Below are 56310 nucleotides of genomic sequence, written 5' to 3' on the forward strand. Positions count from 1 at the left end.
CCATCCCGGCGAGCTCGGCTTCGTCGACCGGGTCGGCCGACATCACCTCGGTCCACTTGGGCCACTCGGAGTTGGCGATCTCGATCGCGACCGGACCACCCATGGTCCGGCCGTGGCGCACGCCACCGACCAGGGTGACCTTGTCGGCCTCGAACTTCATGCGGGCGCCGCGCCCGTAACCGAGCCGACGGCGCGCGAGCTGTGCGGAGACATCGTCCGATGTCACCTCGACTCCGGCGACCATCCCTTCCAGGAGGGCAACGAGAGCGGGACCATGGGATTCTCCGGCAGTTATCCAGCGCAACACGCCGACCATCTTCCCATGTCGACGCGCGTGGGCGGGCACGCGGTCCGACGTGACGAGCGGCACGTCGGTGGTGCGCAGGGCCGCGCGGTGGCGGCCACCCGCCCGATCGTGCTGCACCGACCCGCTCCGGAACACCACCGGGGGTGCCGCGTCAGGTGCGTGATCGGCTCGGCGCGTCGCGGCGGTCATGCCAGCGCCATCGCGGTCACGGTCGCCAGGCACATGGCCGGACCGTGCGGCATCACGCGCCGGGACGGCGCCGACCGCACGTCCTCGGCCGAGTGTCCCAGCGCCGAGCGCAGCCAGTGCACGCCGAGCACCACCGCCGCGGCCGTCGCGGTGAGCAGCGGCGCGGCGATCGCGGCCCACACCCAGGCGGGGGGCCCGGCGATCGCGGCGGCGGCGCCCAGGCTCACCGCGAGTTTCACGTCACCGGCGCCCAGCGCGGCGGGCGAGAGCAGATGGGTGACCAGATACGGCATCGTCAACAACGCGGCCCCGATCACCGCCGTCGCCACGTTGTCCGTGCACAGGGCGTACAGGAACACCGCACCGGCACCGGCGCCGGTGAGCGCGTTGGGGAGCCGGCGGGCATGGATATCGAGGACACCGAGCAGCAGGCACCAGGCGATGAGCAGGCAGAACGCGGCAGTGGTCATGGTGTCGATCGTGCTGCGCCCGGCCCGGCGGAGCGAGGCCTCGACCGCGAATGTGGACAACTCCGGGCGATGTGGACAACACCGTCTCCAGTTGTGGCGCCGACGGATGCGCCCACGCCGCGAAAAGTGCCGGGTTCGGTGCCGACGTGTCGCTCGTTCGGCGGTAGCGTTGACCCATGTGTGCTGACTACACGGGTCCCGATTTCGCGGCACGACGCGGCGCCCTGCGGAACCTGCTGGTGGAGAACGGCGTCGACGCGCTGCTGGTGACCGATCTGGTCAACATCCGCTACCTGACCGGCTTCACCGGCTCCAATGCCGTGCTGCTCGTGCACTCCTGGGACATGCGTGGCGCCGAGGACCGCACCGTCATCGGCACCGACGGCCGCTACTCCGCCCAGGTGGCCCAGCAGGTGCCCGACCTGCGGGCCGAGATCTCGCGGGCCACCGCGCGCCGCATCCTCGAGCTGGCGGGGGAGTGGCAACTCGGCCGGGTCGGCTTCGAGAGCCATGTGGTGACCGTCGCCGAGCACCAGTCGTTCCAGGAACAGCGGACCGGGCTGCAACTGGTGCCGACCAACGGCCTGGTCGAGCAGCTGCGCATGGTCAAGGACCCCTACGAGATCGCCCAGCTGCGCGCCGCCTGCGCGGCGGCCGACGCCGGCCTGGCGAGCCTGCTCGAGCGCGGCCTGATCCGGCCCGGCCGCACCGAACGCCAGGTGGCGCGCGACCTCGAATGGGCGATGTTCGAGCACGGCGCCGAAGCCGTCTCGTTCGAGACGATCGTCGCCGCCGGCGTGAACTCCGCCGTTCCGCATCACCGCCCGACCGGCGCGGTGCTGGCCACGGGCGACTTCGTGAAACTCGACTTCGGCGCCGTCGTCGACGGCTACCACTCCGACATGACCCGCACGCTCGTGCTCGGCGCGCCCGAGGACTGGCAGCGCGAGATCTACGAACTGGTCGCCCGCTCGCAGCGGGCGGGCCGGGAGGCGCTGAAACCGGGCGCCGAGACCGCCGAGGTCGACGCGGCCGCCCGGGGCGTCATCGAGGACGCGGGTTACGGCCCGCAGTTCGTGCACGGCCTCGGACACGGGGTCGGGCTGCAGATCCACGAAGCGCCGGGAGTGGCGAAAACGAGTACCGGTACACTTCTTGCTGGCGTGGCGGTGACCGTCGAACCAGGTGTGTACCTTCCCGGCCGCGGCGGGGTCCGGATCGAGGACACGCTCGTGGTGCGCGAAGGGGCCCCGGACCTGCTCACCCTCACCAGCAAGGACCTGACCGTCGTCGAGTGACGCCGGTCCCCCAGAGACCGCAGTAAACGAACGAGGAGATCCGAGGACAGTGGCGGACACCAGCGACTTCAAGAACGGCCTTGTGCTGAAGATCGACGGTCAGCTCCAGCAGATCGTCGAATTCCAGCACGTGAAGCCGGGTAAGGGCCCCGCCTTCGTGCGGACCAAGCTGAAGAACGTCGTGTCCGGCAAGGTCGTCGACAAGACCTTCAACGCGGGTGTCAAGGTCGAGACCGCGACGGTCGACCGTCGCGACATGACCTACCTGTACCACGACGGCACCGACTACATCTTCATGGACGGTGACACCTTCGACCAGATCTCCATCCCGGAGGCCACCATCGGTCAGGGTGCGCGGTTCCTGCTGGAGAACATGAGCGTGCAGGTCGCGGTGCACGAGAACGCGCCGCTGTACGTCGAGCTTCCCGTCACGATCGAGCTCGTCGTGCAGCACACCGACATCGGCCTGCAGGGTGACCGCTCCACCGGTGGCACCAAGCCCGCCACCCTGGAGACCGGCGCCGAGGTGCAGGTCCCGCTGTTCATCAACACCGGTGACAAGCTGAAAATCGACTCGCGCGACGGCAGCTACCTCGGCCGCGTCAACGCCTGATCGTGACGGACTCGCCGGCAGACAAGAAGGGCTCGTTCAAGAAGCTGGGCGCGCGCCACAAGGCGCGCCGCCGAGCCGTGGACCTGCTGTTCGAGGCGGAGGCGCGCGATGTCGACGTCTCCGACCTGCTCGCGGAACGCGCTGACCTCGCTACCCGCGACCAGAGCGTGGCTCCCGTGCACGCCTACACCTCGGTCCTGGTCGAAGGCGTCGCCGACGACCTGGACCGGGTCGACGGCACCATCGAGGGCTACCTGCAGGACTGGACGCTGTCCCGCCTGCCTGCCGTCGACCGGGCGATTCTGCGGATCGCGGTGTGGGAGTTGTTCCACGCCACCGACGTTCCCCCGGTGGTCGCGGTCGACGAGGCCGTCGAGCTGGCCAAGGAGCTGTCCACCGACGATTCGCCGTCGTTCGTGAACGGCGTGCTCGGCCAGGTCGTGCAGGTGGCGCCGCAGGTGCGCGCCGCCGCGGCCGCCACCAGGGCCACGCGTCCCGCGCCGGAGGACCGGTCGTGACGAACAAGTACCTCGTGATGGTCATGCGCACACCGCATTTCGACCCGTCCGTGGTGGAACCGCACCGCGCGTTCCTGCAGGAACTGCTCGCGAAGGGCCAGCTGCAGGAGAGTGGCCGGTTCACCGACGGCACCGGTGGCGCCTATGTCGTCCTGGCCGAAAGCCTCGACGCCGCAACGGCTATCGCACACGCCGACCCGGTCCACACCACCGGAGCGTCGGAACTGACGATCTACGAATGGGAGATCGCCGTCTCGGCGTGAAGCCTTGCGACGACAGCCGCGCATCCTTGTCGGATGTGCGGCTGTCGCCGTTTCACCCGGCCGGTGCGAATCTGTGCACAACGCGTGCCGCTCGCATTGGCGACGGTAGCACGTGCCGCTGTATGGTTAGCTTCTGCTGCGGAAGGAGGTCGTGATGACCGAAGCCTTGCTCAAGATCGGTGAACTCGCCGCCCGCGCCGAAGTCAGTACGCGCACGATCGACCACTACACCAGCATCGGTCTGCTCGCGCCTGCCCAACGGAGCGCGGGCAACTACCGCCTCTACAACCCCGCCGACGCCGAACGCATCCACCTCATCCAGCGCCTCGAAGCCCAGGGCATACCGCTGGAGGAGATCGCGACCGCGCTCAATTCCAGTCCCCGGGATATGAACGAGGTCCTCGCACGCCTCGACGACGACCTGAGGAACCTGCAGACCGTCACCGAGACAGCGCCCGTCGAGATCCACGGGCTGCTCGACATCATCGCCACCCGCGTGCACTCGCTGATCGCGGTCGCCATGCAGCTCCCGCCAGACCTGCCGATCCTGTGAGTGGTCGTCGGGGCTGACGTTGCCGCCGGGGGTGGTCAGTCGCCGGCGACGATATCGGCGACGATGACGCTGACGTTGTCGGGGCCGCCGTTGAGCAGGGCAAGTTCGACCAGTTGGTCGGCGCACTCGGCCACGGTGCCTGCCGAGCGCAGGAACTGGCCGATCTTCTCCTCGGTGACCACGTCGGACAATCCGTCCGAGCACAGCAGGTATCGGTCGCCGGGTTCGGCATCTCCGAGCACCAGCGTCGGGGTGACCGGCTCACCGGTGAGCGCGCGCAGGATCAGCGACCGGCGAGGATGGGTTCTGGCCTGTTCGGCGGTGATGTGGCCTGCGTCGACGAGGCTTTGCACGAAGGTGTCGTCGTGGGTGATCTGGGATAGTTCGCCGCCGCGCAGGACGTAGGCGCGGGAATCCCCGACATGAGCCAGCCCGTACCGGGTGCCGTCGAACAGCATCGCGGTGAGCGTCGTGCCCATGCCACGCTGCTCGGTCGAACGGGCTGCCTGCTCGGCGATGGCGTTGTTGCCACGCAGGACGGCCTGCTCGAGACGGTCGAGCAGTTCGCCCTCGTGGTCGTGTTCGAGGGGCAGGAGCGCGGCGATCATCAGCCCGGAGGCGACCTCGCCCGCGGCGTGGCCGCCCATCCCGTCGGCCAGCGCCAGCAGACTGGGCCCGGCGTGGACGGAGTCTTCGTTTCCCGCCCGGACCAAGCCGCGATGAGTGCGCGTGGCGCAGGTCAGCTGTGTGTTCACGAGGACACCTTCGTTCGGTCGGTGGAGGTGGATCAGATCTCGGCGGCCGACTGCAGCAGCCGTTCCAGGACGTCGGTGATGGTGAGCAGGCCGACCAGCTCCGCGCGGTCGGGACTGGTGACCAGGCTCAGGTGGCTGCGGGTTTCGCGCATCGTGCGCAGCGCCTCGTACACCGGCACCGTCGTGGCGATTTCCAGCACCGGCCGCATGAGCTCGCCCGCGGTGGTGCCGGGTGCGGCGGTGAGGCTGTCGCGGACATGGACCACTCCGCGCACGCTGTCACGGTCGCGGACCAGTAACCGCAGATGGCCGGTGGCGCGCGAGGCAGCCTGGATCGCCGCGGTATCGGCTTCGGGCGTCACCGAGCTCGGCGCGGTGTCCGGTGCGACGATGTCGCCGACGGTCAGCTGCTCCAGTTCCAGTGCGCTGGTCAGGTTTCCGCGGTACCGCTCGTCGAGGGTGCCGACGGTCGCCGAGTGTTCGACCAGGTGTCGCAGGCCGGCCGGGCTCTGTCCGGCATCGACCTCGTCGACCGGGGTGACGCCGACTGCGCGCAGGCACCGGTTGGCGGCGTGGTTCAGCGAGACCAGCACCGGTCGGGTGAGGGTCATGAACAGCTGCATCGGCAGCGCGAGCAGGGTGGCCGACTTCTCGGGGTGCGCGATCGCCCACGACTTCGGTGCCATCTCGCCGACCACCAGGTGCAGGAAGGTCACCACGATCAGCGCCAGCACGAAGCCCGCGACGTCAGCTACCCACAGCGGTGCCCCGAGCTGCTCGATCAGCGGGGTGATCCAGTGGTGCACAGCGGGTTTGGTGATCGCGCCCAGCGCCAGTGTGCAGACGGTGATGCCCAGCTGGGAACCGGCGAGCAAGACCGGCAGCTCGGCCGAACTGCGCAATGCGGCCCGCGCGGCCCTGCTGGTCGGCGCGGCGTCTTCGAGCCGATGCCGCCGGGCGGCGATCAGCGCGAACTCGACGGCGACGAAGAACGCGCTGGCCGCGATCAACAAGATCGTGACCGCGACGACGACCCAGGGGTTACTCATGGTCGCCTCGCCCGGATCTGATGGTCAGCGACACCGAGGACGGAACGTGTTTACCGACCGCCCGTACCTCGGCGAGAACCGTCCGCGCCGCCGGACGCTGCCCGGCGAGGAAATCGGCGCCGCTGGGTGGCACCGTGATGTCCACCCGGTCACCCACCTGCGGCAGTCCACCGAACGTACTGATCACCAGCCCCGCGATGGTCTCGTAGTCACCGTGCGGCAATTCGAGGTCGAGCAGCCGCTCTGCCTCGTCGAGATGCAGGTCACCGGCGACGATCCAGCCCTCACCGTCGGCAATGACCTCGGCGGCGCCGGAGTCGTGTTCGTCGGCGATCTCACCGACCAGTTCCTCGGCGATGTCCTCGACGGTGACGATGCCGGCGAATCCGCCGTATTCGTCGACGACCAAGGCCATCTCTTCTTTGGCGGCACTGAGCCGGGCGAACACCTCGGGCAGCGGCAGCGACTCGGGGACCAGCAGCGCCGGACGCATCCAGCTTTCTGCGGTGCCGGTCACCGGCCCGTCGAGCAGATCGTGCAGATGGATGACACCGCGCAGGTCATCACTGCTGGTGCCGACGACCGGGTATCGCGTGTGTCCCGAACCCATCCGGGCCAGGACCTGTTCGGCGGGTTCGTCGACCGGCACGGTGTCGACCTGGGCACGCGGGATCATCGCGTGCTCGGCGTTCTCCGAGGGGAAATCGAGGATCCGGTCCAGCAGTGTCGAGAGCTCTCTGGGCAGTTCGCCTGCCTCGCGGGAGGCGGCGACGATGTGCTCGAGGTCGCGCGGGGTCGCCGAATGCTCCACATCGTGGACCGGCTCGATCCGCAGCACCCGCAGCAATACGTTCGCCGACTGATCGAAAAGCCAGATCAGCCAGCCGAATACGCGGAGGTAGGCCGTCGTCGAACGGGCCAGCCGGCGTGCGACCGGCTCAGGCCGGGCGATCGCGAGATTCTTCGGGAACAGTTCACCGAACAGCATCTGCACCAGGGTGGAGAACACGATGGCCAGCACGGTGCCTACCGCCACACCGACCGCCACCGGCACACCGGCCCCGCCGAGCAATTCGCCCAGCCCGCGCCCGATCAACGGCTCGGCCACATAGCCGACGAGCAGACCGGTCACGGTGATACCGAGTTGGGCGCCCGACAACATGAACGAGGTCCGCCGGGTCACGGCGAGCGCGCGTCCTGCCGCCCTGTCCCCGGTCTCGGCGCGCGCCTTCAGTCGCGATCTGTCCACCGCCATGTACGCGAATTCCTGGGCAACGAAGTACCCCGTCAACGCGGTGATGAGCAGGACGACGACGATGCCGGCGATGACGCTCAGTACGGTCAGCACGCGTCGGCCTCGCCTGGGCAGCAGCGGGACCGCGCAACAGTCCAGTGCTGGCGACATCGAGGTTCACGCGTGCCGCGAGATCCCTCCTGGTCTGATTCACCATCCGGCATACGCATCACACTAACACGTGCCACTGTATGGTTCCGGTGTCGAACTCCGCGCACCGAACCGCCGCGTCACGGCTCACCAATTCGCTTACCCACCAGTGGGTTTCGGGTTTCAGCGCCGTCGGATTCGGAGTAAACCAGACAGTGGCACGTGCTAGTGTGCGAATGGTCGGTACCTTTCGTGCCGCGATGATCGATAGGAGATATCGGTATGGGTGTCAGTTTGTCCAAGGGCGGCAACGTCTCACTGACCAAGGCGGCGCCGAACCTCACCGCGGTCGCGGTCGGCCTCGGCTGGGACCTGCGGACCACCACCGGGACGGACTTCGATCTCGACGCCAGCGCGATCGGGCTCGGCGCCGACAAGAAGGTTGTCTCGAGCGGGCACTTCGTCTTCTTCAACAACCTCAAGTCGCCGGAGGGCGCGATCGAGCACGCCGGTGACAACCGGACCGGCGAGGGCGAGGGCGACGACGAGGCGATCAACGTCGATCTGGCCAATACCCCGGCGACGATCGAATCCATCGTGTTCCCGGTCTCGATCTACGACGGCGCGAACCGCAGCCAGTCCTTCGGGCAGGTGCGCAATGCCTACATCCGGGTGGTGGACCGCAGTAACGGCGAGGAACTGGCCCGCTACGACCTGTCCGAGGACGCGTCCACCGAGACCGCCATGGTCTTCGGTGAGCTGTACCGCAACGGCGCGGAGTGGAAGTTCCGCGCCATCGGCCAGGGATACGCGTCCGGTCTGGAAGGCATCGCCCGCGACTTCGGCGTCAACCTCTGACGATCGTCCTGCCCTCGCGACCGAATTCGCGAGGGCAGGACCACGGCATCGCCGCGCTCCGGGATCGACTCGGCCGCGCGAGGTCCCGGCGGTGGCCTGAGGGTCCCGACGGCCTCCGCCGGTGGGTGTACGGGAAACCGGCGGAGGCGCGACCGGCGCTGGGTGGCGCGGTGTCGGGTGTGCGCGGGGCACGAAGGCGATCCTGCTACCTCGAGTGCACTCGAGGTCAACCCGGTTCAGCGATCGGCGCGGACCAGTGGTGCCAGGAAGCCGGTGACCTGCGCGGTCGATGGTTGGCCCAGCCTTCGGCCGAGGGTGTCGGGAGCGTCGGCGGCGGCGCGGCACCGGTCGGGGTCGGTGTTCGCGGGGTCGGCCGAAAAGCGTTCGCCGATCATGATGGCCCGCCCGGCCTCGCGTCCGGTGCGCAGCTCGTAGACGGTGATCTCGTAGGTCGCCCGGAACAGGTTGACGGTACGGCCGATGGGAGTGCCGGGGGCAGCGGGGAATTGGCAGGTCTGGACGAGGTCGCCCAGGCTCACCTGCTGCATGCACGCGATGAGCTGGACCGACGACATGTCGCTCGGATGCCAGGCACTCGAATCGCTGGTGGCGACCATCGTGGCGAGATCACCCGAGAGGTAGATCGGCCGCACGCCGTCGCGCTGGTATTCGGCGGCGTTCGGGAACGGTTTCCGGTCGCCGCACATCCGGTCGTAGTCCGACATCTCGAACCGGCTCGCCTGGACCGCGGTGATCGCGAAGAATCCCACCCCGAACAGTGCGATGAACAGGATCAATCCCACGCCGGGACCGATCCGGATCCGGCGCTGCTTGTGTTCGTTCCGCTCCCGCACCGGGGTATTGCGCCACCGTTCGAGCAGCGACGACCCGGTCTGCGTGTTGTGTCCTCGCTCCCGCAACCGGCTCGACGCGGTCGACCGCGCCGGAGTCCGGTCCTGGTCCACCCAGTCGGTCCAATGCTCGGAGCTGTCGAATTGCTCCTCTGGTTCGCGGTACGACGGATCGGGGTCGTTGGCCGAACCGGCCGACCATGCTGCGGCCCCGGCCACCCCGGCAGCAGCACCGACCGCGCCTCCGGCGGCGGCATACCCAGCGCTCGCCGCTTCGGGCGCCGAATATTCCGGATCCCCGTCCTCGGGCCAAGACTCGTAGTCCGAATCGTCGTATCCCTGCGATTCGTATGCGTCGTCCGGATCGCTGTCGGGCGGAATCTCCCTGCTCATAACCTCGCTCGCGGCGATGCGGTCGTCAGCCGGTGCGCCGGCCGAGCCGTCGTCGGTGTCCGCCGAGGGTTCTGCGGTGGACTCAGCGGCTGACTTGGTCAGTGACACAACACTTGCCGATTCGACGGCGGTCGGCAGGGCGGCGTCGGTGGTGTCTCCGTCTGTGACGCCTTCGCCGGGGTCCGCTGCAGGAGCGGTTGCTTCGTCGGGTGACGGAGTATTCGCGGCGGCGTAGTCGTCTCCGTCGGATGCTTCGCCGGCAACGGGGTCGTCCCCGGAGTCACGCGCGTCATCGGAACTGGCGTGGGCGGTCGAATCTGCCTCGCTCACTTCACCGTCCGATGCGACGTCGACACCAGAAAGCGCGATTTCGCCCGTGCTGGTCGATGGAACTACAACGGTTTCCGCCTCGGTGGTCTCGCTTGCGGCCATGTGATCCATCGGCGGGGCGGCAGTTTCGCTGTCGTCGGGGGTTTCTGTCGAGGCGGACGTGTTCTGCGAAGCGGCACCCTGTGAACCCTCTGCTGCGGCAGGCACATTCACCAGCCCCGCCAAGGGCGAGACCGCACCGGCCATTTCGCCGCCGGGCGCCTCGGCACTTCCCGGAGCGGGTGCCGTCTCGGATCGCTCCTCGGCACCGGATTCTTGCTCAGGAGCGCGCTGTTCGTGACCGTGCGTCGCATCAGGTACCTCGGCGGCGGCAGACGATGTGTGCGGCCGATGCGCGAGCCGATCGATCGCGGCGAGAAACGCGGGCGTACTCGCCTGCGCGAGCCGTGTACTCACCCGCGAGGAACTACCCTGCCCGGAACCCGCGGCAGCGTCCATCTCTTCGGCCTCGCCGAGTTCGATCGAGGACGGCGCGGCAGGTCGGCCGGTGGTCGACGGCTCGAGCCGCGCGGGAAAACCCTGGTCCGCCAAGGCGACCCGGGTGGGCAGCAGATGGCTGAGATTCAGTGCCGCGAACACCTGGCGCACATCGTTGACGCTGAGCCGGACCGTGCGCCCGGTCTCGGCGTGGAAGTAGTCGTGCAGGGCCGTCGCGTCGTCGCGATCGACGAGGACGGCCCGGTATCCGTCGGCGATGCGGGCCTCTTCGAGGGTGAGCTGCGATCCGGGCTGGGGGACCAGCGCGACCACCGCGTTCACCCACCCGAAGATCCCGGACTGCTGGAGCAGGTTCTTCACCGCGAACACCTGCCGCCGCACCTGGACGAACGGATTCGGCACCCGCACTGCGTGATAGAGCGCGGCCTCCTCGCCACCGACCGTCCACGGCCCGTTGGGCGGGGTGGCGAGCGTGCCGTCCTGGCGGACGGTGAACCCCTTCACCTCCACCACGGTGGCGCCTTGCGGCGTGCACACCAGTGCATCGACCTCGACCGATCCGCCCCGGCTCTCCGGCACATGGCAACGGAACACCGCGACACCGCCCACCGCGGACGCCCAATCCCGGATCGCCGCGCCGACGACCTCTTCTGCGCCTTCGAGTTCGGTTTCGTCCGCGACAACGACGATCACCACGACCCCCTGTGCAACCGATTGCGGACCTCTACCAGGATACGACCTACCCGAGCCACATCGAAACCGAATCCCGTTGCCGAGCAACGGGATCGGCAATCACGATTACCGCTCTCACCACGGGGCGCCGGGGAACCGCCCCGGCGCGGGTTCGGAGTCTGTAGGCCGGACCCATTCCAGTGGTGGCCGGGTCACCTGACCTGCGACGATGGCCAGCCCCGTCGGCCGGTCCACCGCGACAAACCCGAATGGCCGGTCGATGCGCACCGAGGTGATCGTCGACGAGGTCCGCCGCCGGGCGCCGCTGCGTGTCATGGCGACCGCGGAGATGGCGGCGGCTTCGAATCCGGTGGCATCGAACCGGGCGACGACATTCTGGCCCGCGGCCTCCGCGGCCTCCACGGCCAGCTCGGCCCTGGCCGGCCCGCTCGCTGCTCCGGCCCCGCACCGCGAGCAACGGCCACAACCGTTGCCTTCTGGAGAGTGAGAGTGCTCTTCATCAGGCAGCCGTCCCTTGCGAGTCGACGGTCCCCGCCTGACCAACCCTGTTCGGGTTGTGCGGGGTTGGCGCTTCACAGCCCCCAGCCATCACCGCTCGCGCGGGTCCGGTCTCACGGATGGCTCCACGTCCTGCCACCGACCCACTGTCGGCGGGACTCTGTTCACCCGATATCCGGGTTTCGCCGAGTCGGGCGAGGTTGACCGCGGCATTACGATCACGATCGATCGCGGCACCACAGTGTTCACACTGATATGTACGTTCAGCCAGAAGCAGGTTTGGCTTTCGCCCACCACACGCCGAACACAGTTTCGAGGAAGGGAAATATCGGTCGGCTTCCAACAATGCGGATCCGTACCAGCGGGTCTTGTATGCCAACATTGCTCGTACCTGGGCGAGCGCGGCATCGGCGAGAGCTCGGTTCAGACCGCGCTTGAAAACCCCACCGGCAGAACGCATACCCGAAGCGTTCAATGTTTCCACCACCACGACCCGATGGTGCTGGGCCAGAGCGGTGGTGGCCTTGTGTAATGCGTCCCGGCGCACATTCGCAGCGCGGGCGTGGGTTTTCCCGATCCGGGCTTGGACCGCCCGCCACCGCTTTGACGGCGTCTGCTTAGAGCGCGCAACGGGGTCGTAGGGACCGTGCCTGCGGGCGGCGGTGCGCTGCAACACCCGCAGCTGGGTTTGGGCACGGGTCAATGGTTTCGGGGCCCGGACACGTTCGAGTTCGGTCCCGTCCGGTGCGGCGATCACAAGGAGGTCTTTCACGCCGACATCGACGCCCACTACCGGAAACGGGGACCGTGGCGCGTGCGCTGGCTTGGCTTTGGCGTGCACGAGAGTCTGCAACGAGCAGTGCCAGCGCCCCGCCGAGTCCTGCGACACCGTCGCCGATAGCACCCGCCCGGTCCCGTCGCCGATCCTGCGAGCCAGCTTGCGAGTGGACTCGTGGGTGCGAAGCGTCCCCAGCCGAGGCAAGGTCACATGGTGACGGTCGGGTTCGACCCGGATGACCCCGGTGGTGAACCGCACCGACCGCCGTGACCGGGCAGTCTTGAACCTCGGAAACCCAACCGATTTGCCTGCGCGCTGACCGGTGCGGGACTTCGACCAGTTGTCCAAACCACGCGCGAGTGCGTCCAATCCGGTGTTGTAGGCCTCTTTCGAGTTCTCACCCCACCACGGCGCGACCGCAGCCTTGCGGGTGTTCCAGGTTTTGCGGAGGGTGGGCAACGACCACCCCAGTGACGGGGTCAGCTCGTCGTCGCTGATGCCGTAGCTGCGTTCCGCGGTCCGCTGATCCATGACCGCTTTCACCAGGGCGAGCATGTGATTGTGTGCGAACCGCGCCGCCCCCGCATGCGAACGCAAGGCACGCTGCTGAGTGGGGGTGGGGTCGAGCGCGAAACGGTACGCCTGTGCCACCCATCCTGCCGGGATTTCGAACCTGGCCATCAACACCCCCCACTTCTCGCCAGATGTGCCCCCACTAGCCTCCGTGAACACGCGCCCGCTCGCAGGCCGTGCTGCGTCGAGCACTTCGAACCCACAGTGCGCCAACCGGTAACAGTTCCACCATGACCACCATGACAGAAGGGTCCGACACGAATTTATACGGCCAGGCTACCGTGTGTTCCCGACTGATCCGGCCGACCCGCATCAGCCCACCGGTCTACCTCGCGCGCGACCCGATCGGTGAGGCAGACAGCGGCACGGCATACCCCTACGGTCGCAACAACACCGCGCCGAGTGCCGTTCGATTCTCGAGCTTGCGATGTGCGTGCGCCGCCTCGGTGAGCGGAAGCACCGAGTCGACCCCGATGGTCAACAGCCCCTGTGCCGCGGCCTCGAGGGCGGCGGGCCGTTGCCGGGCGACTTCGCCGAGCCACGCGGTTCCCGCGCACCCGGTGAGGGTGAGGCCGCGCAGGATGAGGTCGACGGCGCCGAGCTGGGCGGGTGCGCCCGCGAGCCAGCCGTAACTGAGGATACGACCGCTGAGCGGGGTGACGACGTCGAGGAGCGGAGTCAGCGAGTCACCGCCGATCGAGTCGAAGACGACATCGACAGTGTTGCCCGCCAGGAGTTCGCGCAGTTGATCGGCCCAGCCGGGCACGGAATGGTCGACCACCTCGGCGGCGCCGTGTTTGCGGGCCAGGCGAGCCTTTTCCGCCCCACCGGCGGTGGCGATCACCCGCGCGCCCCGTGCCGCGCACAGCTGGGTGAGGCAGCTGCCGACGCCGGTGGCCGACGCCTCGACCAGGACGGTCTCGCCCGGAGCGGGTGCCGCGGCGGCGACCAGGGCCAAGGCGACCGACCCGGGCATCTGGGTCGCGGCGGCGAGGTCGGTGGTCAGGCCGTCCGGGATGACGGCCACCGAATCCGTCGCGGTGACAACGAATTCGGCGTACGCCCCGAAACCGCCGGTGTCGGTGACGACCCGGGCGCCGAGCAGGGCCGGGTCCACGCCGGCGCCGAGTTCGACGACCGTGCCCGCCGCCTGGAATCCGAACACCGCGGGCAGCGGCGCGGGGAAGGGGTAGGCGCCCGCCCGCACCATGGTCTCCGGGTAGAGCACCGGGATCGCCTCGGCGCGGACGACGACCTGTCCGTCACCCGGTCGCGGTTCGTCGACGTCGTGCGGCACCAGCACCTCGGGTGCGCCGGTCTCGGTCATTACGATTGCCTGCATCAGAACTCCATAAGTTGACTGCCGGTCCAGATAATTCGAACGATATGGACCGGCGGTCAACTTGTCAACGGATCGGCGGATGCCGAGGAAGCGATGCGATGACAGGCCAACGCCCCGCCGAACGCGCCGACGCCGCGCGCAACCGTCGAGCGATCCTCGAGGCCACCGCCGCGCTGCTGGCCGAACACGGTGCGGCGGGGGTGACGATGGATCGGGTCGCCGCGGCCGCGGGTGTCGCCAAAGGGACCATCTTCCATCGCTTCGGCAGCCGGGCCGGCCTGCTGTACGAGCTGGTGGCCGAGGGAGCGGGCGAGATGATGGCGGCGGTGGCAAGCGGACCGCCGCCGCTGGGGCCCGGCGCGCCGGCGACCGACCGGCTACTCGCCTTCTTCGACGCGATGACGACCATGGTGACCGCCGACGTCGAACTCATCGCCGCCTACAAGGCCATGCCCCCGCATCCGCGCAGCGCGGAATTCCATGCCTTCTGGGCCGAGCACATCACCGCATTGCTGCGCGAGGTCCGCCCGGAGATCGACGCCGAGACGGTGGGCGCGCTGTTGCTGTCGATCATCGGCGGGGAACTCGCGCAGCAGATGGCCAGGGCCGGTGAGGTCGACCGGTTGCGCGCGGGGGTGCGGGAACTGGTGCACTCGGTGCTGAGCGCCCCGTGATCGGTTGCGGCTCAGGCTACTTCGCCGGCCGGGTGGTCGGGCCGGCCAACGTGCGTATCACCGCACGTTGCGCGGCCGGAACTGGATGCTGATGCGCGGGCCGACCGGCCGTGACGTCTTGGGCACCGCGTGTTCCCAGGTGCGCTGGCACGCACCGCCCATCACCAGCAGATCGCCGTGCCCCGCGGTGAACCGCACGCTGGCCCCGCCACCGCGCGGCCGCAGCAGCAGCGCGCGTGGTGCGCCGACCGAGACGATCGCGACCATGGTGTCGTGGGTGGCGCCGCGGCCGATCGTGTCGCCGTGCCAGGCGACGCTGTCGCGACCGTCGCGGTAGAAGCACAGTCCCGCGGTGCGGAACGGCTCGCCGAGTTCGGTCGCGTAGTGGCTGGTCAGGGCTCCGCGTGCCTCGACCAGGATCCGGTCGGGCAGTGGGTCGTTCTCGCCGAAGAACGACACCAGCCGGGGCACGTCGACGACCCGGTCGTACATGGGTCTGCGCTCGGCGTGCCACGGCACCCGTTCGGCTAGTCGCTCGAAGACGACGCTCGCGCCGCTGAGCCAGCCGGGGAGGATATCCACCCAGGCTGTCGCGTCGAGCTGTGTGCGCCGGATCGTCTCGATCGAACCCAGCGCAACCGCATCACCGTCGAACAGTGAACCTTGCAGGGGCAGCGACATGCCCGCCAGTCTACCGCGCGTTCGAACGTATGTTCGCATAGCCGCACAGAACAGTGCGGTGCCCGAGGAGGATGTGCGAAGAGGGAAAGGGGGAATCGGAGCGTCCGCCGCTCCTTGCCCCTTCCAAGATATAGCCGACCCGGGGGCTTGCCGCAAGACCCCGGTCGTCCTGCAGAATCGCACGTCGAAGTCCGGACCAGCGACAAATGGGAGTTACGCAGTGCGTGAGATGAAGACCGACGTGATCGTTGTCGGCGCCGGCCCCGCCGGACTGATGCTCGCCGGGGAACTGTCCCTGGCGGGTGTGCGACCCGTGGTGCTGGAGCGGCGCGCGGAGCCGGGCACCGCGCACAAGGCCAGCGGCCTCGGCGGCCGGATCCTGGATGTGCTGCGATACCGCGGCCTGCTCGACCGCTTCACCGCGGTGGGCAACCCGATCCCGGCGCCGATCTTCCCCTTCGGCGGGATGCAAGTCGACTTCACCAGCCTCGCCGACGGTCCCATGGACGCGATGGGGATCCCGCAGGCGCGGGTCGAGGAATTGCTCGCCGAGCGCGCCGCCGAACTCGGCGCCGAGATCCGCCGCGGGCACGAGGTGGTCGCGGTGAGTCAGGACGACACGGCGGTGACCGTGGACGTGCAGGGGCCGGACGGGCCGTACCGGGTGCGTGCGCAGTACCTGGTCGGCTGCGACGGCGGGCGCAGCCGAATCCGGGAACTGGCCGGAATCCTGTTCCCCGGCAACATCTTTCCCGAGGTCAACCGCCTCGGCGTGGTGACGGTGCCGGACTCGGTCACCGTCCTCGCCGACGGTGGTCTCGACGTGCCCGGCCACGGCCCGATCAGTCCCGGCTTCAACCGCACCGATCGCGGCGTCTTCGCGATAGGCCCGGTCGACCCGGCGGAGCGGACGATGTTCTTCCAGACCACCGAGGACGACCTCACCGAGTACGACAACGACGAACCGATGACGCTCACCGAACTCGGTGACAGCGCCCGCCGGGTGCTCGGCGCCGAGCTGCCGCTGGGCGAGCCGATCCGGTTGTCCCGCTACCAGTTCCAGGCGCGACGGGCCGACCGCTACCGGGCGGGCCGGATCCTGCTCGCCGGTGACGCGGCCCACCTGCTGCCCGCCACCGGCACCGCGCTCAACGTCGGCATGCTCGACTCGGTCAACCTGGCGTGGAAGCTGGCAGCCACCGTGCAGGGCTGGGCGCCCGCCGGCCTGCTCGACACCTACCACGACGAACGGCACGCCGCGGCGGGACGGGCGCTACAGCAGACTCGCGCGCAGGCGGCGCTGCGCCGTGGCCACGACGACGCCGCCGACGCCCTGCGCGCGGTGTTCCAGGAACTGGTCGCCGACGAGCCCGCGCTGCGCCGCCTGGCGGGCATGATTTCCGCGGGCGACGTCCGCTATCCGATGCCCGGCGCCGATCCGCACCCCTTGGCCGGCGCCTTCGCACCCGACCTGGCGCTGCTCACGGATCAGGGCACGACCAGCGTCGCGGACCTCCTGCACACCGCGCGGCCCGTCTTCCTCGATCTCGCCGACCGCGCGGACCTGCGGGAGATCGCCACGGCGCGGGAGCCGAGGATCGTGATCGTCACGGCCAAGACCGAGGATCGCCCGGCCGACGCCCTCCTCATCCGGCCCGACGCCTTCGTCGGCTGGGCCGCGGCCGTCGAGGAAGCCACCGACACCGCGGCCCCCGCGCTGCGTGACGCGCTCGACCGCTGGGTCGGGCTGCCCTGACGAAGCGGTCGCGGATCAGCGGGCGACGGGGGTCGCCTGCTCGATCCGCGACAGCTTCTCGGGATTGCGCACCACATAGAGACCGGTGATCGACCCGTCGTCGATGCGCGTCGCGACGACACTGTCGAGCACCCCGTCGATCCGGATGACCAGTGCGGGAGCGCCGTTGATCTGGACCAGCTCGGTCGACACCTGGCCGCCGACCCGGGGCAGCCCGGCGGCCATCAGCCGGGCGACCCGGTCGGCGCCGACGATCGGGCGCACCACGGCCTTGACCACGCCGCCGCCGTCGGCGAGCAGCACGATGTCGGGCGCGAGCAGATCGAGCAAGCCCTGCAGGTCACCGGTCTCGACCGCCCGCCCGAAGGCCTCGAGCGCGTGCCGGCTCTCCGCCGAGGACACCACCCCGCGCGGTCTGCGCGCGGCGACATGGGCCCGCGCCCGATGCGCGATCTGGCGCACCGCGGCCGGGGTCTTGTCCACGGCGGCGGCGATCTCGTCGTAGGCCAGGTCGAACACCTCGCGCAGCACGAACACCGCGCGTTCGACCGGCGCCAGCGTCTCGAGGACCAGCATCATCGCCATCGACACGCTGTCGGCGAGCTCGACGTCCTCGGCGATGTCCGGCGTGGTGAGCAGCGGCTCGGGCAGCCACGGCCCGACGTAGGTCTCCTTGCGGCGCCCGAGCGTGCGCAGCCGGGTCAGTGCCTGGCGGGTGGTGATGCGGACCAGGTACGCGCGCGGGTCGCGGATCTCGGCCTGGTCGACATCGACCCAGCGCAGCCAGGTCTCCTGCAAGACGTCCTCGGCGTCGGCGGCCGAGCCGAGCATCTCGTAGGCGACCGTGAAGAGCAGATTGCGGTGCGCCACGAACGCCCCGGTCGCCGAGTCCATTTCCTCGCTCATGGTGGTCCTGTCTGTCGGTGTTGCCCATAAGACGCCGATCCGCGCCGTCCCGTGACATTTCGGGACAGTGGCATGGGTCACGTTCCCGTCTCGCGTTGAAATCCGGTACCGGCTGTGGATTACTCCTGGAGTGACTGCGACCTCGACGACCGAGCGGCCCGGCCGTGCCGTGCTCCCCGGCTGGTCGGTGCCGCTGGTGTTCGTCGTCGCCGCGACATCGCAGTATGTCGGTGCGGCACTGGGCGTTTTCCTGTTCGACACCACCGAACCGGCGACCGTCGCGTGGCTGCGCGCCGCGGCCGCCGGCGTGGCGCTGCTGGCCTGGCGACGACCGTGGCGCAGCCGGTGGACGCGGCGGGGGATCGCGGTGGCGGCCGGGTTCGGCATCGTCACCGTGTCGATGAACATCGTGTTCTACGAGGCGATCGCGCGGATTCCGCTCGGCACCGCGGTCGCCATCGAATTCCTCGGCCCCGTCGCGGTGGCCACGCTCGGCTCGCGCCGGGCCAGGGATCTGCTCGCGGTGGTGCTGGTGGCGGTCGGGGTGGTGCTGCTGGCCGGGGTGCAACTCGACGTCGAGCCGGTCGGGGTGGGGTTCGCGGTCGCCTCGGCGGTGCTGTGGGCGGGCTACATCCTGGTCGGCAAGCGGGTGGCCGACGCCGGTGACGGCCAGGATTCGCTCGCCGTCGGTATGACGGCCGCCGCGGTGCTGCTCGCCCCGTTCGTGCTGATTCCGCAGGTCGCGATCGACGCGTCGGTCTTCGCCGATCCCCGCACCTGGCTGCTCGGGCTCGGCGTCGGCGTGCTGTCGAGCGCGGTGCCCTACGCGCTGGATCAGGTGGTGCTGACCGCGGTCGGGCGGGCGCGGTTCGCGTTGCTGCTCGCCCTGCTCCCGGCCACCGCGGCCGTCGTCGGCGCCCTCGCGTTGAGCCAGCGGCTCACCGTGCCGGAGCTGGCGGGCATCGCGCTGGTCATGCTGGCGTTGACGGTCAGCGCCCTGCCCACCCGGCCGCCCGCGCCGGAACCGCCCGCACCGCTGTAGCCGACCAGCGGGCTGGGGGTGTCGTGGTCGCGGTGCGCGAGCGATCGATCCGGCTTGACCCTGACGTCGCGTGAGGGTCGACGATGCTCGCATGACCACATCTTTCCCCGCGTTCGAGATCAGCCCGGTTCCGGTTCCCGGCCCCGATACCGTTGCGCCCGGGCAGTTTCACGGCCTCTACGGAATGCCGATGTTCGTCACGGTGCCGACCGTCGATCTGGCTGTGTCGACGGACTTCTGGGCCCGTGGGCTCGGCTTCTTCGACCTGTTCTCCGTCCCCGGTCAGCTGACCCATCTGCGCCGCTGGGCATTTCAGGACGTTCTGCTGGTCTCGGGCGAACAGCAGGACGACACACCCGCGATGACAGTGAGTTTCTCCTGTGTACTCGGTGAGATCGACGCGATCGCCGCCGCCTGCGAAGCGGTGTCACCCGGCTGCACGACCGGCCCGCGGCTGATGCCGTGGAACTCGATCGAACTGGAAGTCCGGACCCCGGAGAACATCCGGGTCATCATGACGGCCGCGAGGCCATGGGACCCCGACAGCCCGGAAGCCGCGCACCTGCGGTCGATCGGCATCGAGGCGCCCGAGCAGTGACGGTCAACGGGCGCGGCACACTGGATGCCGTGTCCGAACCGCTTACCGTCGGCACCGCCGCGGAACTGCTCGGCGTCACGACGCGCACGCTGCACCACTGGGACGCGGTCGGGTTGGTGCACCCGTCCGACCGCACCGCCGCCGGCTACCGCCTGTACACGGCGGCCGACCTGGCCCGCGCCCAGCGCGTGCTCGTCTACCGGGAACTGGGCGTGGCACTGGACGAGATCGGTGCGCTGCTGGACGCGCCTGCCGCCGACGCCATGGCCACGCTGCGCCGGCAACGCGCGGCACTGCACGCCAAGACGCTGCGCCTGCAGCGGATGACCGCGGCCATGGACCGGATGATCGAGGCCAGAGAGTCGGGCATCCTGCTGTCCGCGCAGGATCAGGTCGCGATCTTCGGTGCGGACTGGCAGCCGTCCTGGGTGGACCAGGCGCGCGAACAGTGGGGCGACACCCCGCAGTGGACCCAGTACGCCGAACGCGCCGCGGTCAGGTCGGCGGGGGAGTGGCAGCGCATCACCGACGACACCGCCGCCCTGCACGCCGACTTGGCCGAGGCCCTGCGCGCGGGCGTCACCCCCGGTAGCCCCCGCGCCGACGCGCTCGCCGAACGGCATCGCGCCTCGATCGCGGTCTACTTCGACTGCACCCACGCGATGCACGTCTGTCTCGGCCGGCGTTACGTGGCCGACCCGGGCTACACCGCGTTCTACGACGCCATCGAACCCGGACTGACCGCCTGGCTGAGTGCGCTCATCGACGCCAATGCCCAGGCGCACGGCGTCGACCCGGACATGGCGACCTGGGGGTAGGGCGCGGAATGAGCTGTCACAGTGATGATCTCGCGGGGATGTCGAGGAGCGGTCAGTTGGCTGCGCACCGGGGTTCGTAGACGACGTCACTCGGCGGTGATCTCGTGGGCAGTCGGCAGTCGTGGACCAGGTCGGGTAGCCCGTGTCGCAGCGCCGGATTTCGCGGCCTCACCCGGCGAAGCCGAACAGAAGCGCGGCGACGACCAGCGCGGCAAGAGCGCCCACGTCGATCCGTGCCACCCGCATCGTCCTGGCGCCGAGATCACCGAGTCCGACCACAGCGGCGAGCGCGAGAAACGAACTGGTGCTGATGATTCCGGCCGCGATGGTCACCGCCCGCACCGACGGCACGAACGCGCCGACGATCAACCCGATCCCCACCAGGGCGAGCAACACCGCGCGATGACGCAGCAACAGCTCGAGGTCCCGGTTCGTGACCGCCGTGCCGTAGACCGCCGCCGCGCGCCCCGGCGCCAACGCGACCACACCCGGCACCACATGCACCAGACCCACACCCACCAGCAGCACCGCACCTACGACTTCGCCGACCACGCCGGTCCCTTCCTTCGTCCGACACCTGTCGTGCAAGCATGACTGGCATGGGCGGAGCGCCACTTCCGGAAACGTGCAATACCCCGGCGACGGTGTGGCTGGGCGCCGGGCACGCGATCTACCTCGGCCCGTCGCTGCGACTGGACCGGCATTCCGGGTCCGTGGCGTGCCTGGCGGTCGGGCTCGACACACCGTTCACGGTGCATGCCGACGCGATCGGTGCCCGGACGGCCCGCAGTGTGCTGGTCCCGCCGCGGACCCCGCACCGGATCGTCGCCGACGGGCGAATGCTGTTCTGCTATCTCGACTCCGGCTCACCGCGTGCTGCGGCCTGCCGGGGCCGGATGCTCGAACAGACAGGTGGTTTCGGCCTCGGACACGTCGAGGAGGCCACGCTGATCCGTTGTGCCGCCGACTCCGCGCCTGCCGCCGTCCTCGCTCTCGCGTGCGGCGCGGGTATGCCCGACATCGATCCCCGGATCGCCGCGGCGACAGCCATCCTGTGCGCCGATCCGGCCGCGGCGATCTCCGCCGATCAGCTCGCCGCGGCGGTCCACCTGTCGAAATCCCGTCTGCTGCACCTGTTCTCCGCCCAGGCGGGCACCACCTTCCGGCGCTACCGGGTATGGGCGCGCATGCTCGCCGTCGGCCGGGCGGTGGCCGACGGCGCCGACCTCACCACCGCCGCGGCGAATGCCGGGTTCGCCAGCCCCTCCCATTTCAGCGACACCTTCCACGCCATGTTCGGCCTGACCGCCGCCGACCTGCTCGGCGCGGGCGTACGCATCGTCGTCGACGATCCGGGCTTGCTTCTCCCCCGAGGGGAGACGGCACGCTGAGCGACATGGACGACGACACGCTGTTCACGATCGGGGAAGTCGCGGAGCGGACCGGACTGACGGTCAAGGCGATCCGCTTCTACGCCGACCGCGACATCGTGGCGCCGACCACGCTCAACCCGGCGGGCCACCGCCGCTACGACACCGCCGCCCTCGCCCGCCTGGAACTGGTCCGCACCCTGCGCACCCTCGGCATCGACCTCGCCACCGTGCGCCGCGTGCTCGCCCGCGAAACCTCGATGACCGAGGTCGCCGCGACGCACGCGGACGCGCTCGACGTCGAGATCCGAACCCTGCGGGTGCGACGAGCGGTGTTGCGCGCGGTGGCCGCCCGGGAACCCACCCCACCGGAGATGGATCTCATGCACCGACTCGCCACCCTGTCCGCCGCTGAAAGACACCGCCTGATCCAGGATTTCGTCGACGACACCTTCGGCCGCTACGCCGCCAACCCCGCCATGGTCGACCTCGTCCGCGCCGCCATGCCAGACCTGCCCGACGACCCGACGCCCGACCAGCTCGCGGCCTGGATGGAACTGGCGGAACTGGTGCAGGACAGCGATTTCCGCGACGCCGTCCGGCGCATGGCCGAGTACCAGGCCAGGGAACGCGCCGCGGGCGACACCACCGGCCTGCACCACGACCTCACCGAAGCCGTCCGCACCCAGATCGGTGCGGCCGTCACCGCCGGCATCACCCCCGGCTCCGCGGCCGCGATCCCGGTGCTCGACGCACTCACGGCGAGGTACGCGAGCACCTTCGGCCGCCCCGACGACCCACCGCTCCGGCACTGGATCCTCGAACGGCTCGAAGTCGCCGATGACCCACGCGTGCAACGCTATTGGCGGTTGCTCGGCATCGTGAACGGCTGGCCCGAGCAACCGGATATGACCCCGGTGTTCACGTGGTTCGCGCAGGTGCTGCGCGCGGCCACGACCTGACCTCGACCGTCGGCCGTGCGCGCTCCCCACGGCCGGCGATCGGCTCAGCTCCCCTGGGTCAGATAGTTGTGGATCTCGTGGATGGTGACGGTGGGTTCGGCGGTCAAGCCGACCTCTTTGGTCAGCGGTCCGATGGTGGTCTCGGCGAACTCCTGGAACTGGCCCGCGGACTCCCACACGTCAGTGACATGAAACCCGTCATCGGTCTTCCTGGCCCAGTGGAAGATCAAACCAGGCCCGCCGGTTCCGCCGTGCGTGAAGCCCATCTTCGCCAAGACCTGGTCGTACTGCTCCATCGTCGCGCCGGTGAAATCGAGTTCGACGGCAACAGCCATAACGTCATCTCCTTGCCGAAAGGTCGTGCGGAATCGCTCGCCGCGGCGCCGACGCGGCGGTCGAGCAGGAGCGGAGCGACTGGCAGGCCCGGCTCATCGACGAGGGGGTCACGAAAGATCACCGTGGCCCGGCGCTCCGATCGGGTCACGCTGACGCTCAACGGCGGCACCACATCCGCGCTTACGAATGTGGTGCGCGTCACAGTGTAGTCGGCTACTCGATGGCCTACAAGCCGGATCACCAGCGGGAACGCCGGAACCCGCCCTCCGAGTCGATCACCTGACCGACCACCCAGCGGGCCTCATCGGACACCAGCCATGCGATCAACCGCGCCGGGTCGTCGGGCGTTCCCACCCGCCCGCGTGGGAACGCGGCCCGTACCTCCTCGACAACCGAGAGGTCGCGGTCGGTCGTTGCTTCTGACAGATACCCCGTGTCCACCGGGCCCGGATTGACCGTGTTGAGCAAGATTCCGCGCTCGATCAGCTCGTCGGCGACTGTGGCCGTGAGGCCCGCCAAGACCGATTTCGCCGCGGCGTAAGCGATTTCCGTCCGCATCGGCCCGAGGTGCTGCCCCGAGCTCATCCAGATCACCCGACCATGCTCACCTTCCGGTCCGGCATCGCGGCGGTACCGGCGGGCGAACGCCTGGGTCAGCAGCAACACCGACCGGGCGTCGACCGCCCAATGCCCGTCGAGCATCCGCGCATCCACGTCGAACAGGCTCCCGTCGCCGCCACTACGCGCATGGTTGGCGACGAGAATGTCGACCTGGCCGAAGGCGGCCACCGCCTCGTCGATCACCCGCTCCGCGGCGGTCGCCTCGGCCAGGTCGACGGCAAGGTCCGCCACTCGCGTCATCGCACCGAGCTCGCGGCACAATGACGCCGGGTCCTCAGCGCCCCACGGCTGCTGCGCGTCGTGCGGAGCCCAATGCGTGAGAAACAATGCGGCCCCGTCCTCCGCGAGTCGCCGCGCCACCGCGAACCCGATCCCGTTCCGGCGACTCACCCCGGTCACCACGGCGACCCGCCCCACCAGCCCTCGCGATCCCATGCTCCGATTGCACCCGCTGCGTCCACCACCCGCAACCGAATACCGTCGGATCCGGTGCGGCGACTCGATGACCGGGAGCCTGCCCGTGTGAGTGGCAGGCGATGTGGTTCGGGTCGGTTCGTGAATACCGTCACGTGCGTTGTGCGGCGGGAAATGGCGAGCTGAGCGGGAATGGAGGTGAAACCGGCGCGCTCACAGGACTTTCAGTCCGGGTGTGACCGGCGACGCAGGCGCGGTGTCGGTGCGCGGCGCCGTGGCGGCGCTCACAAGCAGGACTGCCTGGTCAAAGGTGGGTTCGGACGCTGATAAGGTGGAGCGCGAATTAGGCATCCTTTAACGGACCGTCCGGTGAGGCGGGGAAGGAGGTCGGCATGGCTGTGCCCGAACGGGCGGCCAAAACCGGCGCGGGCGAAACATCGCAGCGGCACACTCCGGAGTGGGTGGCAGCCGGCCGCGAGCTGTTGTCGCCATCGGACGTGAACCGGACCGTCGCGCGCATCGCGCACCAGATCATCGAGAAGACCGCCCTGGATTCCGGCGACGCCGACGCACCGCGGGTGGTTCTCATGGGCATCCCGACCCGCGGCACCACGCTGGCCAACCGGCTGGCTGCCAAGATCGAGGAATTCTCCGGCGTGCGGCCCGCACTGGGCTCGCTCGACATCACCCTCTACCGCGACGACCTGCGCAGCCGTCCGCACCGCCCGCTGGAGCGCACCTCGGTGCCCGACGGCGGCATCGAGAACGCCCTGGTCGTCCTCGTCGACGACGTACTGTTCTCCGGCCGCACCGTCCGCTCGGCCCTCGACGGCCTGCGCGACCTGGGCCGCCCCCGCGCGGTGCAGCTGGCGGTGCTCATCGACCGCGGCCACCGCGAACTGCCGATTCGCGCCGACTACGTGGGCAAGAACGTGCCGACCTCGCGCGCCGAGGACATCTCGGTCCTGCTGACCGAACACGACGGACACGACGGTGTGTATCTGCACCAGGAGGGGCAGGAGTGAAGCATCTGCTGACGGTCGCCGATCTCGATCGGGGCACCGCCACCGAACTCCTCGACGAAGCCGAGCGCTTCGAACAGGCCCTGCTCGGCCGCGAGGTGAAGAAGCTGCCGACCCTGCGCGGCCGCACCGTGATGACGGTGTTCTACGAGAACTCGACCCGCACCCGGGTGTCCTTCGAGGTCGCGGGCAAGTGGATGAGCGCCGACGTGATCAACGTGAGCGCGTCGAGCTCCTCGGTCTCCAAGGGCGAATCGCTGCGCGACACCGCGCTGACCCTGCACGCGGCGGGCGCCGACGCGCTCATCGTGCGCCACCCGGCCTCCGGCGCCGCGCACCAGATCGCGCGCTGGATGGAACAGTGGGCGCGCGACGAGAACCGCGCCGCCCCCTCGATCATCAACGCCGGTGACGGCACCCACCAGCACCCCACCCAGGCGCTGCTCGACGCGCTGACCCTGCGTCAGCGCCTCGGCGACATCGAGGGCAAGCGGATCGTGCTGGTCGGCGACATCCTGCACAGCCGGGTCGCGCGCTCGAATGTCTTCCTGCTCAACACCCTCGGCGCCGAAGTGGTGCTGGTCGCGCCGCGCACCCTGCTGCCGGTGGGCGTGGAGAGCTGGCCCGCGCGGGTCGCGACCTCGCTCGACGCCGAACTGCCCGGCGCCGACGCGGTGATGATGCTGCGGGTGCAGGCCGAGCGGATGAACGGCGGATTCTTCCCGTCGGCCCGCGAGTACGCGATCAACTACGGACTGTCCGAGCGCAGGCTCGGTGTGCTCGGCGACGACGCGGTGGTGCTGCACCCCGGTCCCATGCTGCGCGGCATGGAGATCGCGTCGGCGGTCGCCGATTCGCCGAAAGCGGCAGTCCTGCAACAGGTGACGAACGGAGTGCACATGCGGATGGCCGTGTTGTTCCGGCTGCTCGTCGGCACCCAGGAGGTGGCGGCGTGAGTGAACTGCTGATCAAGAATGTGTTGCCCTACGGTGAGGGCGAACCGGTCGACGTGCTGGTGCGCGGCACCGTCATCGCCGAGATCGGCACAGGCATCGAGGCTTCGGCCGACGCCGAGGTGATCGACGGCAACGGCCAGATCCTGCTGCCCGGCTTCGTCGACCTGCACACCCACCTGCGTGAGCCCGGCCGCGAAGACACCGAGACCATCGAAACCGGTTCGGCCGCAGCCGCACTCGGCGGTTACACCGCCGTGTTCGCGATGGCCAACACCAACCCGGTCGCCGACTCGCACGTCGTCACCGATCACGTGTGGCGGCGCGGCCAGGAGGTCGGCCTGGTCGACGTGTTCCCGGTCGGCGCGGTCACCGTCGGGCTCGAGGGCAAGCAGCTCGCCGAGATGGGCACCATGGCCGCGGGCGTCGGCCAGGTCAAGATGTTCTCCGACGACGGCCACTGTGTCTACGACCCGCTGATCATGCGCCGCGCCCTCGAATACGCGAACTCTCTGGGCGTGCTCATCGCCCAGCACGCCGAGGAGCCGCGGCTGACCAAGGGCGCCGTCGCGCACGAGGGCCCCAACGCCGCCCGCCTCGGCCTGGCCGGCTGGCCGCGCGCCGCCGAGGAGTCGATCGTCGCCCGTGACGCGCTGCTGGCCCGCGACGCGGGTGCCCGCGTGCACATCTGCCACGCCTCCACCGCGGGCACCGTCGAACTGGTGAAATGGGCCAAGTCCCAGGGCATCTCGATCACCGCCGAGGTCACCCCGCACCACCTGCTGCTCGACGACTCGCGCCTGGAGACCTACGACGCGGTCAACAAGGTGAACCCGCCGCTGCGCGAGTCCGCCGACGTCGCCGCCCTGCGCCAGGCGCTGGCCGAGGGCGTCATCGACTGTGTCGCCACCGACCACGCCCCGCACGCCGAGCAGGACAAATGCTGCGAGTTCGCCGTGGCCCGCCCCGGCATGCTCGGCCTGGAGACCGCGCTGTCGATCATCGTGCAGACGATGGTGCAGCCGGGCCTGCTCGACTGGCGCGGTGTCGCGCGGGTGATGAGTGAGAAGCCCGCCGCGATCGTCGGCCTCGACGACCACGGCCGCCCGATCGCGGTCGGCGAGCCTGCCAACCTGACGCTGATCGACCCCGACGCCGAGTGGACGGTGCACGGCGCCGAACTGGCGAGCATCTCGAACAACACGCCGTTCGAGGACATGACGTTCCCGGCGCAGGTGTCAGCCACCGTGCTGCGCGGCCGGGTAACTGCCCGCGAGGGCAAGGCTGCCGGGATCTAGGAGGGCCAGGAACGTGGAAAGAACTCTGTGGGTGCTGGGGTGTCTGGCCCTGTTCCTCCTGTGCCTGTGGCTGATGTACCGAGCCTGGCAGAAGAAAGCCTCGCGGCAGCAGGCACGGATCGGCGAACTGCCGACGGTGCCCGCCGAGCTGGGCGCACAACTACTGGAACCGACCACCGGCCTCTACCTGGGCAGCACCATCGCGCCCAGCTGGCAGGACCGGATCGCGGTCGGTGACCTGGGATTCCGGGCGACCGCCGAACTGACGCGGTTCGAACGCGGAATCCTGCTCGAACGCGACGGGGCGACGCCGATCTGGATTCCGCAGGAATCCGTCACGGCCGTGCGCACCGAACGCGGACACGCGGGCAAAGTGATGACAGAGAATGGTGTGCTGGTAATTCGCTGGACACTGCCGACCGGAACCGAGATCGATACCGGATTCCGGGGCGACGACAAGACGGTGTACCCGGCATGGACCGCGGATGCGACCAGGGCGACGACGGGAGACGACGAATGAGCAAAGTGAAGGCAGCCCTCGTGCTGGAGGACGGCCGCGTGTTCCGCGGTACCGCCTTCGGCGCCGAGGGCCAGACCCTGGGCGAGGCGGTGTTCTGCACCGCGATGACCGGATACCAGGAGACCCTGACCGACCCCAGCTACGACCGCCAGATCGTGGTGGCCACCGCCCCGCAGATCGGCAACACCGGCTGGAACGACGAGGACGACGAGTCCGGCAAGATCTGGGTCGCCGGCTACGCCGTGCGCGACCCCTCGCCGATCTCCTCCAACTGGCGCGCCACCGGCACCCTGCAGGACCAGCTCGACAAGCAGAACGTGGTCGGCATCGCCGGCATCGACACCCGCGCGGTGGTGCGCCACCTGCGCACCCGCGGCTCGATGAAGGCGGGCATCTTCTCCGGTGCCGCCCTCGCCGGTGACGACGAGCTGCTGGCCCGGGTCAACGGCCAGCCCTCCATGCTCGGCGCGGACCTGGCCGAAGAGGTCAGCACCGACGGCATGTACACGATCGAGCCGGTCGGCGACCATCGCTTCACCGTCGTCGCGGTCGACCTGGGCATCAAGACCAACACCCCGCGCATGTTCGCCGAGCGCGGTGTCCGCACCCACGTGGTGCCGTCGAACACCTCCCTCGACGACATCCTCGCGCTGAACCCCAACGGCGTGTTCCTGTCGAACGGCCCCGGCGACCCGGCCACCCAGACCGGCGCGATCGCGCTGACCCAGGGCGTGCTCGAGCGCGGGATCCCGCTGTTCGGCATCTGCTTCGGCAACCAGATCCTGGGCCGGGCACTGGGCCGCGACACCTACAAGATGAAGTTCGGCCACCGCGGCATCAACATCCCGGTGGTCGAAGAGGGCACCGGCCGCATCTCCATCACCGCGCAGAACCACGGCTTCGCGCTGGAAGGCGAGAAGGGCGAGGTGTTCGACACCCCGTTCGGCAAGGCCGAGGTCTCCCACATCTGCGCCAACGACGGCACCGTCGAGGGTGTGCGACTGATCGACGGTCGCGCCTTCTCGGTGCAGTACCACCCCGAGGCCGCCGCAGGCCCGCACGACGCCGCATATCTGTTCGACCGTTTCGCCGGTCTCATGGAAGGAGCCTGATGCCTCGCCGCGAGGATCTGAAGCACATCCTGGTGATCGGCTCTGGCCCGATCGTGATCGGCCAGGCGTGCGAATTCGACTACTCCGGTACCCAGGCGTGCCGGGTGCTGCGGTCCGAGGGACTGCGCGTATCGCTGGTGAACTCCAACCCGGCGACCATCATGACCGACCCCGAGTTCGCCGACTCCACCTACGTGGAGCCGATCACCCCGGAGTTCGTCGAGAAGGTCATCGACAAGGAACGGCCCGACGCCATCCTGGCCACCCTCGGCGGGCAGACCGCGCTCAACACCGCGGTCGCGCTGCACGAGCGCGGTGTGCTGGAGAAGTACAACGTCGAGCTGATCGGCGCCGACTTCGAGGCCATCCAGCGTGGTGAGGACCGGCAGAAGTTCAAGGACATCGTCGCCAAGGTCGGCGGCGAAAGTGCCCGCAGCCGTGTCTGTTACACCATGGACGAGGTCCGCGACACCGTCGGCGAACTCGGCTTCCCGGTCGTGGTGCGCCCGTCGTTCACCATGGGTGGCCTCGGTTCCGGCATGGCCTACAACGACGAGGATCTCGACCGCATCGCGGGTGGCGGCCTCGCCGCGTCGCCCACCGCGAACGTCCTGATCGAGGAGTCCATCCTCGGCTGGAAGGAATTCGAGCTCGAGCTCATGCGCGACGGCCGCGACAATGTCGTGATCGTCTGCTCCATCGAGAACGTCGACCCGATGGGCGTGCACACCGGTGACTCGGTCACCGTCGCCCCGGCGATGACGCTCACCGACCGCGAGTACCAGAAGATGCGCGATCTCGGCATCGCCATCCTGCGCGAGGTCGGCGTCGACACCGGCGGCTGCAACATCCAGTTCGCGGTCGACCCGAAGGACGGTCGCCTGATCGTCATCGAGATGAACCCGCGCGTCTCCCGCTCCTCGGCGCTGGCGTCGAAGGCCACCGGTTTCCCGATCGCCAAGATCGCCGCCAAGCTGGCCATCGGCTACACCCTCGACGAGATCGTCAACGACATCACCGGCGAGACCCCGGCCTGCTTCGAGCCGACCCTGGACTACGTCGTCGTCAAGGCGCCGCGGTTCGCGTTCGAGAAGTTCCCCGGCGCCGACGCCACGCTGACCACCACCATGAAGTCGGTGGGCGAGGCGATGTCGATGGGCCGCAACTTCTCCGAGGCGCTCGGCAAGGTGCTGCGCTCGCTCGAGACGAAGGCCGCCAGCTTCTGGACCACCGACGACGGTCAGTGGGCGCCCAAGGACCCGAGCGATCCCGCGTCGGTGCGCGAGGCGATCGAGGCCATCCTCGCCGACCTGCGCGTGCCCACCGAAGGCCGCATCTACCAGGTCGAGCGGGCCCTGCGCTACGGCGCGAGCATCGAGGAGGTCGCGCTGGCCTCCGGTGTCGACCCGTGGTTCGTCGCCGAGGTCGCCGGACTGGTCACGCTGCGCCAGGAAGTCCTCGACGCGCCGGTGCTCGACGAGGACCTGCTGCGCCGCGCCAAGCACTACGGCCTGTCCGACCGTCAGCTCGCCGCCCTGCGGCCCGAGCTCGCGGGCGAGGCCGGTGTGCGCTCGCTGCGCCATCGCCTCGGCGTGCGCCCGGTCTACAAGACCGTCGACACCTGTGCCGCGGAGTTCGAGGCCAAGACCCCGTACCACTACAGCTCCTACGAGCTGGATCCCGGCGCGGAGTCCGAGGTCGCGCCGCAGCGTGAGCGCGACAAGGTGATCATCCTGGGCTCGGGCCCGAACCGCATCGGTCAGGGCATCGAGTTCGACTACTCGTGTGTCCATGCGGCACAGACGCTCTCGGCCGCGGGCTACGAGACCGTCATGGTCAACTGCAACCCCGAGACCGTCTCCACCGACTACGACACCGCCGACCGTCTCTACTTCGAGCCGCTCACCTTCGAGGACGTGCTCGAGGTGTACAACGCGGAAACCGAGTCGGGCACCGTCGCCGGTGTGATCGTGCAGCTCGGCGGCCAGACCCCGCTGAGCCTGGCGCAGCGGCTCACCGACGCCGGCGTGCCGGTCGTCGGTACCTCCGCGGCCGCGATCGACCTGGCCGAGGACCGCGGCGAATTCGGTGACGTGCTCGTCGCCGCCGGACTGCCCGCGCCCAAGTACGGCACCGCCACCACGGTCGAGCAGGCGAAGAAGATCGCCGCCGAGATCGGCTACCCGGTGCTGGTGCGCCCGTCCTACGTGCTCGGCGGTCGCGGCATGGAGATCGTCTACGACGAGACCTCGCTCGAGGGCTACATCTCCCGCGCCACCGAGCTCAACCCGGATCACCCGGTGCTGGTCGACCGCTTCCTGGAAGACGCCATCGAGATCGACGTCGACGCCCTGTGCGACGGCGAGGAGGTCTACCTCGGCGGCGTGATGGAGCACATCGAGGAAGCGGGCATCCACTCCGGTGACTCCGCCTGCGCGCTGCCCCCGATCACCCTGGGCCGCAGCGACATCGAGGCCGTGCGCCGCTCCACTATCGCGCTGGCCAAGGGCATCGGCGTGAAGGGCCTGCTCAACGTGCAGTACGCCCTCAAGGACGACATCCTCTACGTGCTCGAGGCCAACCCCCGCGCGAGCCGCACGGTGCCGTTCGTCTCCAAGGCGACCGCGGTGCCGCTGGCCAAGGCCTGCGCACGCGTCATGCTCGGCGCCTCCATCGCCGACCTGCGCAAGGAAGGCATGCTGCCGCCCGAGGGCGACGGCGGCCACGTGCCGCTGGACGCGCCGGTCGCGGTGAAGGAAGCCGTGCTGCCCTTCCACCGGTTCCGTCGCGCCGACGGCTCCGGCGTGGACTCGCTGCTGTCGCCGGAGATGAAGTCCACCGGCGAGGTCATGGGTATCGACGCCGACTTCGGCACCGCCTTCGCCAAGAGCCAGGCCGCCGCCTACGGCTCGCTGCCGACCGAGGGCACCGTGTTCGTCTCCGTCGCCAACCGCGACAAGCGCGCCATGGTGTTCCCGATCAAGCGCCTGCACGACCTGGGCTTCCGCATCCTCGCCACCGAGGGCACCGCGGAAACCCTGCGCCGCAACGGCATTCCGTGCGAGCAGGTGCGCAAGCACTCCGACCCGGAAGCCACCGATCCGGCCACCGGCATGCCGGAGGCCTCGATCGTCGAGCAGATCCGCGACGGCGAGATCGACATCGTGTTCAACACCCCCTACGGCAACTCGGGCCCCCGCGTGGACGGCTACGAGATCCGCACCGCCGCGGTGGGCGCGAACATCCCGTGCATCACCACTGTGCAGGGCGCGGCCGCGGCGGTGCAGGGCATCGAGGCGAGCATCAACGGCGGCATCGGCGTGCGCTCGCTGCAGCAGCTGCACTCGGTGCTGCGTGGCTGACATGCACAGCTTCGGTCACCGGTTGCGGCACGCCATGCGGGAATTCGGCCCGCTGTGCGTCGGCATCGACCCCCACCCCGGCCTGCTCCGGGCGTGGGGGCTCACCGAGGACGTCGACGGGCTCGAGGCGTTCGCCGAGATCTGCGTCGAGGCCTTCGACGGCCGCGTCGCGCTGGTGAAGCCGCAGGTCGCGTTCTTCGAGACCTACGGTTCCGGCGGTCTCGCGGTGCTCGAACGCACCATCGAGGTGCTGCGCGCCTCGGGCACCCTGGTGCTGGCCGACGCCAAGCGCGGCGACATCGGCTCCACCATGGACGCCTACGCGCACGCCTGGCTCGGTGACGGGCCACTGGGTTCGGACGCGGTGACGGTCTCGCCGTATCTCGGTTTCGGGTCCCTGGACCCGGCGCTGAGCCTGGCGCACGCCAACCACCGCGGCGTGTTCGTCCTCGCGGCGACGTCGAATCCCGAAGGGGCACAACTACAGCGGATCACCGGCGCGGACGGGCGCACGATCGCCCAGACGATGGTCGACGAGGCGGCGGCGCGCAACGCGGGCCACGGCTTCGGCTCCGTCGGTGTGGTCGTCGGCGCGACGCTGACCGAGGCGCCGGACCTGTCGGCCCTCAACGGGCCCATCCTGATGCCCGGAGTCGGTGCGCAGGGCGGGGGAGCGGACTCCATCCGGGCACTGGTCCCGGAGGCGAACCTGGCGGCCGTGGTGCCCAACGTGTCCCGCGAGGTTCTCAACGCGGGCCCGTCGGTGACGGCGCTGTGCGAGAAGACGGCTCAGCTGCAGGAGGAGTTCGCCTTCCTGCAGGGGTGACGATCAACGCGACAGGCCGGGGCAGCGACACGCCGCCCCGGCCTCGTCGTCTTCCGTTGGTCACGCCCCACGATCAGGCGAGGCAGTACGTCGCTGTGACCGTGGCGAACAGCGACAGCGCGTCCGACGAGGCCGCCGAGCCGAGGACCATCGTCAGTGCGCGGCCGTCGGTCGACCGGAACGCATACGTGACGTAACCGAGCAGCTCACCGCCGTGCCCCCACAGATCGTCACCACACGGTGGATCGAAACGCTGCAGGCCGAGGCCGTAGTGGAATCCCATGCCCATCGGGACGGTCTCGCGCATGCGGTCCAGCGCGGCGGGGCTGATCAGGCGGCCACCCAGCAATGCCGCGAAGAACGCGTCGAGATCGGCTGTGGTGGAAATCATTTCGCCTGCCGCCCAGTCCAGCGACGGGTTCATCTCGGTCACGTCCACGCGGCCGACGCCGTCGATGTCGCGGTGTGCGGTGAGGGCGGGCGCGGGGATACGGGGGTCGTCGCCGGGAACGGTGGTGGCGGTCAACCGCAGGGGAGTGAGAATGCGGTCGCGGATCGCGTCGCCGTAGCGGCGCCCGGTCACGTGCTCGATGAGCAGGCCGAGCGCGATGTAGTTGGTGTTCGAGTACCGGAAGCGGGCGCCCGGCGCGAAATAGGGGTCGTGGCGCACCGCGGTGGCGAGCAGAGCGCGGGGCGCGTGACTGCGGAATCGGTCGTCGCCGCGCCACCGGTTCGTCGACATGCCGGGTTCCTTCATGTAGTCGTAGAGCCCGCTGGTGTGATTCATCAACTGCCGCACCGTGATCCGGTCCCCGTGGGGAATCGGGTCGGGCAGCTGCGCGGCGATCGGACCGTCCAGGTCGACCTTGCCCTCGTCGACCAGTTGCAGCACCACGGTCGCGACGAAGGTCTTGGTGATGCTGCCGATCCGGAATCGGCTGTGCGGGTCCGGCGTGGACTGCCCGCTGCCGCCGTACTGCCACTGGCGCTGTCGCTCCCCGTCGGTGATCCGCAGTACCACGTCGGTGTCGTTCCAGCGCGCGCCGGCCTCGACCGTGTCCCCGACGACCCGCCAACGCGCCGCCACGAGGACGGTGGCGGCCACCAGCGCGGCCGTCAGCACGGTGCCCAGAATGACCACAGAGGCACGAAACAGTTTCTGTCGCATAGTTTCGACGCTAGGCACGCTCCGCGCCGACGACGAGGGTGCACGCCCCGCGGCCGGGGTGCGGAAAACCCCACCCCCCGACTGCGGTCGGCCGGCACGGACCGGGTGGCCGACGCTACTGATCGCCGCCCGCCCGCTTCCTAGCGTCGAAAGCATGGAAACGACAGGCACTTCGGCCGAACTCACCGGCATCGCGGGATGGGCGGTCCAGCTCATGGAACAGCTCGGCGGCCTCGGCGCGGGCATCGCCATCGCACTCGAGAACCTCTTCCCGCCACTGCCCAGCGAGGTGATCCTGCCGCTGGCCGGCTTCACCGCGAGCCGCGGCCGGTTCAGCCTCGCCGAGGTCCTGCTGTGGACGACACTCGGCTCGGTAGTCGGCGCCCTCGCCCTCTACGGTCTCGGCGCCGCCCTGGGCCGCGACCGACTGCGCCGCATCGTCGACCGCCTGCCGCTGGTACGCCTGTCCGACCTGGACCGCACCGAGGACTGGTTCGCCCGCCACGGCGACAAGGCCGTGTTCTTCGGCCGGATGATCCCGATCTTCCGCAGCCTGATCTCGATCCCGGCCGGTGTCGAACGCATGCCGATCGGGCGTTTCACCGTCCTGACCACGGCGGGCAGCCTGCTGTGGAACGCGGTCTTCGTGTTCGCGGGGTACTTCCTCGGGGAGAACTGGCACATCGTGGAGACCTACGCCGGCCTGCTGCAGAAGGCCGTGGTCGTCGTCGTGCTCGGGGCCGTCGCGGTGTTCGTCGCCCGGCGCCTGCGTCAGCCGCGGATCGCCGGGCGATGAGATTCCCGCACCGGCCGGACCGGCACGATCGCGGCCATGCCCGCCCGCGCCCTGGTGATCGCCGCGGGAGCCCATCGGCCGCGAGGGCGCACACCGGCCCGTCGGACCGGCGCGACGGCGGCGGCATCGGGGTCCGGATTATCGGTATGGCCGGGCCGGGCGAGAATTGTGCGATGAGCTCCTCCCCGGCGGGATCCGCGCGCGCCGCCGCCGCGATCGGCGGATACCTGCTCGGCGTGCTCACCGTGCCGCTGGACCTGCTCGGCGTGCTCGTCGCGCCGGTCGCGACGCCGGCCACCGACCGGGTCGCGGCGATCGAGCGATGGCGGGTGACCCGCTTGCTCGGTGTTCCCGCGACCGTGGCTCCCCGGGGTGCGCGGGCGGCCGGGTACCTGACGGTCCGCGCGGTGCTCGGGCTGGTCGGGGCGGTGGTGCTCGGGCTCTGCGGTGCGGGCGTCGTAGCCGCGGCGGCCCTGGTGTACGGCGCGAGCACCGGCGCGGCGGTGCCGATCGTCGACGCCACCGAACCGGGCCAGATCACCTGGACGACGGTGGCGGTGGTCGTGCTGCCCGGCGCGGTGCTGTGTTTCCTCGGGGTGCAGGGACTGGTCGGGGTGGTGCGCGCCGAGGCGTGGGCGCTGCGGCGCAGCGTGCGGCCCGGCTCGGGCGAGCTGGCCCAGCGGGTGGCGCAGCTGACCACGACCCGCGCCGACGTTGTCGACGTCATCGACGACGAACGCCGCCGCATCGAACGCGACCTGCACGACGGCGTGCAGCAGCGGGTGGTCGCGCTGTCGATTCTGCTCGGCCGGGTGCAGCGGGAAGCCGACGAGGATCGGCGCGGCGAGCTGCAACGGCGGGCGATCACCGAGACGGGCCACATCCTCGACGAACTGCGCGAGGTGTCGTGGCGTATCTACCCGGCCATGCTCGCCCGCGACGGACTCCACGCCGCGCTCGAAGCCCTGGCCGACCGGACACCGTTGCCGACCCGGCTCGACTACGCGCTCACCGAACGTGCGCCGCGACCGGTCGAATCGGCCTGCTACTTCACCGCGAGCGAGGCGATCACCAACGCCATCAAGCATTCCGGGGCCGAGACCATCGCCGTCGGCGTCGAACGCGACGGGCCGCTCGTGCGCCTGCGCGTGCGCGACGACGGGAACGGCGGCGCCGACCCCGGCGGCCACGGGCTGGCCGGCATCGCCACCCGCGTCACCGCGCTGGACGGCACGATGAGGGTGGACAGCCCGCCGGGCGGTCCGACCATCGTCACCGTGGAGGTTCCGTGCGGATAACCCTGGCCGAGGACTCGGCGCTGCTGCGCGAGAGCCTGGCCCAGCTGCTGACCGCCGAGGGACACGAGATCGTGGACTCCGTAGGCACCGCGACCGAGTTGCTGGCCGCGGTGCGGGTCCGCCCGCCCGACCTCGTCATCGCCGATGTCCGGATGCCGCCCGATCACGTCGACGAAGGCATCAGGGCGGCGCTCGACATCCGGCGGGACCAGCCGGGGATCGCGGTCCTGGTGCTCTCGCAGTACGTCGAACGCAGGCACGCGGCCGAATTCCTGACCGGCACCGGCGGCATCGGCTACCTGCTCAAGGATCGGGTCGCCGCGATCGGCGCGTTCCTCGACGCGGTCGAGCGGGTCGGCGCGGGCGGCACCGCCTTCGATCCGGAGGTGGTGCGGCAGCTGTTGCTGCACAATCGCGCCGATTCGCCGTTGCAACGGCTGACCGAGCGCGAGCGCGCGGTGCTCGAACTCATGGCGCAGGGCCTGAGTAATGCGGCGATCTGTCAGCAGCTGTTCGTCACGCGCAGCGCTGTCGAGAAGCACATCAACGCGATCTTCACCAAGCTGGACCTGCCCGTGGGAGAGGCCCACAATCGCCGGGTCCTCGCCATCCTGCAGCATCTGCGCGCGGGCGCCGTCGACGCCTAGACCGTGATCGCACCACCCGGGCTGCCGGTGTGACCGGGCCCGGTCACACCGCGGCCGACACGGGGATCCGCCCACGCCACCAGCCCGCCGCGCCGACGGCGAGCGGCACCAGCAGGGTGAGGAATCCCGACACCGGCATGTACACCAACCCGACCACCGTCGTCACGGCGAGCGCGACGAGCACCGATGCCGGCACGAAACCGCGCGCTCGCTCCAGCTCGATCATGGCCACCCCGAGACCGATCCCGACCACACCGAACGTGGTGAACCAGAACGAGAGCTCGGTGTCCTGATCGCCCGCAGCGAGCAGGACGACGCCCATGATCGTGTGGACGGCGGCGATGAACACCACTGCGGCCCCGGCCAGCGGAAAACTAGTTCTTGAATTCATATTCATAAACTGTGCCACTAGGCTGAGCCGGTGGCAAGACCCCGTCTCTTCACCGACGATCAGGTGCTCGACGCGGCCCGCGACCTGCTGGTCGATCCGGCGATCACCCGGCCCGCGATCGCCGCGATCGGCAAGGCCGCCGGCGTGCACACGGGGTCGATCTATGTGCGCTTCGCCTCACGTGACGAACTGCTCGCCCGCCTGTGGTTGCGCTCGATCCGGCGCTTCCACGAAGGCCTGCTCGCCGCGCTGGCCGGGCCGTCGCCGCTGCTCGCCGCGGCCACCTATCTGCCGCGCTACTGTCGCGCCCACCCGACCGAGGCCAGGGCGATGAAGATGTTCCATCGCGACGAACTGCTCGACGTCGGGCCCGAGGATCTCCGGGCCGAGATCGCCACCGTGAACGACGCCATGAACGCGGCCCTGCTCGCTGCCGTCGTCGCCGAATTCGGGACTGCCGACGAGCGCGCGACGGCGCTGGCCGAGGCCGCGGTGAAGGCGATTCCGTACGGTTTGGTTCGCGATTACATCGCCCGCGCGGCACCGATTCCCGCCTGGATCGACGAGGTGACCGCGACCGCCACCGGCGCGGTTCTGGAGCGGTTTCGTTCCCGATCTTGACGACACGCGGTACGAAATCCAGCGACACGCGGGGAATTTCGGGAAAGCCCCTGGTCGGGCACCGCCGGGTTTGCCGTGCCGATGACCACACTGCACGCAACCTGGTGGCTAACATCGCCCATATCGGTAAAAGCGCAGGTGGGGGTATATTTTTTCAATTCGGCGGTACGATCGGTGCGGAGGAATCGGTGGTCACCGCATCGGGCCCGCGCGCCCCATACGGCATCCGTAATCCCGCCCTGACCTGGGGGTCGGGTTCGCAATCGGCGGGCGTCGTGGGTACGGTCGCACAGACCGTCCGGGTAACCGGCGGTAGATCTAGCAATGAACGATGAGACGGAGGAACCGTGGCCCTTCCCCAGCTGACTGACGAGCAGCGCGCCGCTGCTTTGGAGAAGGCGGCTGCCGCTCGCCGTGCTCGGGCGGAGCTCAAGGAGCGCCTGAAGCGTGGCGGTACCAACCTGAAGCAGGTCCTCACCGACGCCGAATCCGATGAGATTCTCGGCAAGATGAAGGTCTCTGCGCTGCTCGAGGCTCTGCCGAAGGTGGGCAAGGTCAAGGCTGCCGAGATCATGACCGAGCTGGAGATCGCCCCCACCCGGCGTCTCCGTGGCCTGGGCGACCGTCAGCGCAAGGCGCTGCTGGCTCGCTTCGACTTCGACGCCTGATTCAGGTGGTCGAACACACGCGGAAGGGTCGGCTGGTTGTACTGGTCGGCCCCTCGGCCGTGGGTAAGTCCACGGTCGTGCGGTGCGTGCGGGAACGCCTGCCCGAACTGGTCTTCAGCGTGTCGGCGACGACCCGGGCCCCCCGGCCCGGGGAAGTCGACGGCCGTGACTACCGTTTCGTTTCCCGAGCCGATTTCGACGCCATGATCGAGGCGGACGAACTACTCGAATGGGCAGACATCCACGGGGGGTTGCAGCGATCGGGCACCCCCGCCGCTCCGGTGCGGGAAGCGCTGGCGGCAGGATCTTCAGTACTGATCGAAGTCGACCTGGCCGGTGCACGGTCGGTCCGGCAGGCGATGCCGGAAGCGCTGCTGGTGTTTCTCGCCCCGCCGAGCTGGGAGGAACTGGTCTCGCGCCTGCGCTCACGCGGCACCGAGACGCCCGAGGTGATCGAGCGCAGGCTCGAGACCGCCCGGGTCGAATTGGCGGCCTGTGACGAGTTCGACACGGTCATCGTGAACAGCGAGGTGACGACCGCCTGCGAGCAGTTGGTATCGTTGTTCGTTAGCACAAATTCGAGTTCTTGACCCACTAACCCCGCAGGAGCCTCCCCTAGTGAGTACGGACATCGCAGCCGCGCCCGCGTACGACACCCCGATCGGCCTCACCAACCCGCCGATCGACGAGCTGCTCGAGCGCACTTCGTCCAAGTACGCCCTGGTCATCTACGCCGCCAAGCGCGCGCGTCAGATCAACGATTACTACAACCAGCTCGGTGACGGCATTCTCGAGTACGTGGGCCCGCTGGTCGAGCCCGGCCTGCAGGAGAAGCCGCTGTCGGTCGCCATGCGCGAAATCCACTCCGACCTGCTCGAGCACACCGAGGGCGAGTGACAATCTCTTTTCCGGAGGCGTAGAGACCATGCGGATCGTCGTCGGGGTCAGCGGGGGCATCGCCGCCTACAAGGCGTGTGCCCTCGTTCGCCGGTTCACCGAGACCGGTCATCAGGTGCGGGTGATTCCCACCGAATCGGCCCTGGAGTTCGTCGGTAAGGCGACCTTCGAGGCGCTGTCCGGCCAGCCGGTGCACACCGGTGTGTTCGCCGACGTGCCCGAGGTGCCGCATGTCCGGATCGGCCAGGAGGCCGATCTGGTCGTCATCGCCCCCGCCACCGCGGATCTGATGGCGCGCGCCGCGCACGGGCGCGCCGACGATCTGCTCACCGCCACGTTGCTGACGGCTCGATGTCCGGTGCTGTTCGCGCCCGCGATGCACACCGAGATGTGGGAGCATCCGGCGACGGTGGCCAATGTCGCGACGCTGCGAGCGCACGGCGCCAATGTCATGGAACCCGCGTCGGGCCGGCTCACCGGCACCGACACCGGTCCGGGCAGGCTGCCCGAGCCGGAGGAGATCTTCGGTCTGGCCTCGCTGCTGCTCGAGCGTCCCGACGCGCTGCCCCGCGACCTGACCGGCCGCCGCGTGGTGATCACCGCCGGTGGCACGCGGGAACCGCTGGATCCGGTGCGTTTCCTCGGTAACCGCAGCTCGGGCAAGCAGGGCTACGCCCTGGCCAGGGTGGCCGCCCAGCGTGGCGCCCAGGTGACGCTGATCGCGGGCAACACCATCGAACTCGCGCCCCCCGCCGCCGTGGACCTGGTCCACATCACCACCGCCGACCAGCTCAAGACCGCGGTCGACAAGCACGCGCTCGGTGCCGATGCGGTGATCATGGCGGCCGCGGTGGCCGATTTCCGGCCCACCCATGTCGCTGCGGCAAAGATCAAGAAGGGCGCCGACGAGCCCGACATGATCCCGCTGACCAAGAACGAGGACATCCTCGCCGGCTTGGTCGACGCCCGCACCGACGGCAGGCTCGCAGGCACCGCGATCGTCGGCTTCGCCGCCGAGACCGGGGACGACAACGGTGACGTGCTCACCCACGCGCGCGCCAAACTGGCCCGTAAAGGCTGCGATCTGCTCGTGGTCAACGCGGTCGGCGAGGGCAAGGCGTTCGAGGTCGACACCAACGACGGCTGGTTGCTCGGCGCCGACGGCACCGAACAGGCCCTGGATCACGGTTCGAAGGCGCTGCTGGCCAGCCGGGTGCTCGACGCGCTCGTCCCGCTGCTGCGCTGACCGGGGTACGGTCCCCCTTACTTCGCGAGATCTGTTGCGCTGCAATGATCGTCGCGCAGTGTACTGCGTACGGACACGGTCTGTGGGCGGCTTCGCCGGTTCGGTGAACAGTCCAGGACAGTCTGTGTGCACTGCGCCACCTAGTCGGTGGTTTGGAATAGTCTGATAAGGAACGAGTAACCCGTTGAGGGAGAGGGAATAACTGTGCGTACGACAGGTAGTCGGCTATTCACCAGTGAGTCCGTGACCGAAGGTCATCCGGATAAGATCTGTGACGCGATCAGCGATTCCATCCTCGACGCGTTGCTCGCGGAGGACCCGAGCAGCCGGGTCGCGGTGGAAACCATGGTCACCACGGGTCAGGTCCATGTGGCGGGCGAGGTCACCACCTCGGCCTACGCCGATATCCCGCGGATCGTCCGGGAGAAGGTCCTCGAGATCGGATACGACTCCTCCGCAAAGGGATTCGACGGCAACTCCTGCGGTGTCAACATCGCGATCGGAGCCCAGTCGCCCGATATCGCGCAGGGTGTCGACACCTCCCACGAGGCGCGCGTCGGCGGTTCCGACGACGCGATCGAGCGCCAGGGCGCCGGTGACCAGGGCCTGATGTTCGGTTACGCCACCACCGACACCCCCGAGCTGATGCCGCTGCCGATCGCGCTCGCGCACCGGCTCTCGCGCAAGCTCACCGAGGTCCGCAAGTCCGGCGTGCTGCCGTACCTGCGTCCCGACGGCAAGACCCAGGTCACCATCGAATACGACGGTGACCGCCCGGTCCGCCTCGACACGGTCGTCATCTCCACCCAGCACGCGGCCGATATCGACCTGGACAACCTGCTCGCGCCCGATATCCGCGCGAAGGTCCTCGACGCCGTCGTCGGCGACCTGGAGCTGCCCAGCCTGGACACCTCCGACATCCGGCTGCTGGTCAACCCGACCGGCAAGTTCGTGCTCGGCGGCCCGATGGGTGACGCGGGCCTGACCGGCCGCAAGATCATCGTCGACACCTACGGCGGCATGGCCCGCCACGGTGGTGGCGCGTTCTCCGGCAAGGACCCGTCGAAGGTGGACCGCTCGGCCGCCTACGCCATGCGCTGGGTCGCCAAGAACGTCGTGGCCGCCGGGCTGGCGGAACGGGTCGAGGTGCAGGTCGCGTACGCGATCGGCAAGGCGGCCCCGGTCGGCCTGTTCGTCGAGACCTTCGGCACCGAGAAGGTGGACCCGGTCCGCATCTCGGCCGCCATCTCGGAGGTCTTCGACCTGCGTCCGGGCGCGATCATCCGCGACCTGGACCTGCTGCGCCCGATCTACGCGCCGACCGCGGCCTACGGTCACTTCGGCCGCACCGATGTGGACCTGCCCTGGGAGCACACGGACCGCGCCGACAAGCTGCGCGCGGCCGTCGGCCTGTAAGACTCAACGCCCGCGTGGCAGCGGACGACACAACGACAGCAGCGGGACGCCCGATCGCTCGGGTGCTCCCGCTGCTGTCGCCTGCGCACCTGGACCGTGACTTCGACTACCTGGTGCCGCCGGAACTGGACGAGATCGCGCAGCCCGGCGTGCGGGTCCGCGTCCGTTTCGCGGGCCGCCTGGTCGACGGGTACCTGCTCGAGCGTCTCCCGCGCAGCGAGCACACCGGCAAGATGGTGAAGCTCGAGCGCGTCGTCTCCCCGGAACGCGTCCTCACCCCGGAGATCCTGCGCCTGGCCACCTCCGTCGCCGCCCGCTATGCGGGTACCCGGGCCGATGTCCTGCGCCTGGCCATCCCGCCTCGCCACGCCCGCACCGAGGCTGGTGCTACCAAAAAATCCACTGCCGCAACGGAATCCGCCACCGATGCGATCGCAATCGACGAGGTCGAGCCGGTCCCGGCGGCAGCGGAGGACCCGGCCGTCAGTGGTCGCGGCCAGCAGCCGGTGAGCGATCGGTCCGGGGTGGACACGGGGCATTCCGAGACGGATTCCGCTCTCGACGAGTACTCCAGCGATCGAACGCGACCGGAATCGGCGACAGCGCGAGAATCGTCGACTGTCGATTCGCCCCGTGGGCAGGATCTGGCCGATAGTCCGCGAGCTGAGCCCGGAGCGCAGGCGGGGGTGGCGCAGCAGCCGTCGACTCCCGGTTCCGACGGTGAATCATCCAGTGCGGCAATGGAACTGAGCGTCGATACTTCGGCATGGGGTAGGTACGTGCACGGCGAGGCGTTCGTCGGCGCGCTGCGGCAGCGTAGGGGTGCGCGCGCCGCGTGGCAGGCGCTGCCGGGGGAGGACTGGGCGGCGCGGCTGGCCGAACTCGCCGCCACCGTGGTGGCCGGTGGGCGCAGCGCGGTGCTGATGGTGCCGGATCAGCGTGACCTCGATCGGCTGCTCGCCGAATGTGTTCGGCTGGTGGGGGATTCGGCGGTCGGGTTGTCGGCGGGGCTGGGGCCCGCGGCGCGGTACCGGCGGTGGCTGGCGGTGCTGCGCGGGCAGGCGCGCATCGTGGTCGGCACCCGCGCGGCGGTGTTCGCGCCCGCGCGCGACCTCGGGCTGATCGCCCTCTGGGACGACGGCGACGACACCTACGCCGAACCGCGTGCGCCGTATCCGCACGCCCGCGAGGTGGCGATGCTGCGCGCCCACGAGACGGGCGCGGCCTTCGTCGCCGCCGGTTTCGCCCGGACCGCCGAGATCCAGGCCGTGGTCGAATCCGGCTGGGCCCGTGACCTTCTCGCCGAGCGCCAAGTGCTGCGCGAGGTGATGCCGCGGATCAGCGCGCCCGGTGACACCGACTTCGCGCTGGAGCGGGACGCGCTCGCGCGGGCGGTCCGGATGCCCGGTGTCGCCTTCGCGGCGGCGCGCGCGGCGATCAAGGAGAACGCCGCGGTGCTGGTCCAGGTGCCCCGGCGCGGCTACGTCCCCTCGCTGGCCTGCGCGAAATGCCGGACGCCTGCTCGCTGCCGGCACTGCAACGGGCCGTTGGCGCTGCCCCAATCCGCCGACGGCCAGGCGGCGAGCCCGCAGTGCAAGTGGTGCGGTATCACCGAGGCCGCCTTCCGCTGTCAGGCCTGTGGCGCGCGCGCATTGCGGGCGATGGTGATCGGCGCGGCGCGCACCGCCGAAGAACTCGGCCGGGCGTTCCCCGGCGTGCCGATCCGGGGCTCGGGCGGCGGGGAAGTCCTCGATACCGTCGAGCCGGGCGCCCAGGTGGTCGTCGCCACGGTCGGCGCCGAACCGCTCGTGCGCGGCGGCTACGGGGTGGCGCTGCTGCTCGACGGCTGGGCGTTGCTCGGCCGCGCCGACCTGCGGGCGAGCGAGGACACGCTGCGCCGCTGGATGGGCGCCGCCGCCCTGGTCCGGCCGCGCGGACAGGTCATCGTGATGGCCGAGCCCGCCCTGCCCACCGTCCAGGCACTGGTCCGCTGGGACCCCGTCCACCACGCCGCCGCCGAACTCGCGGCGCGCGCCGAGGTCGGCTTCCCGCCCGCCGTGCGCCTGGCAGCCGTCGACGGCACGTCCGCCTCGATCGCCGAGTTCCTCGACGCGGCGGCGCTGCCCGACGGCACCGAGGTACTCGGTCCGGTTCCGCTGCCGCCGACGGCTCGGAAACCGTTCTCCGGCAGCGATTCTCCGGCGGAGGTCGAGCGCATGCTGCTGCGAGTCGGCCGATCCGCGGGCGCGCCCTTGGCGCGCGCCCTGACCGCTGCCCAGGCGGTCCGCAGCTCCCACCGATCCGACGACCCCCTGCGGGTGCAGGTCGACCCGGTCGACATCGGCTGATCGGGCCGGCAGCCCGGCTGTGACCGGGTGACGAGCGCCCGTCGGATTCGGCGGCGACGGCCCTGTCCTACCATGACCTCGGGTGAGCAGAGAGGATCGTGGTGGAGTTCTTCACGACGCGCGACGGGATGTACGTGGCGAGCGATCTGGCGGTGAGCCGCTGGTCGCCGAACCAGCTGCACGGCGTCGCGGTCTGCGGTCTGCTCGCACGGGAGGCCGAGAAGCACAGTCCGGGAACGGGGTTCGTGCCGGCGCGGCTCTCGGTCGACCTGTTCCAGCAGGTCACCCGGGAGCCGATCACGCTGCACAGCGCGGTGGTGCGGGCAGGCAACCGCATCAAGGTCGTCGATTCCTGGCTCGTCCAGCAGGACCAGACGCGGGCCAGGGCCACCGTGACCTTCCTGGCCGCCACCGACGACCCGCCGGGGACGATCTGGCAGCCGCGACGGGACCTGCCCGCCCCCGCGGAACGCCGGGACGATCCGCAGGGCGCCCTCCCGCTGTTCAAGTCCGGTGACGGCGACTGGATCGCCGACGTCGGCGCGGCGCTCGACGCCGGGCGCAAGGTCACCTGGCAGAACCTGCCCCCGCTGGTGGCCGGGGAACCGTTCACCCCGTTCCAGCGGGCCGCCGCCACCGGCGACCTCACCAACCTGGTCTGCCACTGGGGTTCGAGCGGCGTCGGCTACATCAACGCCGACATGACCCTCACCCTGTCCCGCCTGCCGGTGGGCCCGGAACTCGGCATGCAGGCCCTCGACCACGTCGGCAACGCCGGTGTCGCGGTGAGCACCGCGACCATGTACGACCGCGAAGGCCCGCTCGGCACCTGCGTGATCACCGCCGTGGCCAACGACCGCCGCCGGTCGGCCCCCGCCCAGCGCGGCGAACCGGTGCCCGCTACCGCCGAGGGCTGACACCGGGCCCGATGAATTCGCGCGCTCGGCGTCGTCTGCACTGACGATGGCGCGCGCCCGCGCGTCCCCGAACCGCGCCCTGGAGGTGCCCGTGGCGACAACCCGCTCTAGCGACGAACTGTGGGCGATGACCCACGCCGAACGGGCGGCCCTCGCCGACGACCTCGCCGGCCTGGACGACGAGCAGTGGGCCCGTCGATCGCTGTGCGGGGACTGGGTGGTCGAGGAGGTCGTCGCCCATCTCACCGCGGCGGCGAGTATCGGGCGGCTGCGCTGGCTGGCCAGTGTCCTCGGCGCCCGCTTCGACTTCGACCTGCACAATGCCCGCCGGCTCGCCGAACATCGCGGTACCACGCCCGCCGAGACGCTCACCCGGTTCCGGGAAGTCGTGTCCAGCACGACCGCGGCGTCCGGGCACACCGCGGCCTGGCTCGGCGAGGTCGTCGTCCACGGCCAGGACATCCGGCGCCCGCTCGGACTGTCCACCACCCCCTCGATCGAGGCGGCCACCGCGGTCGCGGACTTCTACGCGAGCCGCGATTTCACCGTGCCCAGCAAGACCACCATCGCCGGCCTGCGCCTGGCGGCCACCGACGGGCCCTTCGCCACGGGCACCGGTCCGCTGGTCAGCGGTCCGACGATCGCGCTGGTCATGGTCATGGCGGGCCGCACCGCCGGTGTCGACGAACTCGCCGGACCCGGCCTGCCCACGCTGCGGGCTCGCCTGAACGACGAGGCGTGAGCTGAGCCGGGGGACCCCACTCAGCGGTACATCGCCCGCTGCCGCAGTGCCCACTCCGCGTACGAGGTCGCCGGGCGCCCGAGTATCCGCTCGATATCGCCGCTGACCTGCTGCTCCGCCACGGTCGGCGTGCCGAGGATGGTCAGGGTGTGGTCGGCGACCGCCTCGGGCATGAACCGCAGCATGTTCTTCTTCGCCTGCTCCGCGCTGAGTTCGACGAAGGCGATCGGCTCGTCGACGGCCACGGCGAGCGCGGCCGCCTGCTCGCGCGGGGTCACCACGGCCGGACCGGTCAGCGTGTAGGCGTGACCGGCGTGCCCGTCCGCGCGCAGGGCGACGGCCGCGACCGCCGCGATGTCCCCCGGGTCGACCGAGGGCAGGCCGACATCGCCGAACGGCGCGGCGACGGTGCGCGCGGTGCGCACCGGCTCGATCCAGGCATAGGTGTTGGAGAAGAACGCGCCCGGCCGCAGCGCGGTCCAGGCGAGATCGGACTCCGCCAGTGCCCGCTCGAACGCGACGGTCCGCGCGTAGCCGGCCGAGCCGGGCCGGGTCACCGCGCCCTGCGAGGACACGAACACCACCCGGCGGATACCGGCGGCGGACGCGGCCTTCAGCAGCTGGGCCGGTTCGGGTCCGGTCATCAGCTGCTCGCCGGTGATCAGCAGGAACAGGGCGTCCGCGCCCCGGAAGGCGGGGGAGAGGCTGTCGAGGTCGCCCAGGTCGGCGACGACGTGGTCCACGCCCGCGGGCAGGTCGACGGGGGTGGCACCGCGCGAGACGGCCCTGACCCGCTCGCCCGCCGCGGCGAGCAGACCGACCAGCTGGCGTCCGATATTGCCGGTGGCACCGGTGACGACGATCATGAGAACTCCTGAGTTAGTTGGCTGACTAACTCACCGTAGCAACGCTCGTCGGGGCTGTCTATAGTTAGTTGTATGACTGACTCAGTGGCGCAGGTGCGGCCGAAGATCGGGAAGCGGGAGCGGCTCGTCGAGGCGGCCGCACGGGTCTTCTACGAGCAGGGCGTCGAGAAGACGACCATCGCCGACATCGCCGTCGCGGCCGAGGTGCCGGTCGGCAACGTCTACTACTACTTCAAGACCAAGGACCAGTTCGTCCAGGCAGTGATCGACACCCACGCGAGCGTGCTGGCCGGGATCGTCGCCGGGATCGACCCGCTGCCGGGACCTGCCGAGCGGTTGAAGGCGATGGTCGCGAGCTGGGTGGACCAGCGCGATCTCGCCGCGCGCTACGGCTGCCCGACCGGCTCGCTGGCCGCCGAACTCGACAAGCGTCCCGACGCCTTCGGCGGCGAACCGGCACGGCTGATGAGCCTGCTCATCGACTGGGCGCGGGCCCAGTTCACCGCACTCGGCAGGCCCGACGCCGCCGAACTCGCCGTCGCCTTCGTCGCGGCGTATCAGGGAATCTCTTTGCTCGCCAACACCTTCCGCGATCCCGAACTGATGGTGACCGAGGGCGCGCGGCTGACCCGCTGGATCGACGAGCTGGCCGGGCAGGGCTGAGTTCACCCGGCGGGCTGCCAGCCCGAGCACAGCAGATCGATCGTGGTGATCCGGTCCCGCTCGGTCGTGAGGAAGACCCGCTGCTCGGCGATCCGGGCCGCGCCGGGATCGTGCGCGGGCCGCATCCGGACCAGCCAGTGCAGGGCGAGCTTGTCGCCGCGGCGTTCGTGACCGGCGTCGACGACGGCGAACTCGTCCGGTCCGCCGAACCAGCCGCGGAACCGGTCCATGGTCGGGCCCGAACCCAGCGCGTCGAACGCCCCGGGCGGGATGAGGCCGCGCAGGCGCACCTCGGGAGCGAGGCAGGCGGTCATGGCCGTGAAGTCGCGCCGGATCAGCGCGGCGAGAAACGTGTCGGCGACCGGGGATCCGGTCGTCTGCCGGGGAGCGGTGGAGGTAGTCATACCGGAAGTCTCGGCCGCGCGCGGCGGCCGGACATCGGGTGATCACCCGATCTTCGCGGGCTGATCCTCGTCCGGCAGCAGGCCGTGGCGCATCGCGAACACCGCCGCTGACCCGCGGCTGTGCACCCCGATCTTGGTGTAGATGTGCTCGACGTGGCTGCCCGCGGTGCGCGGGCTGATGCCGAGGACCTGCGCGATCTCGCGGGTGGACCGGCCGCGCACCAGCAGCGCGAGGACATCGAGTTCGCGCGCGGTGAGCCCGGCGACCTGGGCGCGCCTGCGCGGCCTGCGGCCCTCCGCGGCGGCCAGCACCGCCGCGACGGCATCGCCGTCGAGCCGGCCCGCGGTCACCTCGGCGCGCAGGAGCCGCGCCCGGTCGTCGGGGTCGGCGGCCGGGCGATGCGGGCGGTCCTCGGCAAGCGCGCGCGCCATCTGCGCGGCGGCCAGCAGGCGCGCGGCCGGTGGCAGCATCGAGCCGGTGAGCCCGCGCGGATAGCCGGAGCCGTCCATCCGCTCGTAGACCATCGATGCCGGTCCCGCGAGCAGCGCGAGGTGCGGGCTGCGGGCCAGGATGCGTTCGGTGAGGTAAGGGACCATCCGCACCCGTTCGCGTTCGCCCGGGGTCAGCGGTCCCGGCTTGTTCCAGATGCCGGTCGAGACGCCGATGGTGCCGAGCCGGCACACCAGTCCGGCCCGCCGCACCGTGGTCGCCTGCTCGGCGGGCAGGCCGTACTCGCGGGCCGCCGCCGCGGCCAGCTCGGCGACGGCGCGCGAATGGCCCAGGAACCAGGTGGCTTTCGCGTCGGCGTAGTCGGCGAACACCGTGAGCACGTCGGTGAGTTCGGCTTCGGGAACGGGGCGGTCGAGCGCGGCGCAGCCGTCGATGACGTGCTGCCAGGCATCGACCCGGTCCAGTCCGTCGAGCAGCGCGCCGTCGTCGCGAACGCACAGCTCGACCAGCTCCGGATCGAACTCGGTGCCGCTGCGCGAGCGCAACATCCGGACGGCGGCCTCGACGCCGCCCATCCGCGCGTGCACCTCGGCGTCGTCGGCGATGTGGACCACGCGCATCACCGGGATGATCCCGTCGCCGCGCAGGCCCGCGGGAACGCCGTGGCCGTCCCAGCGTTCGAACGCCTGCGGTAGTGCGGTGCGGACCGCGGCGGGCAGGTCGAGGCGCTCGGCGATGTCGGCGGCGGTCCGGCAGTGGGTGAGCAACGAGTCCATGCTGTCGCGCACGCCGCCGGCGAGGAACCGGCTGGTCACCGAGATCCGCCGCAGCGGGGAGCCGGTCGTGGCGAGGTGGCCGAGCAGGAACGTCAGCATCGGCAGCCCGGTCTTGTCGATCTGGTAGCTGTCGGCCCTGATCCGCAGGTCGTCGCCGAACCAGCGCGCCATCTCGGGGGAGTCGGCGACGCAGCCGACCCAGGCCAGCAGCGAAATGTAGTACGCGGCAGCGCGATCGGCGTCGGACAGGCCCGCGGCCGCGGCGAGCCGGGTGGCCAGCACGGTCTGGCGCAGGACGTGCTCCTGCGGCTGGCCCAGGCCGAGGTCGGTGGCCAGCGACAGCGAGGCGACCAGTTCGGCCAGGCGCATCGGCCGGCGCGGCTCCGTCATGGTGAATTCAGAATACCCCTTGCGCTCGATGCATTGCCGATATATCGTCGATAGTGTCAAGAACAACGAGAGAGCCTGAGGAGGCTGTCATGCACAACGCAGAGAAACGAGAATTCGGACACTTCGGTCGTGGACGTGGACCCGGCCCTACGGAATTCGGTCCCGATCGGCGGCAGTTCCGCCGGGGTGGGCGACACGGGCACGGTCCCGAGTTCGGACCGGGCTTCGGCCCCGGGTTCGGGCCGGGTTTCGGTCCCGGCTTCGGTCGTGGACGCGGCCGCGGCGGGCGGGGCAGGCGCGGTGACGTGCGTGCCGCGGTGCTGCTGCTGCTCGTCGAGCGGCCCATGCACGGCTACGAGCTGATCCAGCAGATCCGCGAGCGTAGCGACGACGTCTGGCGTCCCAGCCCGGGTTCCATCTACCCGGCACTGGCCCAGCTCGAGGACGAGGGTCTGGTGCTCATCGAGAAGGTGGCCGGTCGTAAGACCGCCCAGCTCACCGACGAGGGCAAGGCCTATGTCGAGGCCAATCGTGAGGAGCTCGGCGACCCGTGGGCGGAGGTCAAGCAGGACGTCGGCGCCCAGGCGCTGGACCTGCGCGGCCTGGTCGGACAGGTCATGGGCGCGGTCGGTCAGGTCGCCCAGGTCGGCACGGCGGAGCAGGCGGCCAAGGCCGCCGAGGTGCTCACCGAGACCCGGCGGGCGCTGTACCGCATCCTCGCCGAGGACGACATCACGCCCGGGGGCGACACCACGTCCGAGAAGTGAGCTCCCGGTGTGTCGCGCCCGGTCGGGGGACGGGGGCGAGCGTGCCCTGCCGAGCATGTCGCAGTGCGACGGCAGGGTGCGCGACGCACCGGAACAGGCCGCGGTCGGTGCCGTCACGGAACCCCCGATAATTCGGGGCAGCCCTACCCCCTTCGTGGGGGTGCGAAACCCACGCCGAGGGTGTATCTCTTTGGGATATGGGACATCCGCGGCGCAGGTGGGTTTGGGGAATGGCACAAAAGCGACGGGCGGGCGCGATCGCGCTAGCCGTCGCCGCGACCTTGGGGAGCATGGTCTCGCCGGCCGGAGCCGAACCCGCGGGGTACCGGCCTGCCGTCGTGCCGAACGAACCGGGCCCGCGGCAGACCGACCATCTCGCCGCCGCCCGCTATCTCGACGGGCATCCGAGCGCGGTTCCGGTGGGGGTCAACAACTTCGGCTGTAAGCCGACCGCCGAACATCCGCGTCCGGTAGTGCTCGTGCACGGTACCGACTCCAGTGCGTACTCCGATTGGGCGGGTATCGGTCCGCAGCTCGTCGACGCGGGCATGTGCGTGTTCGCCCTGAACTACGGCGGCGCGCCGGGCGCCGATACCTTTGGCACCGAAGACATGCGGATCAGCTTCGCCCAGCTCGCGGCCTTCGTCGACGACGTGCTCGCGGTGACCGGTGCGGCGAAGATCGACCTGGTCGGCTTCTCCCAGGGCGCGACCGTGAGCCGGTACTACGTCAACAAGCTCGGGGGAGCGCCCAAGGTCGGCACCTGGGTCGGGCTCGCCTCGCCCAGCTACGGCGGCGTCATGTACGGACTCGTGCCGGTCGGTCAGGCAGTCCCCGGGATGATGGATGTCTACGCGAAGGTCACCTCGACGGCCGCGGTCCAGCAGGCGCAGGGTGAACCGCTGATGGTCGAGCTCAATGCCGGTGGCGACACCGTGCCCGGCCCGCGCTACGTCACCGTCGGCAGCAGGGTCGACGAGATGATCCAGCCTTTCGAGAACATCGCCCTGCACGGCGCGGGCGCGGAGAACCTCGTCCTCCAGGACCTCTGCGCCGACGACCTGACCGGCCATTTCCACCTGGTCTACGACCCCTTCGTGCAGCAGCTATTGCTGCGGGTCCTCGACCCGGCGCACGCGACCGCTCCGGTCTGCAAACCGGTCGCGCTCGGCACCGGTATCCCGCAGGTGATCATCGCGGGCAACTCCTGACGGCGACGCCGGGCGGGAGCACCGTCCGCGGTCACTAGAATGGGACGACCGCACTTCGTCCAGCCGGGAGCCGCCGCGTGACCATTCAGCCCGTTCGCCTGTTCGGCGACCCCATTCTGCGTTCCCGTGCGGATGCGGTCACCGAGTTCGGCGCCGAGCTCGGCCAGTTGATCGCCGACCTCACCGAGACCATGCACGACGACGGCGGGGTCGGGATGGCGGCGCCGCAGATCGGGGTCGGGTTGCGGGTGTTCGTCTACGACACCGGTGACGCCGCGGGGCACGTGGTGAATCCGGAATGGACGGCGATCGGTGCGGACGAGCAGGTCGGGCCCGAGGGCTGCCTGTCGATTCCCGGCGTGCGCTATGACGTGCGCCGCGCGATGCGGGTGCGTGTCACCGGCGTCGACAGTGCCGGTGCGCCCGTGGAATTCGAGGCCGAAGGGCTGCTCGCGCGATGCGTGCAGCACGAGACCGATCACCTCGACGGTGTGCTGTTCGTGAACAAGCTCGAGCCGGCCGACCGCAAGGACGCGATGCGCACCATCCGCGAATCCGATTGGTTCCGTGCCGGAATCACCGTCCGCGAGTCCAGCGGTGTCGGCGGTGGCCGCTGATGCGCGTCGTCTTCGCAGGCACACCCGAACCCGCGGTGCCGTCGCTGCGCAGGTTGATCGAGAGCGAGCGCCACGAGGTCGTCGCCGTGCTCACCCGCCCCGACGCCGTCGCGGGCCGCGGCCGCAAGATCATGCGGTCACCGGTGGGGCAGCTCGCCGACGAACACGGCATCCCGGTGCTCACCCCGCGCAAGCCCACCGAGCCAGAGTTCGTCGCGGCACTGACCAACCTGGCCCCGGACTGCTGCCCGGTGGTGGCCTACGGCGCATTGCTGCCCCAGCAGGTGCTCGACATCCCCACCCACGGCTGGATCAACCTGCACTTCTCGCTGCTGCCCGCCTGGCGTGGCGCTGCGCCGGTGCAGGCGGCCATCGATGCCGGTGACGACTTGACCGGCGCGTCGACCTTCCTGATCGAGGCGGGCCTGGACACCGGCCCGGTGTACGGCGTGATGACCGAGCAGGTCGGCGTCACCGACACCGCGGGCGAACTGCTCGCCCGGCTGGCCGAGGCGGGCGCCGTCCTGCTGGACAAGACCCTCGACGGCGTGGAAGACGGGACGCTGCAAGCGATTCCGCAATCCGGCGACGGTGTGTCCTACGCGCCGAAGGTGACCGTGGAAGCCGGCCGGATCCGGTTCGACGAGACCGCACTGGCCATCCACCGCCGCATTCGCGCCGTCACCCCGGCGCCCGGCGCGTGGACCGAGATGAACGGACTGCGCCTCAAGCTCGGCCCGGTGGAGATGGTGGAGGAAACCTTGCCCGAACGCGAGATCGAGGTGCGCAAGTCCGGCGTCTTCGTCGGCACGTCGACCACAGCGGTCCGGCTCGGCCAGGTCCAGCCACCCGGCAAGAAGATGATGAACGCCCTGGACTGGGCCCGCGGCGCCCGCCTGGCAGCTGGCACGGTGATTGGATGAGCGAGCGCAGCGAGCGGCCGACAAACACAGCTGCCCTGGCAGTCATGCCGGAGCCGAGCGTCAGCGAGGTGCAGGCATGAGTGCCTCGGATCGCAGGCGACGCCGGGAAGCCGACCAGCGCGGCGGAAATACGCCGCGCGACGAACGCAAGGTCACGGGCAAGAACGTCGACGGTGGCTGGGCGGCCCGCGCGGCCAAGGGCGGTGGCACCGTGCGCGCCGGTTCCGACCGCGCAACGCCGCAACGATCCGGTGGTTCGCGCTGGTCTGATGACCGGGGCGACGCTGGTGACAGCCGGTACGGCGGGTCGGCACGCAACACGGGTGACCGTCGGCGTGACGATGACAACGGCCGTGGAGCGAGCGACTGGCGCCGAACCGACGACCGTGATCGCGCTGCGCGTGGTGGCGACGAGCATGGTCGTGGTGCGGGTGAACGGCGTCATTCTGACGATCGCGGGGGCGCTGGACGCTCCGGTGCGCGCGCCGGCGGCGAACGCGTGGACGAGCGGCGCGGTCGCGACGAGCGATCGGGTGCATCGCGGTCGGGTGCTCCGCAAGGACGTGGCGGTGAGACCGGTGGTCGGCCCGCGGCGGATCGTGGTGCCCGCGAGGAAGGTTCGCGGAGCCGTGGCGCTGCGGCAGGCCGTGCCGGTGGCTCGCGCCCGAGCGGCGACTCGGCCCGCGGTGGCAAACGCTCAGCTGGTGAGCGTGGCGGTAGTCAGGCCGGTCCGAAGACGGATCGCAGGCGCGAGGATCGGCCGGATCCCAGTGTGCCGAGCCCGCGGAAGCGGCGCGGCGAGCCGGTCGATCCCGCGCGTGAAGTGGCCCTCGATGTGCTGCGGGCCGTGCGCGAGCGCGACGCCTACGCCAACCTGGTGCTGCCGAAGTTGTTGCGGGAGCGCAAGATCAGTGGGCGTGATGCCGCGTTCGCGACCGAACTCACCTATGGCGCGTGCCGCTCGCAGGGGCAGCTCGACGCGGTGATCGCGGCCTGCGCGGGGCGGCCGGTGGCCGAGATCGACGGGCCGATCCTCGATATCCTGCGGCTCGGCGTCTACCAGCTGCTGCGGACCCGCACCGGCGCGCATGCCGCCGTCGATACCTCCGTCGACCTGGCCCGCGCCGAATTCGGCCAGGGCCGTGCCGGTTTCGTGAACGCTGTGCTGCGCCGGGCAGGGGAGAAGACCGTCGAGGAGTGGGTGGCCGAGCTGGCGCCCGCCGATCCCGTCGGCGGCCTCGCCTTCGAATACGCCCACCCCACCTGGATCGCCCAGTCCTTCGCCGACGCGCTCGGCGCGCAGGCGGGCGAGCTGGGTGCGCTGCTGGCCGCCGACGACGAGCGCCCGGTCGTGCACCTGGTCGCGCGGCCCGGTGAGATCACCGCCGAAGAACTCGCACTGGTCACCGGCGGCGAGGAAGGCCGCTGGTCGCCGTACGCGGTGTACCTCGAAGGCGGCGACCCCGGTCAGCTCGAGCCGGTCCGCGACGGCATCGCCGCGGTCCAGGACGAGGGCAGCCAGCTCGTCGCCGTCGCGCTGACCAAGGCACCGCTGAACGGCCCCGACGCGGGCCGCTGGCTCGATCTCTGCGCAGGTCCCGGCGGCAAGGCGGCCCTGCTGGGCGCGCTGGCCGCGATCGACCTGTTCACCGTCGACGCCGTCGAACCGGCCGAGCACCGGGCCGAACTGGTCCGCAAGTCCACCCGCGGGCTGCCCGTCACCGTGCACGTCGCCGACGGCCGTGACAGCGGCCTGACCCCCGGCTACGACCGCATCCTCGTCGACGCGCCCTGCACCGGCCTCGGCGCGCTGCGTCGCCGGCCCGAGGCCCGCTGGCGGCGCACCCCCGCCGACGTGCCGGAACTGGTGACCTTGCAGCGGGAACTGCTCACCGCCGCCTGGGACCTGCTGCGCCCCGGTGGCGTGGTCGTGTACTCGACGTGCTCACCGCACCTGCCCGAAACCGTCGCGGTCGTCGGCGATTTCGTCCGCCGCTCCGGCGCCGAGCAACTCGACACCCGCGAGTTCCTCCCCGGTGTCACCGACCTCGGCGACGGTCCGTCGGCCCAGCTGTGGCCGCACCGCCACGGCACCGATGCGATGTTCCTGGCGGCTCTGCGCAAGCCTGTCGACTAGCGGGCGGCGGGCTACGACGCGCACGTCGTAGCCCGCCGGCACGTGACATTCGTCCAATCGCCCGGCGCCCGCACAGGCGCAGAATCAGGGCATGGCGATGACGTGGGAACAGGTGGTGGCGATGGCGACGGCGTTGCCGGGCGTCGAGGAGGGCACCTGGTGGCGTAGTCCCGGGCTGAAGGTCGGGGGGAAGGGCTTCGCGCGGTTGCGGGTCGAGGCCGAGGGTGGGCTGGCACTGCTGTGCGAACCGGGGGAGAAGGAAGCCTTGCTGGCCTCCGGCGATCCGGCGTTCTACACGACACCGCACTACGACGGGAGCCCGTACGTCCTCGTCGATCTCGCGGTGGTCGACCCCGATCAGCTGGCCGAACTCGTCGACAGCGCCTGGTGGCTGCGGGCGCCCGCCCGGCTGCGGCGCGAACGGCAGGGGGCGTAGGGACGTCGTTGTCCCGGCGGGGCGGAACCT

Annotated in this window: 59 protein-coding genes (2 of these 59 cut by a window edge); 39 read left to right on the forward strand and 20 right to left on the reverse strand. The window is 70.1% G+C overall.

Annotated elements, in window-relative coordinates; translation table 11 throughout:
* Window positions 1-307 carry the beginning of a chorismate synthase gene (gene aroC, locus ACFVAV_RS09170; RefSeq protein ID WP_379033555.1) on the reverse strand. The gene continues 902 nt to the left of window position 1, outside the view, so only the first 307 of its 1209 coding nucleotides appear in the window; the start codon lies at window positions 305-307; its stop codon lies beyond the left edge, outside the window.
* A 185-nt stretch (window positions 308-492) separates the two neighbouring features.
* The gene (locus ACFVAV_RS09175) at window positions 493-966 is read right to left on the reverse strand and encodes a prepilin peptidase (protein WP_379032412.1); all 474 of its coding nucleotides are present in this window, start codon (window positions 964-966) and stop codon (window positions 493-495) included.
* Window positions 967-1142: 176 nt separating this feature from the next.
* Between ACFVAV_RS09175 and ACFVAV_RS09180 the strand changes: the two genes are divergently transcribed.
* From ACFVAV_RS09180 to ACFVAV_RS09200, 5 genes are all read left to right on the forward strand, one after another.
* Window positions 1143-2264, forward strand: a complete 1122-nt coding sequence (locus tag ACFVAV_RS09180; protein ID WP_379032415.1) for a M24 family metallopeptidase — start codon at window positions 1143-1145, stop codon at window positions 2262-2264.
* Window positions 2265-2313: 49 nt separating this feature from the next.
* The gene (gene efp / locus ACFVAV_RS09185) at window positions 2314-2877 is read left to right on the forward strand and encodes an elongation factor P (protein ID WP_379032418.1); all 564 of its coding nucleotides are present in this window, start codon (window positions 2314-2316) and stop codon (window positions 2875-2877) included.
* 2 nt (window positions 2878-2879) lie between these two features.
* Window positions 2880-3395 carry a transcription antitermination factor NusB gene (gene nusB, locus ACFVAV_RS09190; RefSeq protein ID WP_379032422.1) on the forward strand — a complete coding sequence of 172 codons (516 nt, stop codon included), beginning with the start codon at window positions 2880-2882 and terminating at the stop codon, window positions 3393-3395.
* Complete coding sequence (locus ACFVAV_RS09195; RefSeq protein ID WP_379032425.1) at window positions 3392-3658, forward strand: YciI family protein; 267 nt, start codon at window positions 3392-3394, stop codon at window positions 3656-3658. Before nusB ends, ACFVAV_RS09195 begins: the two co-directional genes overlap by 4 nt.
* A 154-nt stretch (window positions 3659-3812) precedes the next feature.
* Entirely contained in the window at window positions 3813-4211 is a 399-nt protein-coding gene (locus ACFVAV_RS09200) for a MerR family transcriptional regulator (RefSeq protein ID WP_379032428.1), read from the forward strand.
* Window positions 4212-4246: 35 nt separating this feature from the next.
* Here ACFVAV_RS09200 and ACFVAV_RS09205 read toward each other — a convergent pair whose 3' ends face one another.
* The 3 genes from ACFVAV_RS09205 to ACFVAV_RS09215 are packed head-to-tail and all read right to left on the reverse strand — an operon-like array spanning window position 4247 to window position 7363.
* Complete coding sequence (locus ACFVAV_RS09205; RefSeq protein ID WP_379032431.1) at window positions 4247-4966, reverse strand: PP2C family protein-serine/threonine phosphatase; 720 nt, start codon at window positions 4964-4966, stop codon at window positions 4247-4249.
* Window positions 4967-4998: 32 nt separating this feature from the next.
* A complete protein-coding gene (locus tag ACFVAV_RS09210; protein ID WP_379032434.1) occupies window positions 4999-6015 on the reverse strand; it encodes a CNNM domain-containing protein in 1017 nt (338 codons plus the stop codon).
* Window positions 6008-7363, reverse strand: coding sequence for a hemolysin family protein (locus ACFVAV_RS09215; RefSeq protein WP_379032437.1), 1356 nt, complete (start codon window positions 7361-7363; stop codon window positions 6008-6010). The genes ACFVAV_RS09210 and ACFVAV_RS09215 overlap by 8 nt, the downstream gene beginning before the upstream one ends.
* A gap of 318 nt (window positions 7364-7681) precedes the next feature.
* On the opposite strand from ACFVAV_RS09215, the gene ACFVAV_RS09220 reads away from it, so the two are divergent.
* Entirely contained in the window at window positions 7682-8257 is a 576-nt protein-coding gene (locus ACFVAV_RS09220; protein WP_379032440.1) for a TerD family protein, read from the forward strand.
* A gap of 236 nt (window positions 8258-8493) precedes the next feature.
* Here the strand turns inward: ACFVAV_RS09220 and ACFVAV_RS09225 are convergent, their stop codons facing one another.
* From ACFVAV_RS09225 to ACFVAV_RS09240, 4 genes are all read right to left on the reverse strand, one after another.
* Complete coding sequence (locus tag ACFVAV_RS09225; protein ID WP_379032443.1) at window positions 8494-11022, reverse strand: NERD domain-containing protein; 2529 nt, start codon at window positions 11020-11022, stop codon at window positions 8494-8496.
* Window positions 11023-11136: 114 nt separating this feature from the next.
* The gene (locus ACFVAV_RS09230) at window positions 11137-11424 is read right to left on the reverse strand and encodes a hypothetical protein (RefSeq protein ID WP_379032446.1); all 288 of its coding nucleotides are present in this window, start codon (window positions 11422-11424) and stop codon (window positions 11137-11139) included.
* Window positions 11425-11521: 97 nt separating this feature from the next.
* Window positions 11522-12979 (reverse strand): IS607 family element RNA-guided endonuclease TnpB, encoded by a 1458-nt coding sequence (gene tnpB, locus ACFVAV_RS09235; RefSeq protein ID WP_379032450.1) that lies wholly within the window; start codon window positions 12977-12979, stop codon window positions 11522-11524.
* A 268-nt stretch (window positions 12980-13247) separates the two neighbouring features.
* A complete protein-coding gene (locus ACFVAV_RS09240) occupies window positions 13248-14213 on the reverse strand; it encodes a zinc-binding alcohol dehydrogenase family protein (protein ID WP_379032452.1) in 966 nt (321 codons plus the stop codon).
* Between the two features lie 98 nt (window positions 14214-14311).
* On the opposite strand from ACFVAV_RS09240, the gene ACFVAV_RS09245 reads away from it, so the two are divergent.
* The gene (locus ACFVAV_RS09245; protein WP_379032455.1) at window positions 14312-14887 is read left to right on the forward strand and encodes a TetR/AcrR family transcriptional regulator; all 576 of its coding nucleotides are present in this window, start codon (window positions 14312-14314) and stop codon (window positions 14885-14887) included.
* Between the two features lie 57 nt (window positions 14888-14944).
* On the opposite strand, the gene ACFVAV_RS09250 is transcribed toward ACFVAV_RS09245, so the two are convergent.
* On the reverse strand, window positions 14945-15568 hold the full coding sequence (locus tag ACFVAV_RS09250; protein WP_379032458.1) for an alpha-ketoglutarate-dependent dioxygenase AlkB: 624 nt from the start codon (window positions 15566-15568) through the stop codon (window positions 14945-14947).
* A 229-nt stretch (window positions 15569-15797) separates the two neighbouring features.
* On the opposite strand from ACFVAV_RS09250, the gene ACFVAV_RS09255 reads away from it, so the two are divergent.
* Complete coding sequence (locus ACFVAV_RS09255; protein ID WP_379033558.1) at window positions 15798-17324, forward strand: FAD-dependent monooxygenase; 1527 nt, start codon at window positions 15798-15800, stop codon at window positions 17322-17324.
* A gap of 15 nt (window positions 17325-17339) precedes the next feature.
* On the opposite strand, the gene ACFVAV_RS09260 is transcribed toward ACFVAV_RS09255, so the two are convergent.
* Window positions 17340-18230: an RNA polymerase sigma-70 factor gene (locus tag ACFVAV_RS09260; protein WP_379032461.1), complete on the reverse strand. Its 891-nt coding sequence runs from the start codon at window positions 18228-18230 to the stop codon at window positions 17340-17342.
* A 130-nt stretch (window positions 18231-18360) separates the two neighbouring features.
* Between ACFVAV_RS09260 and ACFVAV_RS09265 the strand changes: the two genes are divergently transcribed.
* From ACFVAV_RS09265 to ACFVAV_RS09275, 3 genes are all read left to right on the forward strand, one after another.
* Window positions 18361-19272 (forward strand): DMT family transporter, encoded by a 912-nt coding sequence (locus ACFVAV_RS09265; RefSeq protein ID WP_379032464.1) that lies wholly within the window; start codon window positions 18361-18363, stop codon window positions 19270-19272.
* Between the two features lie 91 nt (window positions 19273-19363).
* On the forward strand, window positions 19364-19870 hold the full coding sequence (locus tag ACFVAV_RS09270; RefSeq protein WP_379032466.1) for a VOC family protein: 507 nt from the start codon (window positions 19364-19366) through the stop codon (window positions 19868-19870).
* Window positions 19871-19899: 29 nt separating this feature from the next.
* The gene (locus tag ACFVAV_RS09275; protein WP_379032468.1) at window positions 19900-20688 is read left to right on the forward strand and encodes a MerR family transcriptional regulator; all 789 of its coding nucleotides are present in this window, start codon (window positions 19900-19902) and stop codon (window positions 20686-20688) included.
* A gap of 168 nt (window positions 20689-20856) precedes the next feature.
* Here ACFVAV_RS09275 and ACFVAV_RS09280 read toward each other — a convergent pair whose 3' ends face one another.
* Window positions 20857-21240: a hypothetical protein gene (locus tag ACFVAV_RS09280; RefSeq protein WP_379032471.1), complete on the reverse strand. Its 384-nt coding sequence runs from the start codon at window positions 21238-21240 to the stop codon at window positions 20857-20859.
* Between the two features lie 47 nt (window positions 21241-21287).
* Between ACFVAV_RS09280 and ACFVAV_RS09285 the strand changes: the two genes are divergently transcribed.
* Both ACFVAV_RS09285 and ACFVAV_RS09290 read left to right on the forward strand, forming a co-directional pair.
* Window positions 21288-22079 carry a helix-turn-helix domain-containing protein gene (locus ACFVAV_RS09285; protein ID WP_379032473.1) on the forward strand — a complete coding sequence of 264 codons (792 nt, stop codon included), beginning with the start codon at window positions 21288-21290 and terminating at the stop codon, window positions 22077-22079.
* A gap of 5 nt (window positions 22080-22084) precedes the next feature.
* Window positions 22085-23020: a MerR family transcriptional regulator gene (locus tag ACFVAV_RS09290; protein ID WP_379032475.1), complete on the forward strand. Its 936-nt coding sequence runs from the start codon at window positions 22085-22087 to the stop codon at window positions 23018-23020.
* 44 nt (window positions 23021-23064) lie between these two features.
* On the opposite strand, the gene ACFVAV_RS09295 is transcribed toward ACFVAV_RS09290, so the two are convergent.
* Entirely contained in the window at window positions 23065-23355 is a 291-nt protein-coding gene (locus ACFVAV_RS09295; protein ID WP_379032478.1) for a hypothetical protein, read from the reverse strand.
* Window positions 23356-23593: 238 nt separating this feature from the next.
* A complete protein-coding gene (locus tag ACFVAV_RS09300; RefSeq protein ID WP_379032480.1) occupies window positions 23594-24412 on the reverse strand; it encodes an SDR family oxidoreductase in 819 nt (272 codons plus the stop codon).
* A 371-nt stretch (window positions 24413-24783) separates the two neighbouring features.
* Here ACFVAV_RS09300 and pyrR point away from each other — a divergent pair, with 371 nt between their 5' ends.
* The 7 genes from pyrR to pyrF are packed head-to-tail and all read left to right on the forward strand — an operon-like array spanning window position 24784 to window position 33484.
* On the forward strand, window positions 24784-25416 hold the full coding sequence (gene pyrR / locus ACFVAV_RS09305; RefSeq protein ID WP_379032483.1) for a bifunctional pyr operon transcriptional regulator/uracil phosphoribosyltransferase PyrR: 633 nt from the start codon (window positions 24784-24786) through the stop codon (window positions 25414-25416).
* Window positions 25413-26369, forward strand: a complete 957-nt coding sequence (locus ACFVAV_RS09310) for an aspartate carbamoyltransferase catalytic subunit (RefSeq protein WP_379032486.1) — start codon at window positions 25413-25415, stop codon at window positions 26367-26369. Before pyrR ends, ACFVAV_RS09310 begins: the two co-directional genes overlap by 4 nt.
* The gene (locus ACFVAV_RS09315; RefSeq protein ID WP_379032489.1) at window positions 26366-27664 is read left to right on the forward strand and encodes a dihydroorotase; all 1299 of its coding nucleotides are present in this window, start codon (window positions 26366-26368) and stop codon (window positions 27662-27664) included. Before ACFVAV_RS09310 ends, ACFVAV_RS09315 begins: the two co-directional genes overlap by 4 nt.
* Before the next feature lie 13 nt (window positions 27665-27677).
* Window positions 27678-28184 carry a transporter gene (locus tag ACFVAV_RS09320; protein ID WP_379032491.1) on the forward strand — a complete coding sequence of 169 codons (507 nt, stop codon included), beginning with the start codon at window positions 27678-27680 and terminating at the stop codon, window positions 28182-28184.
* On the forward strand, window positions 28181-29296 hold the full coding sequence (carA, locus tag ACFVAV_RS09325) for a glutamine-hydrolyzing carbamoyl-phosphate synthase small subunit (RefSeq protein ID WP_379032494.1): 1116 nt from the start codon (window positions 28181-28183) through the stop codon (window positions 29294-29296). Before ACFVAV_RS09320 ends, carA begins: the two co-directional genes overlap by 4 nt.
* Entirely contained in the window at window positions 29296-32658 is a 3363-nt protein-coding gene (carB, locus tag ACFVAV_RS09330; RefSeq protein WP_379032497.1) for a carbamoyl-phosphate synthase large subunit, read from the forward strand. Before carA ends, carB begins: the two co-directional genes overlap by 1 nt.
* Before the next feature lies 1 nt (window position 32659).
* Complete coding sequence (gene pyrF, locus ACFVAV_RS09335) at window positions 32660-33484, forward strand: orotidine-5'-phosphate decarboxylase (RefSeq protein WP_379033560.1); 825 nt, start codon at window positions 32660-32662, stop codon at window positions 33482-33484.
* 73 nt (window positions 33485-33557) lie between these two features.
* Here pyrF and ACFVAV_RS09340 read toward each other — a convergent pair whose 3' ends face one another.
* Window positions 33558-34652, reverse strand: coding sequence for a serine hydrolase domain-containing protein (locus ACFVAV_RS09340; RefSeq protein WP_379032500.1), 1095 nt, complete (start codon window positions 34650-34652; stop codon window positions 33558-33560).
* Between the two features lie 154 nt (window positions 34653-34806).
* Here ACFVAV_RS09340 and ACFVAV_RS09345 point away from each other — a divergent pair, with 154 nt between their 5' ends.
* From ACFVAV_RS09345 to ACFVAV_RS09355, 3 genes are all read left to right on the forward strand, one after another.
* Entirely contained in the window at window positions 34807-35448 is a 642-nt protein-coding gene (locus ACFVAV_RS09345) for a DedA family protein (protein ID WP_379032503.1), read from the forward strand.
* A 173-nt stretch (window positions 35449-35621) separates the two neighbouring features.
* Entirely contained in the window at window positions 35622-36746 is a 1125-nt protein-coding gene (locus ACFVAV_RS09350) for a histidine kinase (protein ID WP_379032506.1), read from the forward strand.
* The gene (locus ACFVAV_RS09355) at window positions 36737-37393 is read left to right on the forward strand and encodes a response regulator (protein ID WP_379032509.1); all 657 of its coding nucleotides are present in this window, start codon (window positions 36737-36739) and stop codon (window positions 37391-37393) included. Before ACFVAV_RS09350 ends, ACFVAV_RS09355 begins: the two co-directional genes overlap by 10 nt.
* Before the next feature lie 43 nt (window positions 37394-37436).
* Here the strand turns inward: ACFVAV_RS09355 and ACFVAV_RS09360 are convergent, their stop codons facing one another.
* Entirely contained in the window at window positions 37437-37784 is a 348-nt protein-coding gene (locus ACFVAV_RS09360; protein WP_379032512.1) for a DUF6463 family protein, read from the reverse strand.
* Between the two features lie 30 nt (window positions 37785-37814).
* Between ACFVAV_RS09360 and ACFVAV_RS09365 the strand changes: the two genes are divergently transcribed.
* From ACFVAV_RS09365 to ACFVAV_RS09405, 9 genes are all read left to right on the forward strand, one after another.
* Entirely contained in the window at window positions 37815-38405 is a 591-nt protein-coding gene (locus ACFVAV_RS09365; RefSeq protein ID WP_379032516.1) for a TetR family transcriptional regulator, read from the forward strand.
* A 347-nt stretch (window positions 38406-38752) separates the two neighbouring features.
* A complete protein-coding gene (gene mihF / locus ACFVAV_RS09370) occupies window positions 38753-39073 on the forward strand; it encodes an integration host factor, actinobacterial type (protein ID WP_043653536.1) in 321 nt (106 codons plus the stop codon).
* Window positions 39074-39078: 5 nt separating this feature from the next.
* Entirely contained in the window at window positions 39079-39663 is a 585-nt protein-coding gene (gene gmk, locus ACFVAV_RS09375; RefSeq protein WP_379032518.1) for a guanylate kinase, read from the forward strand.
* The gene (gene rpoZ / locus ACFVAV_RS09380; RefSeq protein ID WP_373867119.1) at window positions 39650-39970 is read left to right on the forward strand and encodes a DNA-directed RNA polymerase subunit omega; all 321 of its coding nucleotides are present in this window, start codon (window positions 39650-39652) and stop codon (window positions 39968-39970) included. Before gmk ends, rpoZ begins: the two co-directional genes overlap by 14 nt.
* 28 nt (window positions 39971-39998) lie before the next feature.
* Window positions 39999-41216: a bifunctional phosphopantothenoylcysteine decarboxylase/phosphopantothenate--cysteine ligase CoaBC gene (gene coaBC, locus ACFVAV_RS09385; protein ID WP_379032521.1), complete on the forward strand. Its 1218-nt coding sequence runs from the start codon at window positions 39999-40001 to the stop codon at window positions 41214-41216.
* Between the two features lie 204 nt (window positions 41217-41420).
* Window positions 41421-42632 (forward strand): methionine adenosyltransferase, encoded by a 1212-nt coding sequence (gene metK, locus ACFVAV_RS09390; RefSeq protein WP_379032524.1) that lies wholly within the window; start codon window positions 41421-41423, stop codon window positions 42630-42632.
* 14 nt (window positions 42633-42646) lie between these two features.
* Window positions 42647-44980 carry a primosomal protein N' gene (locus ACFVAV_RS09395; protein WP_379032527.1) on the forward strand — a complete coding sequence of 778 codons (2334 nt, stop codon included), beginning with the start codon at window positions 42647-42649 and terminating at the stop codon, window positions 44978-44980.
* Between the two features lie 101 nt (window positions 44981-45081).
* Window positions 45082-45897: an acyl-CoA thioesterase domain-containing protein gene (locus tag ACFVAV_RS09400; RefSeq protein WP_379032530.1), complete on the forward strand. Its 816-nt coding sequence runs from the start codon at window positions 45082-45084 to the stop codon at window positions 45895-45897.
* A gap of 127 nt (window positions 45898-46024) precedes the next feature.
* On the forward strand, window positions 46025-46639 hold the full coding sequence (locus ACFVAV_RS09405) for a maleylpyruvate isomerase family mycothiol-dependent enzyme (RefSeq protein WP_379033563.1): 615 nt from the start codon (window positions 46025-46027) through the stop codon (window positions 46637-46639).
* A gap of 20 nt (window positions 46640-46659) precedes the next feature.
* Here the strand turns inward: ACFVAV_RS09405 and ACFVAV_RS09410 are convergent, their stop codons facing one another.
* Entirely contained in the window at window positions 46660-47505 is an 846-nt protein-coding gene (locus tag ACFVAV_RS09410) for an SDR family oxidoreductase (protein ID WP_379032532.1), read from the reverse strand.
* A 72-nt stretch (window positions 47506-47577) separates the two neighbouring features.
* Here ACFVAV_RS09410 and ACFVAV_RS09415 point away from each other — a divergent pair, with 72 nt between their 5' ends.
* Entirely contained in the window at window positions 47578-48168 is a 591-nt protein-coding gene (locus tag ACFVAV_RS09415; RefSeq protein WP_379032535.1) for a TetR/AcrR family transcriptional regulator, read from the forward strand.
* A 2-nt stretch (window positions 48169-48170) separates the two neighbouring features.
* Here the strand turns inward: ACFVAV_RS09415 and ACFVAV_RS09420 are convergent, their stop codons facing one another.
* Window positions 48171-48572 carry a nuclear transport factor 2 family protein gene (locus ACFVAV_RS09420; RefSeq protein ID WP_379032538.1) on the reverse strand — a complete coding sequence of 134 codons (402 nt, stop codon included), beginning with the start codon at window positions 48570-48572 and terminating at the stop codon, window positions 48171-48173.
* A gap of 42 nt (window positions 48573-48614) precedes the next feature.
* On the reverse strand, window positions 48615-50189 hold the full coding sequence (locus tag ACFVAV_RS09425) for an HD domain-containing phosphohydrolase (protein ID WP_379032541.1): 1575 nt from the start codon (window positions 50187-50189) through the stop codon (window positions 48615-48617).
* An 89-nt stretch (window positions 50190-50278) separates the two neighbouring features.
* Between ACFVAV_RS09425 and ACFVAV_RS09430 the strand changes: the two genes are divergently transcribed.
* From ACFVAV_RS09430 to ACFVAV_RS09455, 6 genes are all read left to right on the forward strand, one after another.
* Entirely contained in the window at window positions 50279-50956 is a 678-nt protein-coding gene (locus ACFVAV_RS09430) for a PadR family transcriptional regulator (protein ID WP_379032544.1), read from the forward strand.
* Between the two features lie 230 nt (window positions 50957-51186).
* Window positions 51187-52167 (forward strand): esterase/lipase family protein, encoded by a 981-nt coding sequence (locus tag ACFVAV_RS09435; RefSeq protein WP_379032546.1) that lies wholly within the window; start codon window positions 51187-51189, stop codon window positions 52165-52167.
* Window positions 52168-52244: 77 nt separating this feature from the next.
* Window positions 52245-52784, forward strand: coding sequence for a peptide deformylase (gene def, locus ACFVAV_RS09440; RefSeq protein ID WP_379032549.1), 540 nt, complete (start codon window positions 52245-52247; stop codon window positions 52782-52784).
* On the forward strand, window positions 52784-53707 hold the full coding sequence (gene fmt / locus ACFVAV_RS09445) for a methionyl-tRNA formyltransferase (protein ID WP_379032551.1): 924 nt from the start codon (window positions 52784-52786) through the stop codon (window positions 53705-53707). The genes def and fmt overlap by 1 nt, the downstream gene beginning before the upstream one ends.
* An 823-nt stretch (window positions 53708-54530) precedes the next feature.
* The gene (locus ACFVAV_RS09450) at window positions 54531-55844 is read left to right on the forward strand and encodes an RsmB/NOP family class I SAM-dependent RNA methyltransferase (RefSeq protein ID WP_379033566.1); all 1314 of its coding nucleotides are present in this window, start codon (window positions 54531-54533) and stop codon (window positions 55842-55844) included.
* A 91-nt stretch (window positions 55845-55935) separates the two neighbouring features.
* A complete protein-coding gene (locus ACFVAV_RS09455; RefSeq protein ID WP_379032554.1) occupies window positions 55936-56280 on the forward strand; it encodes an MmcQ/YjbR family DNA-binding protein in 345 nt (114 codons plus the stop codon).
* A 29-nt stretch (window positions 56281-56309) separates the two neighbouring features.
* On the opposite strand, the gene ACFVAV_RS09460 is transcribed toward ACFVAV_RS09455, so the two are convergent.
* On the reverse strand, window position 56310 holds a 1-nt sliver of the coding sequence (locus ACFVAV_RS09460; protein WP_379033569.1) for an RNA polymerase sigma factor SigF. 788 nt of this gene lie beyond the right edge of the window; only 1 of the gene's 789 nt is visible here; its start codon lies beyond the right edge, outside the window; its stop codon straddles the right edge of the window (only 1 of its three bases is visible, at window position 56310).

It is taken from the genome of Nocardia sp. NPDC057663, assembly GCF_042799895.1.
Taxonomy (GTDB): domain Bacteria; phylum Actinomycetota; class Actinomycetes; order Mycobacteriales; family Mycobacteriaceae; genus Nocardia.

What these genes read in the sequence shown, in the direction of transcription:
- ACFVAV_RS09415 (WP_379032535.1), top strand. Translation starts at nt 47,578, where the DNA reads ATGACTGACTCAGTGGCGCAGGTGCGGCCGAAGATCGGGAAGCGGGAG.
- coaBC (WP_379032521.1), top strand. Translation starts at nt 39,999, where the DNA reads ATGCGGATCGTCGTCGGGGTCAGCGGGGGCATCGCCGCCTACAAGGCG.
- ACFVAV_RS09270 (WP_379032466.1), top strand. Translation starts at nt 19,364, where the DNA reads ATGACCACATCTTTCCCCGCGTTCGAGATCAGCCCGGTTCCGGTTCCC.
- ACFVAV_RS09340 (WP_379032500.1), bottom strand. Translation starts at nt 34,652, where the DNA reads ATGCGACAGAAACTGTTTCGTGCCTCTGTGGTCATTCTGGGCACCGTG.
- fmt (WP_379032551.1), top strand. Translation starts at nt 52,784, where the DNA reads ATGCGCGTCGTCTTCGCAGGCACACCCGAACCCGCGGTGCCGTCGCTG.
- ACFVAV_RS09345 (WP_379032503.1), top strand. Translation starts at nt 34,807, where the DNA reads ATGGAAACGACAGGCACTTCGGCCGAACTCACCGGCATCGCGGGATGG.
- ACFVAV_RS09285 (WP_379032473.1), top strand. Translation starts at nt 21,288, where the DNA reads ATGGGCGGAGCGCCACTTCCGGAAACGTGCAATACCCCGGCGACGGTG.
- ACFVAV_RS09405 (WP_379033563.1), top strand. Translation starts at nt 46,025, where the DNA reads ATGACCCACGCCGAACGGGCGGCCCTCGCCGACGACCTCGCCGGCCTG.
- ACFVAV_RS09435 (WP_379032546.1), top strand. Translation starts at nt 51,187, where the DNA reads ATGGCACAAAAGCGACGGGCGGGCGCGATCGCGCTAGCCGTCGCCGCG.
- pyrR (WP_379032483.1), top strand. Translation starts at nt 24,784, where the DNA reads ATGGCTGTGCCCGAACGGGCGGCCAAAACCGGCGCGGGCGAAACATCG.
- ACFVAV_RS09300 (WP_379032480.1), bottom strand. Translation starts at nt 24,412, where the DNA reads ATGGGATCGCGAGGGCTGGTGGGGCGGGTCGCCGTGGTGACCGGGGTG.
- carB (WP_379032497.1), top strand. Translation starts at nt 29,296, where the DNA reads ATGCCTCGCCGCGAGGATCTGAAGCACATCCTGGTGATCGGCTCTGGC.
- ACFVAV_RS09430 (WP_379032544.1), top strand. Translation starts at nt 50,279, where the DNA reads ATGCACAACGCAGAGAAACGAGAATTCGGACACTTCGGTCGTGGACGT.
- ACFVAV_RS09245 (WP_379032455.1), top strand. Translation starts at nt 14,312, where the DNA reads ATGACAGGCCAACGCCCCGCCGAACGCGCCGACGCCGCGCGCAACCGT.
- ACFVAV_RS09350 (WP_379032506.1), top strand. Translation starts at nt 35,622, where the DNA reads ATGAGCTCCTCCCCGGCGGGATCCGCGCGCGCCGCCGCCGCGATCGGC.
- ACFVAV_RS09410 (WP_379032532.1), bottom strand. Translation starts at nt 47,505, where the DNA reads ATGATCGTCGTCACCGGTGCCACCGGCAATATCGGACGCCAGCTGGTC.
- ACFVAV_RS09295 (WP_379032478.1), bottom strand. Translation starts at nt 23,355, where the DNA reads ATGGCTGTTGCCGTCGAACTCGATTTCACCGGCGCGACGATGGAGCAG.
- ACFVAV_RS09220 (WP_379032440.1), top strand. Translation starts at nt 7,682, where the DNA reads ATGGGTGTCAGTTTGTCCAAGGGCGGCAACGTCTCACTGACCAAGGCG.
- ACFVAV_RS09455 (WP_379032554.1), top strand. Translation starts at nt 55,936, where the DNA reads ATGGCGATGACGTGGGAACAGGTGGTGGCGATGGCGACGGCGTTGCCG.
- ACFVAV_RS09360 (WP_379032512.1), bottom strand. Translation starts at nt 37,784, where the DNA reads ATGAATTCAAGAACTAGTTTTCCGCTGGCCGGGGCCGCAGTGGTGTTC.
- ACFVAV_RS09210 (WP_379032434.1), bottom strand. Translation starts at nt 6,015, where the DNA reads ATGAGTAACCCCTGGGTCGTCGTCGCGGTCACGATCTTGTTGATCGCG.
- ACFVAV_RS09420 (WP_379032538.1), bottom strand. Translation starts at nt 48,572, where the DNA reads ATGACTACCTCCACCGCTCCCCGGCAGACGACCGGATCCCCGGTCGCC.
- ACFVAV_RS09425 (WP_379032541.1), bottom strand. Translation starts at nt 50,189, where the DNA reads ATGACGGAGCCGCGCCGGCCGATGCGCCTGGCCGAACTGGTCGCCTCG.
- ACFVAV_RS09240 (WP_379032452.1), bottom strand. Translation starts at nt 14,213, where the DNA reads ATGCAGGCAATCGTAATGACCGAGACCGGCGCACCCGAGGTGCTGGTG.
- ACFVAV_RS09260 (WP_379032461.1), bottom strand. Translation starts at nt 18,230, where the DNA reads ATGAGCGAGGAAATGGACTCGGCGACCGGGGCGTTCGTGGCGCACCGC.
- ACFVAV_RS09255 (WP_379033558.1), top strand. Translation starts at nt 15,798, where the DNA reads ATGAAGACCGACGTGATCGTTGTCGGCGCCGGCCCCGCCGGACTGATG.
- ACFVAV_RS09180 (WP_379032415.1), top strand. Translation starts at nt 1,143, where the DNA reads ATGTGTGCTGACTACACGGGTCCCGATTTCGCGGCACGACGCGGCGCC.
- ACFVAV_RS09290 (WP_379032475.1), top strand. Translation starts at nt 22,085, where the DNA reads ATGGACGACGACACGCTGTTCACGATCGGGGAAGTCGCGGAGCGGACC.
- ACFVAV_RS09175 (WP_379032412.1), bottom strand. Translation starts at nt 966, where the DNA reads ATGACCACTGCCGCGTTCTGCCTGCTCATCGCCTGGTGCCTGCTGCTC.
- ACFVAV_RS09200 (WP_379032428.1), top strand. Translation starts at nt 3,813, where the DNA reads ATGACCGAAGCCTTGCTCAAGATCGGTGAACTCGCCGCCCGCGCCGAA.
- ACFVAV_RS09250 (WP_379032458.1), bottom strand. Translation starts at nt 15,568, where the DNA reads ATGTCGCTGCCCCTGCAAGGTTCACTGTTCGACGGTGATGCGGTTGCG.
- pyrF (WP_379033560.1), top strand. Translation starts at nt 32,660, where the DNA reads ATGCACAGCTTCGGTCACCGGTTGCGGCACGCCATGCGGGAATTCGGC.
- carA (WP_379032494.1), top strand. Translation starts at nt 28,181, where the DNA reads ATGAGCAAAGTGAAGGCAGCCCTCGTGCTGGAGGACGGCCGCGTGTTC.
- tnpB (WP_379032450.1), bottom strand. Translation starts at nt 12,979, where the DNA reads ATGGCCAGGTTCGAAATCCCGGCAGGATGGGTGGCACAGGCGTACCGT.